General features: G+C 32.6%; 35 protein-coding genes, 1 tRNA gene and 1 pseudogene (1 of these 37 running past the window's edge). 19 read left to right on the top strand and 18 right to left on the bottom strand.

Annotated elements, in window-relative coordinates; all coding sequences use genetic code 11:
• On the bottom strand, positions 1–977 hold the beginning of the coding sequence (locus IRZ78_RS23265; RefSeq protein ID WP_194619447.1) for a COR domain-containing protein. The gene continues 3,109 nt to the left of window position 1, outside the view; 977 of the gene's 4,086 nt are visible here — the first part of the coding sequence; it begins with the start codon at positions 975–977; its stop codon lies beyond the left edge, outside the window.
• A 1,095-nt stretch (positions 978–2,072) separates the two neighbouring features.
• Here IRZ78_RS23265 and IRZ78_RS23260 point away from each other — a divergent pair.
• From IRZ78_RS23260 to IRZ78_RS23230, 7 genes are all read left to right on the top strand, one after another.
• Positions 2,073–2,258: a hypothetical protein gene (locus IRZ78_RS23260; protein WP_194619445.1), complete on the top strand. Its 186-nt coding sequence runs from the start codon at positions 2,073–2,075 to the stop codon at positions 2,256–2,258.
• A gap of 51 nt (positions 2,259–2,309) precedes the next feature.
• Positions 2,310–3,773 (top strand): SIR2 family protein, encoded by a 1,464-nt coding sequence (locus tag IRZ78_RS23255; protein WP_194619443.1) that lies wholly within the window; start codon positions 2,310–2,312, stop codon positions 3,771–3,773.
• 101 nt (positions 3,774–3,874) lie between these two features.
• Positions 3,875–4,357: a TIR domain-containing protein gene (locus IRZ78_RS23250; RefSeq protein ID WP_194619441.1), complete on the top strand. Its 483-nt coding sequence runs from the start codon at positions 3,875–3,877 to the stop codon at positions 4,355–4,357.
• Positions 4,358–4,367: 10 nt separating this feature from the next.
• Positions 4,368–5,000, top strand: a complete 633-nt coding sequence (locus IRZ78_RS23245) for a hypothetical protein (RefSeq protein WP_194619439.1) — start codon at positions 4,368–4,370, stop codon at positions 4,998–5,000.
• A gap of 27 nt (positions 5,001–5,027) precedes the next feature.
• Positions 5,028–5,894: a deoxycytidine triphosphate deaminase gene (locus IRZ78_RS23240; protein WP_194619437.1), complete on the top strand. Its 867-nt coding sequence runs from the start codon at positions 5,028–5,030 to the stop codon at positions 5,892–5,894.
• A complete protein-coding gene (locus tag IRZ78_RS23235) occupies positions 5,878–6,456 on the top strand; it encodes a nucleotide pyrophosphohydrolase (RefSeq protein WP_194619435.1) in 579 nt (192 codons plus the stop codon). Before IRZ78_RS23240 ends, IRZ78_RS23235 begins: the two co-directional genes overlap by 17 nt.
• A 61-nt stretch (positions 6,457–6,517) precedes the next feature.
• Complete coding sequence (locus tag IRZ78_RS23230) at positions 6,518–7,495, top strand: nucleotide kinase domain-containing protein (protein WP_194619433.1); 978 nt, start codon at positions 6,518–6,520, stop codon at positions 7,493–7,495.
• Positions 7,496–8,322: 827 nt separating this feature from the next.
• On the opposite strand, the gene IRZ78_RS23225 is transcribed toward IRZ78_RS23230, so the two are convergent.
• The 4 genes from IRZ78_RS23225 to IRZ78_RS23210 form a co-directional block, all read right to left on the bottom strand.
• On the bottom strand, positions 8,323–9,048 hold the full coding sequence (locus tag IRZ78_RS23225) for a phage Gp37/Gp68 family protein (RefSeq protein ID WP_194619431.1): 726 nt from the start codon (positions 9,046–9,048) through the stop codon (positions 8,323–8,325).
• A gap of 1 nt (position 9,049) precedes the next feature.
• The gene (tcmP, locus tag IRZ78_RS23220; protein ID WP_194619429.1) at positions 9,050–10,171 is read right to left on the bottom strand and encodes a three-Cys-motif partner protein TcmP; all 1,122 of its coding nucleotides are present in this window, start codon (positions 10,169–10,171) and stop codon (positions 9,050–9,052) included.
• Between the two features lie 67 nt (positions 10,172–10,238).
• On the bottom strand, positions 10,239–11,006 hold the full coding sequence (locus IRZ78_RS23215; protein ID WP_194619427.1) for a Bro-N domain-containing protein: 768 nt from the start codon (positions 11,004–11,006) through the stop codon (positions 10,239–10,241).
• A 217-nt stretch (positions 11,007–11,223) separates the two neighbouring features.
• Positions 11,224–11,793: a recombinase family protein gene (locus IRZ78_RS23210; protein WP_347349847.1), complete on the bottom strand. Its 570-nt coding sequence runs from the start codon at positions 11,791–11,793 to the stop codon at positions 11,224–11,226.
• Between the two features lie 1,242 nt (positions 11,794–13,035).
• Between IRZ78_RS23210 and IRZ78_RS23205 the strand changes: the two genes are divergently transcribed.
• From IRZ78_RS23205 to IRZ78_RS23195, 3 genes are all read left to right on the top strand, one after another.
• Entirely contained in the window at positions 13,036–13,242 is a 207-nt protein-coding gene (locus tag IRZ78_RS23205) for a hypothetical protein (protein WP_194619426.1), read from the top strand.
• Positions 13,243–13,451: 209 nt separating this feature from the next.
• Positions 13,452–13,661: a hypothetical protein gene (locus tag IRZ78_RS23200; RefSeq protein ID WP_194619424.1), complete on the top strand. Its 210-nt coding sequence runs from the start codon at positions 13,452–13,454 to the stop codon at positions 13,659–13,661.
• Positions 13,662–13,686: 25 nt separating this feature from the next.
• Entirely contained in the window at positions 13,687–14,259 is a 573-nt protein-coding gene (locus IRZ78_RS23195; RefSeq protein WP_194619422.1) for a hypothetical protein, read from the top strand.
• Here the strand turns inward: IRZ78_RS23195 and IRZ78_RS23190 are convergent.
• From IRZ78_RS23190 to IRZ78_RS23160, 7 genes are all read right to left on the bottom strand, one after another.
• The gene (locus IRZ78_RS23190) at positions 14,226–14,603 is read right to left on the bottom strand and encodes a hypothetical protein (RefSeq protein WP_194619420.1); all 378 of its coding nucleotides are present in this window, start codon (positions 14,601–14,603) and stop codon (positions 14,226–14,228) included. The two genes, IRZ78_RS23195 and IRZ78_RS23190, sit on opposite strands and share 34 nt — an antisense overlap.
• A 123-nt stretch (positions 14,604–14,726) precedes the next feature.
• Positions 14,727–15,794 (bottom strand): hypothetical protein, encoded by a 1,068-nt coding sequence (locus tag IRZ78_RS23185; RefSeq protein WP_194619418.1) that lies wholly within the window; start codon positions 15,792–15,794, stop codon positions 14,727–14,729.
• Positions 15,791–16,024 (bottom strand): hypothetical protein, encoded by a 234-nt coding sequence (locus tag IRZ78_RS23180; RefSeq protein ID WP_194619416.1) that lies wholly within the window; start codon positions 16,022–16,024, stop codon positions 15,791–15,793. The genes IRZ78_RS23185 and IRZ78_RS23180 overlap by 4 nt, the downstream gene beginning before the upstream one ends.
• 5 nt (positions 16,025–16,029) lie before the next feature.
• Positions 16,030–17,412 (bottom strand): hypothetical protein, encoded by a 1,383-nt coding sequence (locus tag IRZ78_RS23175; protein ID WP_194619414.1) that lies wholly within the window; start codon positions 17,410–17,412, stop codon positions 16,030–16,032.
• Positions 17,413–17,681: 269 nt separating this feature from the next.
• Complete coding sequence (locus IRZ78_RS23170) at positions 17,682–18,773, bottom strand: hypothetical protein (protein ID WP_194619412.1); 1,092 nt, start codon at positions 18,771–18,773, stop codon at positions 17,682–17,684.
• Between the two features lie 26 nt (positions 18,774–18,799).
• The gene (locus IRZ78_RS23165) at positions 18,800–20,176 is read right to left on the bottom strand and encodes a hypothetical protein (protein ID WP_194619411.1); all 1,377 of its coding nucleotides are present in this window, start codon (positions 20,174–20,176) and stop codon (positions 18,800–18,802) included.
• Positions 20,177–20,187: 11 nt separating this feature from the next.
• The gene (locus IRZ78_RS23160) at positions 20,188–22,176 is read right to left on the bottom strand and encodes a hypothetical protein (RefSeq protein ID WP_194619409.1); all 1,989 of its coding nucleotides are present in this window, start codon (positions 22,174–22,176) and stop codon (positions 20,188–20,190) included.
• 422 nt (positions 22,177–22,598) lie between these two features.
• On the opposite strand from IRZ78_RS23160, the gene IRZ78_RS23155 reads away from it, so the two are divergent.
• Positions 22,599–23,660 carry an HNH endonuclease domain-containing protein gene (locus IRZ78_RS23155; protein WP_194619407.1) on the top strand — a complete coding sequence of 354 codons (1,062 nt, stop codon included), beginning with the start codon at positions 22,599–22,601 and terminating at the stop codon, positions 23,658–23,660.
• 620 nt (positions 23,661–24,280) lie between these two features.
• On the opposite strand, the gene IRZ78_RS26280 is transcribed toward IRZ78_RS23155, so the two are convergent.
• The 4 genes from IRZ78_RS26280 to IRZ78_RS23135 form a co-directional block, all read right to left on the bottom strand.
• Positions 24,281–24,550 (bottom strand): hypothetical protein, encoded by a 270-nt coding sequence (locus IRZ78_RS26280; RefSeq protein ID WP_228520584.1) that lies wholly within the window; start codon positions 24,548–24,550, stop codon positions 24,281–24,283.
• Positions 24,551–24,772: 222 nt separating this feature from the next.
• The gene (locus tag IRZ78_RS23145; RefSeq protein WP_194619405.1) at positions 24,773–28,012 is read right to left on the bottom strand and encodes a DUF3883 domain-containing protein; all 3,240 of its coding nucleotides are present in this window, start codon (positions 28,010–28,012) and stop codon (positions 24,773–24,775) included.
• A gap of 126 nt (positions 28,013–28,138) precedes the next feature.
• Positions 28,139–29,686 carry a hypothetical protein gene (locus tag IRZ78_RS23140; RefSeq protein WP_194619403.1) on the bottom strand — a complete coding sequence of 516 codons (1,548 nt, stop codon included), beginning with the start codon at positions 29,684–29,686 and terminating at the stop codon, positions 28,139–28,141.
• A gap of 989 nt (positions 29,687–30,675) precedes the next feature.
• Positions 30,676–31,821, bottom strand: a complete 1,146-nt coding sequence (locus IRZ78_RS23135; protein ID WP_194619401.1) for a site-specific integrase — start codon at positions 31,819–31,821, stop codon at positions 30,676–30,678.
• A 659-nt stretch (positions 31,822–32,480) separates the two neighbouring features.
• Here IRZ78_RS23135 and ltrA point away from each other — a divergent pair.
• Both ltrA and IRZ78_RS26445 read left to right on the top strand, forming a co-directional pair.
• Positions 32,481–33,416: pseudogene (gene ltrA, locus IRZ78_RS26450) on the top strand (group II intron reverse transcriptase/maturase); the annotation flags it as partial.
• Complete coding sequence (locus tag IRZ78_RS26445; RefSeq protein WP_347349846.1) at positions 33,399–33,878, top strand: group II intron maturase-specific domain-containing protein; 480 nt, start codon at positions 33,399–33,401, stop codon at positions 33,876–33,878. The pseudogene ltrA and the gene IRZ78_RS26445, both read left to right, overlap by 18 nt.
• Before the next feature lie 104 nt (positions 33,879–33,982).
• On the opposite strand, the gene IRZ78_RS23125 is transcribed toward IRZ78_RS26445, so the two are convergent.
• Positions 33,983–34,070, bottom strand: a tRNA-Ser gene (locus IRZ78_RS23125).
• Between the two features lie 764 nt (positions 34,071–34,834).
• On the opposite strand from IRZ78_RS23125, the gene IRZ78_RS23120 reads away from it, so the two are divergent.
• Entirely contained in the window at positions 34,835–36,052 is a 1,218-nt protein-coding gene (locus IRZ78_RS23120; protein WP_194619399.1) for a hypothetical protein, read from the top strand.
• Positions 36,053–36,863: 811 nt separating this feature from the next.
• On the opposite strand, the gene IRZ78_RS23115 is transcribed toward IRZ78_RS23120, so the two are convergent.
• Positions 36,864–37,532, bottom strand: coding sequence for a response regulator (locus IRZ78_RS23115; RefSeq protein ID WP_194619397.1), 669 nt, complete (start codon positions 37,530–37,532; stop codon positions 36,864–36,866).
• A gap of 302 nt (positions 37,533–37,834) precedes the next feature.
• Between IRZ78_RS23115 and IRZ78_RS23110 the strand changes: the two genes are divergently transcribed.
• The 5 genes from IRZ78_RS23110 to IRZ78_RS23090 form a co-directional block, all read left to right on the top strand.
• Positions 37,835–38,068 (top strand): hypothetical protein, encoded by a 234-nt coding sequence (locus IRZ78_RS23110; protein ID WP_194619395.1) that lies wholly within the window; start codon positions 37,835–37,837, stop codon positions 38,066–38,068.
• A gap of 64 nt (positions 38,069–38,132) precedes the next feature.
• Positions 38,133–40,154: a tetratricopeptide repeat-containing sensor histidine kinase gene (locus tag IRZ78_RS23105; RefSeq protein ID WP_194619393.1), complete on the top strand. Its 2,022-nt coding sequence runs from the start codon at positions 38,133–38,135 to the stop codon at positions 40,152–40,154.
• Positions 40,155–40,642: 488 nt separating this feature from the next.
• On the top strand, positions 40,643–52,558 hold the full coding sequence (locus IRZ78_RS23100; RefSeq protein ID WP_194619391.1) for a non-ribosomal peptide synthetase: 11,916 nt from the start codon (positions 40,643–40,645) through the stop codon (positions 52,556–52,558).
• Between the two features lie 59 nt (positions 52,559–52,617).
• A complete protein-coding gene (locus IRZ78_RS23095) occupies positions 52,618–55,011 on the top strand; it encodes an outer membrane beta-barrel family protein (RefSeq protein WP_194619389.1) in 2,394 nt (797 codons plus the stop codon).
• Positions 55,012–55,025: 14 nt separating this feature from the next.
• Positions 55,026–57,671 (top strand): condensation domain-containing protein (locus tag IRZ78_RS23090; RefSeq protein WP_194619387.1); only part of this gene is annotated, 2,646 nt, incomplete at its 3' end.

Raw genomic sequence — 57,671 nt, 5'->3', positions numbered from 1 at the left:
TGGCGATGCACCTTTGAAAGCATCGTAAGATTCTGAGATGGATCGAAGAGATACTTTAAAGCATTTCTGACGCTTGGACTGAGTAAATTTAAGTCATTATTTCTTTTAAACTTTAAAAGGTTCAAAAACCAGTCGTTCTGCCTGACACCGGCTCTTGCCAGAACACGTTTGTCAGGATATTTATTCCAGAAGTTTTTACGGTAAGCATTATAATCCAGATAAGCGATCAGTTCTCCGCATAAGGTAAGAAAAGAATGATATGGTCCATTGGAATTAAATTCCTGAAAAAATTCCTGAAAAGGCAATTTAGAATTTTTAAAATCCTGTTCAATGCGGTCGTAAAAATTAATTTCTATAGGCCTAAAATTTTGAAATTCGTTAAATTTTGAAAAAGCCAATTCAAAATACAATTCCTGATCATATAATAGCTGTTGGATATGTTTTTCACTATTTATTCGTGACAATTCGGCTTCAATTACAAGAATAGCGCTTGGCGAGTCAATATCGTTCTGCTTTCTCTCGAGAGAATTATAAACTTTTTTATCCGTAGTGTAGAAGGTCAGGCGGGCCGAATCTACTGCTTTCTCATAGAATCCGTTTAACATGATATTCCGGCTCTTAAAATGATCCAGTTTACCAGCCCCAGTACCCAGTATAGGTGTGCCGATTTCTAAAATGTCAGGATGCTCATTAACAAATCGGGCCAGTTGCCTTGCAGCAAGCCTAATTGCGAAATAAGCGCTCTTATAATTATCTACTACACATGCGAAAGCTACAAATTTCAGTCTAGATTCTGATATTACTTCATGAAAGTAAACATCGCCCAGGCGGAATTTTTTTTGTTCGAATTCAATTGAAATGTCTAAGTTGTCAAGTCCGTCCTCGAACGAACGGGAGATTGTCCCTTCTGTTGAGACAGGCACGACAATGATTTCACAATCATAGTCAAATACGGAAGCATTTACAAAATCAAGCATAAAATTCAGCACTAGGTTAGAACTATCTTCATGCTTTTATTATTGAGCATTAAGAGTTTGTCTGGTTTTAGGAAAAATAATGCAATATACAGGATTACTGTTGATTTTTTTGAATTTTGTAAGAAAAAAGCAATTGTAACAATTATTTTATCTGAGCACATACTTTATCTGTCTGATTGTAAGATTAATTCCTGCCAGCATCTGCTCTGTCATGGAATGATATCTTTCCAAATATATGGAAAATCTTACTTTCATAAGAATGGGCATGTGGGCTTATTGCAAATTCATATACTGTTACATTCATTTTATAATGAGGGAGAGCAAAGGTTTAACAGGGATTTTTCTGAGAAGAACAGTCTAATGAATTTTATGATCTTTATTTGGTTTAAAATATTGATTTTCAGCATGAAACAAGTAGAAATACCTGTGCGCAAGTGTTTTTTTTTATTTAAAATTGTAATGGATTAACTGGCAGTCAAATTAGGGCGCTGCTTGTGAAACTGCAGCTATGCTGAAATCTGAAAAAAACAGGTAATTATACGGGGTCTATTTACTCATTAAAAAAGTAATTTTCCATTCTAAAAGTCTAGTATGGAAAACCGTAATTTTATTGAAGAAACGGTATGTATTTTTACAAAATAATATAAGAGTTATTAAATGATATTTTCCGTGAAAACGAAAAATTTAAAAGTCTTTTATTCGAGAATTGCTACTTAAAATTTTATTGTGGCATAGTAATTTTTAGGAAGAGAGATTAATTATGATTCTCTACGATTTTTTTAATATTTCATTATTTAAGGTTATCCAATAAGTTGCTAAAGAAGCTTGACGATGATATTTGTTATCAAAAAATCAGTAAAATGTATAATTATGATAAAAGGAATTATACAACAAGTCATGTTCATATGATGTTGTCAAATTCTTTGGCTGAAATGATCGATAAAACAGAATGTTTAATGTTTTTAGAGAAGTCAAACTCTGTATCAGTTCATAATACAATTAAACACACAGAATCACCATGGATATATAATGAATTATTTATGTCAAGTATTATAAAAATAAATGAAAACTTAAATCGAAAAAAAACAGAATATTTTGCTTCTGAAAAAAAAACTTAATGAAGATTATAAATTTAAATTAAATTTAGAGGATTTGATAAACTTGGAAGGAAGAGATTTAATTGAATGGAAAAATAATTACGAAATTTTAAAAGCAGTAGAAAATGAAAAACATCCATTAGATGTGCTTTATGAAAAAAAAAATACATCAAGAATAAAATAAATATTTAAGAGCTTGATGATAACAACAATGCTGAATTAAAAACTAAAAATCATGGAATTTACACTAGAGCAAAAAAAATTCATTGCTGAATTTATTGTAGAAATAAATAATGGAGATGCTGCAATATTTGCTGGAGCGGGACTATCTGCAGCTTCTGGTTTTGTAAATTGGAAAGAACTATTGAGAGACTTAGCTGATGAGATTGGTCTCAGTGTTGATAGAGAAAGTGACTTAATAAGTATAGCACAGTACTATTGTAATAAATTTAATAGAGCAAAAATTAATGATAAAATCATTAATGAATTTACCACTTTAAAAAATGGTAATATAAATCATCAACTACTATCAAAGCTTGGCATTGACACGTTTTGGACAACGAATTATGATAAATTAATTGAAAAAACACTTGAAGATGATGGCAAAATTGTTGATGTTAAAATTATTAAAGAACACTTTGCAAGATACATTAAAAAGAAAAATGTTGTAGTCTATAAAATGCATGGAGATAAGGATTCTCCCCATGAAGCAGTTTTAACAAAGGATGATTATGACAATTACAATAATAATCGAGAATTATTTTCGACTGCCCTTAGAGGTGATTTATTATCAAGGAAATTTCTTTTTATAGGATTTAGTTTTGACGATCCTAATATTGATTTTATTTTGAGTAGGATAAAAATTTTATTACAAGAACATACACCAAATCATTTTTGTTTTTTTAAGGAAATTTCAGAATCTAACTATAATGATGATAGCAAGTCTACAGAAGAAAATCAAAAAGATTTTTTATATGATCAAATAAAGCAAAGTTTGAAAATTACTGATTTAAAAAGGTATGGAATTAATGCTGTAATGGTAAGGGAATATAGCGATATTACTAATATTCTTTTGGAAATAGAAAAAAGGATAAAAAGAAAGAATATTTTTATTTCAGGAGCTGCTTATTCTTATAGTCCTTTTAGTGAAGATGAGGCAAAAAACTTTATTCATGCATTAAGCTATAAGTTGGCTGAAAAAGATTATAAAATCGTTTCTGGGTATGGTTTAGGAATTGGTAGTTTAATTATTGACGGAGCATTAGATTATAAACTGAATTCAAGTTACAGAAATTTAGATGATGTGCTTATTTTAAAGCCATTTCCACAAATTCAATCTGGTTCTAAAAGTATTTCTGAAGTTAAAGCAGAATACAGAAAGGATATTATTCAAAATTCAGGAATAGCAATCTTTATTTTTGGTAATAAAATTTTAAGCGATGGTAACGTTGTAGAATCTGATGGAATGCTTGAAGAGTTTGATATTTGTATGAAAAATAATGTTGTACCAATTCCTGTTGGAATAACAGGAAATGTCTCAAAAAAATTATGGGAGAAAGTTATCAGTAATTTAAATTCTTATTACCCAGAAAATAAAGATTTACATGAGGCAATTAAGACATTAGGGAGCGATGGAATTACAAAAGATGAAATTATTACAAATATTATTAAAGCAATTAATATTTTACAGAAAAATTAGTTGATGAAAAAAAATCAAATTTAATTAGTTCTTTTTACTAAAATGTTATCCTAAATATTAAATTCTGTTTCAGAAAATTAAACTATTATAATTACTGCAATATGAGCAAGCAAAAAAATATTTTCATTAGTCATTATGAAAAAGATGATTCCCATGTGCAGTCTTTGAAAAAAAGACTAATTAGAGAAGGTTATGATGTAAGAAATTTTTCTGTTGATAGTACAAAACATAAAGATGGTCGAAGACCATCGGATGCAGTAATTAAAAGATTGCTTAATATAAGAATTAAGGCTGCAAGTACTTTTATTTGCCTTTTAGGGCCAGATACTCATACTAGGAAATGGGTTAATTATGAAATCAGAAAAGCTTATCTAGAAGGAAAGAAAATAATTGGGATCTACAGTCATGGTAATAAAAATAATGTAGAATTACCTGAAGCATTTAAAAAATATGGAAGCTCTACTCTAGGATGGAACTCAATTGAAAAGTTGGGTGGGATTATTTCTGGGGAAAATATTCCATTCGAAAATCCTGATGGATCCAAATCAAATAAATTACATGATTCAATACGAATTAAATGTTAAATATAATTTCATGAAAACATATTCTTACTTAGTGGAGCATGATTATGGACTTGCTCCAAACCCATTTGGGCAATATTGTACATTAGGGGTTTGCAAACCCAAAATACGTAGTAGTGGTAATCTTGAAATAGGAGACTGGATTATTGGTACGGGCTCTAGAGCCTTAGAAAATATTTCAGGCAAGGAATTTGTTCGTCACTTAATTTATGCAATGAAAGTACAAGAGATATTAACTTATGAAAATTATTGGTTAGATACTAGATTTGGTTATAAAAAACCAATTTTAAATGGATCACTTGTAACAATATATGGAGATAATATTTATCATAAAGATAGTAAAGGTAATTGGATACAAGAAGATTCAGCACATTCATTGATTGATGGCGCAACAAACGAAGAACATTTAAAAAAAGATACTAGTGGCAAAAATGTTTTAATTAGTGAAAACTTTTATTATTTTGGAGATAATGCGCCGATTTTGCCAGAAGATTTATTTAGAGTTTGTCATTCTGGGATAGGAGAAAAAATAATTAAATCTCATGAACAAGATAAATTAATGCAATGGTTAGCGTTAAATTTTGATTTAGGTATACAAGGAGACCCTATAAATTGGATAGAACATAGTCAGTTAAATTTGTTTTAATGTATTTAAGTTTAAATTTTTTTATATATGTCATTTTTAGGCCCATCAAATTTAAAATCTCTTTTGCTACGAAATAATATTATAATAGATGATAATGGAATAAATATATATGATAGTACGAAGATTGAGCAGGCAGCATATGCTTTGTCATTAGGAAGTGAAGCATATCGAACAGATAATAAAGACAGGAGAGTTGAGATTTTAGATGACAAAAATAAAAATATTGAGATAAATCCTGGTCAGTTTACATTATTAATGACTGATGAATACGTGAATATACCTGACGATAAGTTAGCATTTATTTCAATTAAAGCAAAACAAAAATTGAAAGGCTTAGTCAATGTTTCTGGATTTCATGTCGATCCGGGATTTAAAGGAAAGTTATTATTCTCAGTTTATAATGCTGGGCCTTCAACAATAACATTAGAAACTAAAAAACCTTATTTTTTGATATGGTTTGCTAATTTAGAAGATAAAGCACAAGGCAATCAGCTTTATAATACGACAAACAATCATCATCAAGGCCAAAAATCAATACCTTTAGACTATATTGATGCTTTAAAAAGAGGAGAAATAGCATCTCCAAATACTTTGCTCCAAAAAATTAATGAAAATAAAATTCTAATAGAAGCAGTTTCTAAATCTAAAGAACTAAAAAATGAAAAAACATTTTGGATATTCTCGTTTATTTTAGGGTTAGCAACTACGTTTAATGTTGCTTATTGGAGTAGACAATCTGAGTATCAGAATGGTTACAATCATGCAATAAAAGAACAATTAGTAAACGATATTATAAAAAAAGGTACTACTTATTCAAGTGATTCACTATATTTGCATAGAATAGATAGTTTAGTTAATATTAAGCTAAAACAAAAAATTGATAAATCACAGTAAAAATATTAGTTTTTTCAATAACGAACTACTTCCTCAAAGTTTTAGTGTGAAATTTGAGGAGGTTAATAATGGACTATATCCCCAAGTAAAGGTAACCTTAAATAATTCACAAGTTGGTGATGTTATTGATGATAATTCTTATGAAAATGATGGTTATAGATACCATGATATTTTTCACTATTCATTTGCTACTTTATTAAATTGGTCGCCTTGTGTAAGGGCTATGTTAAAGAAAAAGAGAAAGAGTAATGCTTTGATAGATAGGGTTGAAGATGGAGCTCGCGCTACAATAACTGAAGAGTCAATTTCTTTAATGATTTTTAGTAATGCAAAACAAAATAATTTTTATAGAGATATAAGTGTTATAGATAATTATCTTTTAAATACGATTAAAAATATGACTTTGTCATTTGAAGTTAAAAACAAGTCAAAAGAAGAATGGCAAGATGCTATATTGAAAAGTTATGAAGTTTTTAGATTACTTAAGGAAAATAAAGGAGGTATTGTACAGTTTAATTCACGAAATAGGTCTATAACTTATAATAATCTTTTATCAACTTAAATTAAGTACTTTTATAAAAATAAAAAGCTGGATTTTCCAGCTTTTTTTATTTAGAGAATAAATGGAATTATTAATAAGAAAGACAATACCTAAAAAAAGTATCGTTTTAGATACATATTGGAAATTTGCATTTGAAAGGCAAAAAATTTTTTTCAATAAAATTTTAAATGAAAAAACATTAACGACAGATTCAATATTAAAAAAGCATAAGTTTACAAATGCATATAGAGCTTCGGATCGTGTTAGTCAATATTTAATTAAAAATGTCATTTATTCTAATAATGAATTCAATGGAGAAGATATTTTGTTTAGAATATTATTGTTTAAAATTTTCAATAAAATAGAAACTTGGGAGTTATTAGAAACTGAATTTGGCACTTTACAAATATCTAATTTTGATTTTGTAAAGTTTAATGAAATTCTTCAAGAAGCTATGAATTCAAATGAATCAATTTACTCTGGAGCTTATATTATGGCATCTGGAAAAAGTATTTTTGGTTATAATAGAAAGCATGAAAACCATTTGAAATTGTTAGAAGAAAAATTGATAAAAGAAAATTTAATTGATAAAATTAGGGTGTGTACTTCATTAGAACAATTGTATAAATCATTACTTGAATTACCAACAATCGGTTCTTTTTTAGCTTATCAATTTGCAATTGATATTAATTACAGTCAATTAGTCAATTTTAGTGAAATGGATTTCGTAGTACCGGGCCCCGGAGCAAAAGACGGTATAAAAAAGTGTTTTACTGATTTTGGAGATTATAATGAGACTGACATAATTAAATATGTCACAGATCTTCAAGAAATTGAATTTAATAGACTAGAATTAGATTTCAAAACTTTATGGGGGAGAAATTTACAATTAATTGATTGTCAGAATTTGTTTTGTGAAACAGACAAGTATTCACGAGTAGCACACCCTGACATTTCTGGAATTTCTGATCGAAAAAGAATTAAACAGATCTATAGGCCTAATAATACCGAAATAAAGTTATTCTATCCTCCTAAATGGAATATTAATCATTTAATTTAGTACTCCTCTAGTATTATTTCCTTCAATTAGAATATGCAAACAAAATCTGGAGAAAAAGTTAAGTTATATTTTTATAATTAATTTATTAAATTCTCCAATTGTTTTATAGTTAAAAGCTGAATGCCTTCTTTTTTTATTGTACCAAATTTCGATGTATTAAAAAAAATTCAAGTTCCATCTGTTTTTTGCATAATTCAATTTTTTAGATTAGTAAATGTAGAATTATAACGTGATTTAAACAAGATATAAACGTGCTTAATCACTTTTGTTTATGGGAACTAAAAGTAGTTTTTGTGGCGCATTAGTATTTTTTTTTCATTGCGCCACGGAAGTGCCACCAAAATTCTGTTCGTTTTTTAAAATATTGAAAACCTGCAGAAAATTAAAAACCCTACTAATCTTAAGATTTACAGAGTTTTCCTTGAGTTCTGGCCTTTTTGCAGACTTTGAAAGTCTCATTTTAAGCTCACAGCGGAGGAAGAGGCCCCGCAGTCTTTGTCGCAATCTCGCTAAATACAGGAATTATCCATCATTTTTCAGAACAGGTACACCGATAGGTACAGTTTATCGTAAAAGCAAAAAAAACTTTAAATAGTGAGATCTAAAGGTTTTTGTTCCTGGAAAATTTCTTTCGAAATTTCATCTGGCGGAGAAGTAGGTTCTTCTCTAAATCGCTTCAGGCCAACGAATCCAATGGATTACAAAAATATATTTTCAGGCTACTGAGGGTACCTTTCAAAGGTAATTTTTCCGCAAATATAAGTAATTTAAACTCAATTATAGATTTGATTTCTTCTTTGTGACTTAGTGAAAGTTTATACATATTTTTAGACGCTATGTTGTAATTCACTTTCTGGCATTTCGTCATAGGTTCGTCCATTTAATTCTCTTCCGTTTTTCTTTTTGTTTTTTCCTCCCCATTGCTTGAAGAAAAATGCAACATCTAATTCCTTACATTGCTCTTGGATGTCAATAACCCAATCAGCATCCATTGGTCGGGGGTTGTGTCCGCTCTCGCCCCCAACAATTACCCAATCTATATTTTCTAAATTTAGATTAGGAATCGCTCCAATTAATGGCTCAAGAGAAAGAAATTTTACTTTTGCATTGGTTTTTCTTAAAAAGTCAATTCTATTTTCTACTTTTTGTTCTTCAACTGAAACACCCATCCAAATATTATGCGTCCATTTTAATTCTTTGTGCAATTCTAAAAGTCTTTCCGCTCTTTTAGTCAATACTTGGAAAACGTGCTGTGGATTATCATTCATAACCTTAAATACCTTTTTGATAAATTCTAAAGGTATTTGTTCGTGGAATAAATCACTCATGGAGTTTACAAAAACAACCTTAGATTTTTTCCAAGTATACGGAGTATTTAAAGCATCTTCATGAGTTCTCACTTGAAAATTATCCTTGTATTTCTCAATTCCCATTGCTTGAAGTCTTTTAGACATAACTTCTGCATAACAAAACTTACAACCTTGGGAAACTTTTGTGCAACCAGTTGTGGGATTCCAAGTCATTTCTGTCCATTCTATACTTGATTGAGCCATTTTATTTTTTTATTATTTTGTAGTTCACAATGTTTTTCTTTCTGAACACATTTTCATAATTTAAACAGGGAGATTTTCCTGTGTATTCAAGCTTGCCTTGATTTTTTAATTGTTTCAATAAGTCGACTGCATGCTGTGGTATATGTCCATTTGAATATGTGTACATTAGAATATTTTTATTTGTAACTGTTTTTCTTTCTAAAAGTTTTAACTCTAATTCATGTTTAAATTTTTCAACTTTCGTCATTTTTTGTCCTTCAAACATATCCAGTTGAATTTTATTCTCATCTTCGTCAATATCAAAATCAGCTTCTCCGTTTAGGCTATTTCTTTTCCAAGCTATTTTTAAAAATTTATCGACTGCTGCATAATTCTTTGACCCAAAAATTATTCCATATATATTTCTCGTTTTTTTTATTGAAAACGGGAATAATTTTAATTCTGAATTTTCTGGAAGCCTTGAATTGATTTTATTGAAAACTAAGCGATGCATATTGCGATATTCTTCACTTTCCAATTCTTTAATATCAATCTCCAAAGCTTTTTTAAATTCTTCTGTCATTCCATATCTTCTGAAGAAAGAAGATGAGACAAAATAGATAAAATCAGTTGTGTTTAATTTTTCAAGCTCGTCAACATATTCCTGAGAAATAAACTTCACACCATTCTGGTCTAGATACACCAATGACGGGTATTCTTTAATTATGGGGATTAATTTAAAAAACAATTCTTCCGCATCCTCATTATAATAGTTTATAGAGAGAAAATATTTGAATTTAGGATTTTGTAGAATATAGTCTTCACAATTTTTTTTGAGTAATTCAAATTTTTTTTGTGATTTCCTGTTTGGTTCAAATTCATTGAAGTGTAAAACAATTTTGGTTTTAGTACTTAATATATTACCTAATTGTTCATTTATTTTTTCTAAAGTACGAATTGGGCTTCCAGCGATTTTATTTGAATCGTAACCAGGTCCAGAAAAAAAGTCAAAAATATGTATCTCACCAAAATGAGGTTGCATTACAAAAGTTGGAATCCAAGCTTGGGCATAATCTTCAAATATTTCAAGTTTCGTTATTGTCCCACTATCAAATGGTTCAGAATGTATGTTTTTTGCACTCATATAAAATTTCTGTTTGATTGTACTTTATCTTTTTCCGTTCTGGAACTATAGTATTATTCTCTCGGTTTTATTTTCCAAGTAGTTTTGGTAAGTAGTCTAAAGCTAAAGGGTCACGTTCTTTGAAATAATTATGTGCATTTTCAGGTATCCATTTTTCAAAAATAAATTTTCTGAAAGTTGGTAGTACTTCTATAGGGTACATTCTAGCTTCAACATCAGCTCTGTCATCAGGAAATGAATGATTGTAGTATTTATGCGACCCTTCAAATGGTGAATTCGTTTTCTTTAAATAGTTGGAAAAAATTTTACCAACTGAAATATCAGGATACATACCTTGTCCTTTTATCCCCTTATCGGGTATTTCATAACCAACCTTATCAAGTTCAGCATTTAAGGTCACAAATAACTCGCTTATTACAGAGAAAAAATTCCTGTCAATTCTGTGGACATTTTCTTTGTATCGCAAATAGAAGTTTGGGAGTTGTGTCCTGTCTATTTTTCCATAAAAGCCTTTTTGTCTAATTGAAGGTATAACTTCCTTGGTCACCCATTTTCTGAATTGCAAAGCGGAAGGTTTTCTACTTTTAAATATTAAAGTGTATAGACCGCTTTCATTTATGAGGTTAACCTTTCTCATTTGACCTGCCCTAAGTAATTCTGAGGTCAGCTTTTCGTCATCGTCAAGAGATTTTAAAGCTTCTGTAGGATTTGTTAATCCCAAAGTATTACATACATCGGAAGCTACAAACCAAATTTTCCCGTCAATATCTACGGTCATAATTTCATTAAATTGTTGTTCTTCTTCAGACTGGAATTTGAATACTGATAATTGCATAAAATTATTTTCTTTAAAATTAATAGCGGTGGTTAATTCGGTCTTCTAAACGGAAGTATAAATACCTATATCTATATATACCATAAATGGATTGTATGCCAAAGTTTGGTGGCTTAATGCAATACATGACTTTGTAGCATTGCTAAATTATTAAAAAAAAAACTTAATAAATTATCAAAAGGATTTTAATTTGTTAATAATTTTATATTTTTTCTAATTATAATATTTTTCTAATTTTAACAATGGTATTATTTGATAAGTTGGTAATTGACGCAAGTTTTCTAATTGAATATTTTTTATCCTTTATCAATTCTAAATGTGATTGGTTGTATTTTGACAAGAATTGTTGAGGTGTTTCATTAGTATTTAACTGTCTACCTTTATAAGTTCCTTTAGCTTTTGCAATTAAGATACCTTCTTTTTGTCTTTCTAGTAAAGATGCCCTTTCCATTTCTGCAACGTTACTGAGAACATCAGTTATCATTTTGAAGATAGAATTGGGTTTGTTGTCAATCATGGAGTATAAACCAATGTTTTCAACATGTACATTAATATTAAGATTGCTTAAAATATTTAAGGTTGTTTGAATGTCGAAGGCATTTCTACCTAATCTATCGATTGAATGTACTACTAATGTATCAATCTTTTTGCTTGATATATCGTTCAATAATGTGATTGCACTCGGTCGTTCGTTGAACGGAATAGAACCACTACACTTATCAATATATTGTTTATGCTCAACATTTGATTGTCTGTCAATATTTTGTTCTGTTGTACTAACTCTAATATATTTCGCAGTTTTAATGTTTCTTTGCTTTTGTTAAAACCAAAGGTAATGAATTTAATTTTATTGTATTAATTTTAGAGTTGTTATTTTTGATACATTTAAAAACCAGTAAAACTGTTTAGATTTTAATTGAAATGGTATTAACGATAAGGTATTAGGTAATTTTATTACACCATATAAAATTGTTGCGGAATTGATAGAAATAATATAGGTTAAATAAGGAAAGTGTGGTAGGGTTTGACAACCACTTTTAAAGATTTGATATATATTAAAAGGTTGATTATTTTTGTAGTAACAAGTTTTGAAAATAAAATCAACAAAGTTATTTAGAACGATTCTAAATAGTTGATATTTTTTTCTATATTTGTAGTGAATCTAAGAAAACGCTATTAATATGTGTATTGTAGTGATTAACTAATAATTAAGCAATTCTTTATTTAAGTTTTAAATTTTTAAATTTGTAGAATACAAGACACAAAAAAACGAAGTTCCTAGGCTTCGTTTTTTGAAGGTCACATTTAACCTTTAAATTATAATACTTATGATGTTAGCAGACATTCAAGAGCATTATTTATTGTTAGTTACAGTACTTAGTGCAAGTTCGAGATTCAGTAGTAAAATATCTGAATCAATTTGTAAAACTTCTAAACCTTTAAAGCAGTTTAGGAAAACCTTAAAAGAAATAAGGAAACTCCTAAGAGCATATAAACAGAGAAAGAAGTAATGAAACTGATAAACCACTTGACCCTGTTGTAGGAGATGGTGGTTTATCTATTACAAAAGTACGTAATAATTTTGTTATAAACCAAAATTAATATATCATATTTGATATAGCAATTTTGCTATATCAAATATATGATAGAATATTGATTTAAATATTAGATATATATCTTGTCAAGAGTAGATACTTTTGGAGTTACTAAAGTATAACATATAGAGTTGATATCTTTAATATTTATCAAATCTTTTAAATAATTCTTCTAATGTAATATTCATCAATTTTAAAATTCGAATGAGGGTGTTAAGTTGAATATTGCACCAGCTTCATATTTCCCATATTGTGGTCTACTTAAATTGTTTTTGTATGCAAAATACTCAGAATTAGTATATCCAGCTAGGAGAGGGGAGGGGGTTCTGTCGAGAGAGGGGAGCACCCTCTTATGATTAGAATTTTTAGACATTCTTCAAGAAGCATACGGGACTTTCTCCCAGTGTGTACCGCACGAACTTAAATAAAAAAAAATGATTCAGAATTATCCCTTAGAATGGCTGGACTCCCTGATTTCGATTACCCTTAACCCTTCCAAAATGCATTTAAGGGATCTTGGTAAAGAGGATATTCAGAATCACTTGGAAAAGGCAGTAATTGAAGTGGTGCATAATCAGTCCGAGCTTAAAAATCAGGTATTTGCACTGCATAAAGAAAACCAGATCAGACTGCTTGTCTAAAAATACCACTCAGCACTTGTTATTCTTCTCGATACCCTTGATCATTATATTAAGATCTATCATTTAGCAAGGAGGAGTATGGCAATATTACGGCAACCCTGATCTCATGCCTTGATGAGCTGCTTTTTTTTATTGAGCCCCGTTATTTAAACTATCTCATCCTTGAAGAAAGGGTGCCTCCGACGTACCTTAGTGTTTCGCGAAATGAGATGAAATTTAAATTAAAGCGAATCCAGAAAAAGTTAATAGCAGATGTTGCTGATCCGGCTTTTACGTCAATTGTGCTTGATAACCTTTACCGTTTTGTACACTCCAAAAAGATTGACAGCATAACCCTCAGAGAGCTGCTTTATCGCAAAGAGTTGGTTCAGAAACTTGAAATGCACGGTGGTGAAGAAATGAGAACTACTTTAATATAACAGCCTTCATCAATTGCTCGTTTATATGAACTATAACAGCCGTGACTATATTAATTATTTCACCAAAAGTATCGCTGAAAAAATAAATATGTTGGAAACAAAGGCTGAGCGGATTGACAGCCTGCATTTTCATTACAAAGAGTTTAGCCAGATGCAGTCCAATCAGAGTTTTATTCTCTATCCCGAACACGAAAATCTTAAGGCGATACTCGATAACTGGTTTCATCAGGAAATTTTGTATCTTGAGAAGACAATGCACCTTAAGGACAATGTCCGTGAAATAAAGAAAATTAATAGAACTCCCTATCTGGTGCAGGATAAGATCAAGGTTAATCTATCCATTGATCAGATTGGGCTTATATTGCGGGCATGCGACGAATCCCATCTTTTGGAATCGCCCTCGATGAGCTTTGTTTTCAAGCAGATTATACCATTTCTTTCAACACCGGTAAAGGACGAACTTTCGTTTGACTCAGTACGAAGCAAGTCTTATCATGCTGAAGAACGGGATAAAACGATTGCATGTGAGGTCCTGGAAAAGCTGATATCTAAAATAGAAACATATTATTCAAAATCCTCCTTTTGTAAACTACAATAGAAATTAATCTGGGTAACCAAATCCATTACTGCTTTCTTGCTTTCTTTATTTAGATATATGCTGTTACTTACAAGAGCATTATTTAACAGACTAAGAGTTTCAACTGACCCTTTTGCATCGGAACTTCTTTCAAGATATGGATTATTGTAGATATTTATCTCTAATTCAAATCTATAATCAATAAGTATCTTTTGTAACTCATAAAATGGCGGAATTTTGTTTTGATACAGAATCTCTATACGTTTTGAGCGGTTTGAAAGCTTATGAGTTACCACACCTACTAATATTGCGCTAATAATTGGAGAAAATATAGCAAGCCATTTGAAAATTTCCGGATTGTTCATTGGTTTGATTTTAGCAAATCTAGCAAAAGCCTCTTATATAGACTTATTTTTTCAAGTTAGAAATTTGATACAAATAAGGTATACTTACCTTTACGTTTTATTAATCCACAAGGGATAAGGAGATTATTCGATTTTTTTTGTTGATGTAACGGTTTCATTTTCCAGAACCACAATATAATTTTTGTAAGTCATTGTTTTGACCTTTGTTATTTCTTTGGAGACATTTTCCGGCTGTCCATCTGTCTTTTCGGCTTTTGTAGTTTTAGAATTTGCTTGTTGAGCTTTTACAGGTTCAGTTTTTTTGTTTTCGGTTTCCACTTTTAAAGGTTTTCCAAGTGCAGCAGTTACATGTTCTTCTTTCATGCCAATAATAACTTTTCCTTCCATTATTGCATCCCAAACGAGATCACTGTTTTGAATTTTCGTTTGCGGGTCTTCCGTTAAAAAATAGTTTGAAAATTTACAATTTGGAATTAAGGCTGGCAGGATATTGGTTCCGCAATCACAGACATCTATACTGTCTTTTTCTACAATGTTTTTTGTTCTAGTAGTACCATATTTTGTTTCGGTTTTCTGGTAATCATAAGAGTAAGTGATATGAATAGGTTTGTCTTTTGTGCCTGGAGTAACATCTATAACAGTAATCTTTCGATATTTTTTTTCTTTTAACGGGAAATTTGCGAAAAGTTCTTTATTCAAATGCTTCTGCCTGAAATTATCAACCTCATCCAGATAAATAGCTTCGGGTAATATTAAACTGATCTTAGTATCTTCATCTTTGAGATTTCTTAAATTTTGAAAATTGTATGAATATTTAATTATTAAGCCGTCCTCTTCTGCTTTTAAAAGATAATATGGAGAATCGATAATCTGTCTACTTTTATTTGTTGTAACCTGATCGTTTATCTGATGTAACTTAAATGTTTTTTCAGACAAAGTATCATAATATACGTTTGGAGGAGTTTTACCATCTGCACTTATAAATTTATAGCTAATAAGTATTTTGAAATCGCTGCCTTTTTCCGTTATTTTAGGAAAATAAAATCTTTTTCCTATCTCATACTTCTTGAAATGTACAGGGCAATCGGAAGAATCGGTCTTATTTTTAATATGCACTTTACCGGAAATAACGGCCTGTGAATATGATATATATACGTTTAAAAGAATAAGCAACAAGAATTTCCATTTCATTTTTTTACCTCTATTAAGTTAATGCCGTCATATTGGTACGATTTAGTTGTCGTTTGTTCGTATATAATCGTAGCATCGTGGGGCTGGGGCATTTTTTTTAAATGTCTCTTCATTTGTTCTTTTGCTAGTTCTTCAGTACCCCAGTCACCTTGTTTATTATGCTCATAGCAGACATAGCAGCATCTTGGAGATTGAGAAAAGTTTTTTAGTTTATTGGTTAACTTTGCCATAGTTTTTAATTTTTAAGTTTAAAATTTATAGGGAATGTCAAGCGTATCCCATAGCTACTCCTTTCAATTAAATTGTTTTCAGATCCTACATTATTTGCCATATCTAGAAAATTAATGTATAATTCTGCATTTACAGTATTTTCAGTTTTTTCCTTGTCTTTAAATGCAAGCAAAATTCCAAAGCCAAAGTTTGTAGCGGGCTTAAGATTTTCAATTAACTTTTGTTCTGGGTATAAATGCAGAGCGACCTGGTTGCCGTCAAACAGGAACCAGTAAAAATCACCATAGAAAGCTAGTGAATTAATATCTTTTTTATATTCGCCCTCATAAGCGTTGTACTTTGCTGTTTTTGTTCTCGTTTTTGGAGATGCCCCAGAGACAGAACTTTCGGAAATCTCTACTTTATCCAGAACGGCAAAATTATCTTCCAGCGCATACCTAAGACCTCCTGCCAAAAAGAACGATCTGAAAGCCGGAGATACTTTTTTGTACCATGAATATTGTACATTAACTTTATGTGTATCATAGGTTGTTTTTGTTACCTGATTTTCTAAAGGCAGAGATTGATCATACAATCTGAATTCGCTGTTTGAAATGGAATAGCCGACAGAAAACCAACCTAAATGGAATCCTTCTATGTTTATCGCTTCTGATGCCTTAGATTTTTCATTTTTTGACCAAGTCTCCAATTCACCCAGTTGAGTTTCTATTGCTGGAAGATTATTGATTTCATTTTGCTTGTATACCAATCCTTGTTTTAATTTCAATATTTCAATTGATAAGCTATCTTTCTGCAGGCCTTTAGATGCTTCAAATTTACTTTCTAATAATGCCAGTTTTTTAGCGTTCTTTTCCATTTCAATACTTAGGGCGTTACGCTGAACTTCATTGTATATTTCGATGCGTTTAATTTCATATTCGTTGTCTATTCTCCTTATTTCCTTATTGTATTTTATACATTGATCACTTTTATATCTGATTTTATTAGTCAGATCCAGGAAATTATATTGAAAGTCAACACCAAAATTGGTGTTAAGCTCGTTGTTTTCAAAAACAGGTAAAAATCCGTCGGTAAGGGCACCTTTTGCTTTTATCCCAAGAATAGATCCATTATTGAAAATTATATTTCCATTAAAACTGACCTCTGCATCTTTAAGGTCCAGTGAGGCATAATTACCAATATTAGTCTTAGAATTTCCACTTATCAAGTTTCCAAATTCCTTATTGACAAGTTTCTTCACTACTTGCTTTTCAAATCCGGCAACACTGCAATCCTGGGAATAAGATTGTAAATTAATAAGCAGCATTACTATTAAAGTGCCCTTCTTTAGCACAGCTGTTATTGTCGATTTAAAATTATTCGAATCAAATGCCTTTAAGTAATCCATGTTACAATATATATTTTGCCTGTTACTTTCATTTCTAAAACTCTTTAAAATTAAATAAGTTAATTTTTATAGAGACGAGTATAAATACCTGTTTTTCAATTAGTAATGATTCTTGTGTTTGTTGTTGATTTCAAGGGTACAACTTTAGGTACAAGCCTAAAGTTGTACTTTTTTGTTTTTAAGGCAAACCTTTACTTTGTCCTGTAAATAAGTTGAACCGGTATGACCAGAGGAGTAGAGAGATTAATGGTTTATAGAAAAATTATTTCTTACAAGACTTCAATTTCTTTTTTGCCTATTTCTATTCCTTTAACATCGGTTATCACAAGATTGAATTTGGTTAAAGCATTGTTATCCACTTCGTAATTGAATTTAATTAATGTTGGGGTTATGGTTATCTTGGCCGGAGCAATTTTTATACCGTTGATACTGACAACAATATTTTTAGGATCAAGGTTTTGGCCAGGTATCAGGAAATGATTCGTATGATTGATGTTGATCTTTTCTGGGTGCATATTATCCAAGTCAATCTTTTGTTTGCCGCCATCAAGCTTGTCAGGAAGATTAACGTTTGGTTTGAAGGCAGCTGTAAATATCTCCTTGAGTTTTAATGTGGCGATGTTAGTGAACAGCCCTGTTAAAGCAGCTGTAGCAAGAATGCCATTTAGGTTTATTGGTGTATTGATAGTGGTACTGTTTAATGCCAGATAGATCAATATGGAAAGACCCGAGGCAGTAAAAGGTTTAACTGCATACCACATTATCCAGCTTCTCTTGAATTTTTCCGCCCCAACAAAAATGGTGAAGGATGAAGCCACGTAGATCATATTGCCAAGAAAACCAGAAGAGGCAACCAATATGAGAATGAGCACGCCGAATTGTATTGTTCTGCAGGCAGATAAGACGCTCTTCTGGGGACAATCGACTTTCTCAGCTTTTGCTTTTTCATCGTCTGCTTTTTTGACAACCGCATCATTAAATGCTTTTTTGTCTGCTACCACAATGATTTCAATAGAATCTTTTTCTTTTACAGCTTTTAAAGCAATTATAGTGTCTCCTGCTTTATCCGCTTTAGTTTTAACCTGAGTAAGCGCATTGGCTTTTTTCTGGTCTTCTTTCAGGCGGTCCTGTGCTTGAATTGCCGCAGCTAACTGTTCAGCATTTAGGGTATGAGTCTCGATTAGGGTAATCCTGAAAGGATTATAAAAGTAAGCGGTATTTTCAGCTGTAGGCAGTTTATCCGGCCAATGCATAATGATGATTAAAATGCTGATTATTATTGCTAAAACCATAAGAATACCAGCCAGAGCTTTTTCGTTATTGGTTATAGAAAGTTCAGAATCAGATGTTGTTGAGCTCATGATATTTTTAGTTAAGATTCTTTAATTTATTTCTCATCAATTTTTAATTCTATCCACAAATGCGGTTTCTTATCTGGGGGGAATATCTCCAGTTCATTTTTCATGTCATCTCGTGTTGCAAATGGGAAATCAAGCTGAAATTCTTTTCCGTCCTGTTCGATCGTATCACTTCGCAATACTTTTCCTTTTGCCTTTCTATGGTATCCTTTAAGCATGTCGGGACGAAGCATGGCAAAATTAAAATTAGTGCTGACTTCCTCATTAACTGGAATCATTATAGTGAGTTCTCTATCACTCATGAGATCGAGTCCTTGATGTAAGGTGGCGTTATGGCTTGAATGATGTCCGGCTTTATAAAATACCGTACGGGACAAGAGATCTTTTCCGGTCAAGCCGTTGTCAAACTTTACATCAAACCAGCTTTGCCAGTTGCCAATCTGGGCATCACCGACAAAGAGGAGCACTTTTTTACTCTCGGTAAATTCAAATGCTAATACTAAGCTTGTGTTATTGGTCAGCCTGTCCATGTGCAGTGATAATCTGCCAATTTCGGAGAGCCAGTCATAATTAATTGTACGCCATGAATTTTTTGGATCTTCATAAGTTTTTTTCTGATTGTTTTCTTGGTCTTGCTGTTGAAACTGCCGGCTGAAGGGAAAATCAGATTCTCTGCCGCTGTTATCCTGGCCATAGGCATCAATGGCATTAAGCATTAAATCACCGGAAATATCCATGTTCGCAAATTCTAAAAGTGATAAACCATGGACTGCTTCATCTTTCGTCGGATTTAATTTTTCAAGCTGTTCATTTTTTATCGGCGGACCTAAAACGTAGACCTTAATGCCGCTGCTGATGCCCGGAAGAGAAAAAGACTCTCCCGGAGTAAGGAAGGTTACTTTTTTATTTACGATTTCCAACAGCTTTGTAATAGATTTACCTCCTGTCTGGCCTTCAGCAAAGAGATCATACCCTTCTTTTTCCTTTATCATGGCATCGACTTCGGGCACCCCGGTAAATTTATCCGTAAGTATTTTTTTTGTTTTCTTATTTTTATTCCAGTATTTCTCAGTCATCGATCTGATAAATGCACCTTCACTACTTGTATCGGAATCGAGAAAGGACAGCCATAATTCGCGTTCTTTTCCCTTAAGGATGTCTCCTGCGGTAGAGAATCCGCTTAAGTGGTCTCGATGCTGATGGGTAACAACTATTGTTAGCTTCTTGTCACCAATAGTTTCCATAATATTTTTAGCAATTTTTTGCTCGCGTTCTTCGTTACCGGCTTTGTAAGATCCAAAGTCGATAAGCATATATGCTTCCTCATTTCCTGAATTAAATTTTAATAAGAAGCAGTCACCCAGGTCAAGCTGGTTATACATTCTGATATTTGCACTTACAGACATAGTCGAAAAAGTTAATGGTTATGTAAACAGGCGAAAGGTTCGCTTCCCTGCATTAAAAGGGCCGCATTATCTGCATCGCTAAGGGTTGCCAAAGCATAATCAAGCTGTTTGAAAAGCCTTTTGCTGCCTCGCACACTTTTGCAGACTGCGTATTTGACTTCATAATTAGCCATGTCAATTATGAGTGAAGAGCCTCCACGGAACGCATATTTGTCTTCAGGAAAGAAACCCTGATAAGGCGATCCCTTTAAATTGACATAGACTTTCTGAAGGAACATGATGACCATGACTTTTCTGGCATTACCAGATTTAGAATCAGAAATAATCATCGGCCGGCATTTGTATACCTGAAAACTGTTTCGCGCCCTAGCCTTTAAGGTTATAGTCTTTTCATTTCCCGCAGAGTCTGTTTCAGTATGTCTGTAGGTAATAGTATTAAAGTCCATACCCAGTATTGTCTCAGTGCCGGGAGTGACAATATTTTGTAATTTGTAATTAAACATATTATGAACAATTGCACTTAGGTTCTGGGTTTCTTCAAAGATGATACTGCGATTATTTTCCCTTAAAATTCGCTCTATACTTTTCAGAACATCATTGATATTATCGTTCATTTTGCCCCCGAATGATGCATCAAAAATGTATTTTATTGTTTTGGAAAGATCTGCTGATTTTGCAGAATTTGTAAAGTAGCTGTCAGGTGCTTTCCATTTCAGAGATTCTACAGAAAAAGTATTTACTTCATCAGGAATAATACCCCACTTGCGAAAGGATTCCATAACTGCGAAACGAAGCCCCTCTTCATCATCGGGATTATGCTCTATATCTGCAGTTATAAGGGCCCTAAGATAATCACCGAAACTTAAGTCTGCAGGCGGGCAATAGTCTAATGCCCTTATGCATACCATCATTAGATTATCGGCAATTTCACATGCCTCACAGGAAAGCCTCTTTACAAGATCCGGGTCAATTTCTCCCTGTTCCAAGATTCCAGTGCCATCGGAAGCCAGTCTGATGAGGTCTGCAGTTTTGTATCTGTAAAGATTAGCAAATGCATCAAAAACAGCGGCCACCAATATTCCACCTCTTTTGTGGGGCTCGGTTACGGTATGTATTTTTGATGGGTCGGGGTTTATGTGTGTCCATTTTCCATCTTTATCTTTTTCGACAAGAAAGCTCCTCAGAGAACGTCTGTTGTCTGATACCGCCTGGCCGAATTGGATTGCCAGATCACCCAGCATATTTTCAGGAGACAATAAATCACCCCTGGAATTTTTGATCTGCTCTTCTACAACCGATCGGAATGTGAATCTCTGTAGTAAAGCAATTATATCGGCAAAACCTTCATGAAAAGCGAGCATATCATAATTCGTATCACGGGTAAGGTAAGGGTGCAGACTGTGCAGGATTGCATGGGTTGTTTCGTGGGAAATTATATCCGGAGAAAGACAGGTAAAAATAGCGCCACCTGGAACATTGTTTCCCTGCCAGCTATTTGATGCCTGAAAATAGCCAAAAAGCAACGCATTCTTTTCAGGGGAGTAATAGGCATTCTGTTGGCGCATGGCATGAGGATAAATCCTTAATTGCGGAATAAATTCATGAGTATAAATAGTATTATCGTTTTTATTTTTCTTTTCAGTCAGGCGGGACCAGATAATTTTTCTGCCTAAAGCTCTCTCAAACTGCTTTATTACACTCATTACTACTGCATAGACTTGCTGCTGGTGAAATCTTGGGTCGCTTTCTGAAGGTTCCATACCATGATCAGCAAGAACAAAACCGTCATTTAAATCTATGGGAAGGTAGTAACAGTTTTTTGTAGGATCATAGTCTATTATTTCAATATATTCTCCTATTGGCCCGGGAGATAACTCTTCCCATTTAACTTTGTAAATTACTTCGTTGCCATGCCTTTTATTTAGCGTTGAAGAAAATGATGGGTCAAATGCATACCCTTTTAGTTTGCGGAAAAAAGGTTGTGGATATTGTGCTGTCATTTTTTAAGTTTTTTAATTTAAAGATGATAGTAACTGATTATGGACAATATTCTTTAAAATGTAATCGTGTTAATTTGATAAGAAGTGTTTATTCGTAACAGCTAGATTATAGCTTGGATCATATTTAAGCTATGCCTTTGCCAAGGAGAGATTGTCTGCGAATAAACAATTAAAAGGCGTGTAATAAATTATGATAGAAGACCAGAATGTTTTCAAATGTCAGAAATAAAACGGACATGAATTAGCGTATAAATACCTGATTGTTAAATGTTTGAATTTTATTTTATTGCAAAATCAAAAGACTTGAGTAATAGTAAATATAGGAGCCCGTAAATATTTGTTCTTCTTTAGGAGAAGTGGTTATTTCACAATTTTAGTATTTTACTTTTCCTATCTTAGCACAATCGCAATTAAATCGCATTATGAATCTTCCATATTCCCAAAATCTACCAGTGCCTAAACTTGCCTCGGCTTTTGGTAATACCTCTGCTACCTACAAGTTTTATTGGTTATTATCTATTATAGAGCTGGTTGAACATGGGCAGCTAACACTTTCTAAAAGAGCTTTGTTTGCGCGTATGATTGGTAATGCATGGTATACGGTTAATTATTTTCATGTATTTTTTGGCAAACAAGATTTGATACAGCAGGCGGTACAGTCTTTATTAAAACAGGAAGGAATGGCTATTGATGTAAAGAAAGATTTGTTATTAGATGTATTAGAGAATTCTGTACTCAAAACTACACAGCAAACACTTAATCACTTTAATAAAAATGTGCCGCATAGGTTTTTATCTCCATGGTTCACCAAAGAAAAAGGAGCTACTGATATCACTTATAGGAAGCACATATATATTTCTTCGCAGACATTTGAAAATGACTGTATGTATGCGCTTCATGATAATCATATAGTTATTAATCCCAAATGGACAGATTATTTAAAGACAAATGCAAAAATACTAAAGGATTTTATTTACTGGAACCTGACTTTGTTTTTGCAGGTACGTAACCCAAATGTGCCTGATATCGCCAATAAGCTTATTAGACCACCCCTTAGAGGTTCACTAAATAACCAGCGAAAAAACTATTGGGATATTGTATTTAAAGAGCTTGGGACAGTGAATTGTATATTTACCGGTAAAAGTTTGACAATTAGCGAATATGCCTTGGATCATTTTGTTCCGCATGCTTTTGTGTCTCATGATTTGATTTGGAATTTAATTCCCATTGATATTCATTTCAATTCAATAAAGAGCGACAAACTGCCTATTATGGAGAACCACTTTCAAAGCTTTTTCGAAATGCAAAAAACAGCTTTTGAGATTATGCGCAATCATGCTCCTAAAAACAAATTGCTTGAAGAGTATCTAGGTATTTTTCCAGATTTAACCAGTATACATGGTTTTGACTATATAAGATATAAAGACAGTATTCAGCCCTTGGTTACTATAGCCCATAATAATGGATTTGGCTATCTATTATGAGTTTGATTTTTACATGATTAATAGAGATTTCAATTAAATTTCTAAGTATGTCGAGACCTATGAAAACTTTAAAATAACCCACTGCCATCAGAATCAGAACTACACTCTTCAAGCAGCACTAGAAAACATTGTATTACGGAACTTCAGACTCCGCAACATAAGGATGATCTGATGAATTCCTATTTATTTAGTTTTGTTTTTTCTTCAGATTTTTTTTTTTTTTGGATTTTGGCCGGCAAACGGAAGGTTGGTTTAAGTGGTTAGTTTTACGTAAAAGGTAACAAGTTTTTATTCACTAATTTACTGCAACTCTAAGCTTCAGTTAATCTCAAGCTTAGAGTTTATAAATTAAAAATCGAGTTAATAAAATGAATACTTTTTTTCCTTGGCTACTTGGATGTGTTTACATCCATTTGAAAATATGGCTATTATCAGGACCAACTTTCATTATTTACTCGTCTTCCCCAATAAAGTCATCCAGTAGTCTTGAAGAGAATCCCCATCCGTCGGAAGCCTTTGCTCTTTTTAAAACATTTGCAAGTGGGTAAAAGTATGTTTATATTCACCTGACATATAAAATTTTTCATCCAACTCAAGTGCATCTTTTGTGTCGCAAATAATTAAATAGTTATCCTCGTCATTAAATCTTCTTGCACATTCCAATCGTCCAGTAAAACTTGATATTTTGCCTTTTTGCCTATTCTGTCGGATGTACGGAATAGGACAGGTCTAGTGTCAGGAAGATATTCTCTTAAAACAGTTTCCCATACATCGAAAAAAGCCTTTCTTTTTTCTTTTGGTCCGGTTCGAATCCAGTTTGTTACAAACGTTCTGGTTTCTGCTTTAATTATTGCATCTTTCTGCATAATATCAAGTAGATTTTGAGCCATTTCACTCTTCTGGATTTTTGATAACCGGTATTGAATTAATTTATCCATATTCTTATAAGTTAGCACCGGTGATTTTTCGTAATTGCTGTATTCAGAACTCACACTAAATGCTATGACAATCAGCTTGGGATTCCTTTATTTGCCATTCGAGGTTTAATTCGTAAAGCTTTCCAAATTTGACTACATGGTACAGATAGCAGTTTTGGTTTCTTTCGATTACTTCTAGAATTCAAGATTGATAGGATGAGCCCTCAGTTCACCATCTTTCCATTTTTTTATTGGATTCCTTACTATTGTTATTTTAGATTTTTGACTCAAAACATTTTTAACAATTAAGAAACTAAACTTGTCTCCTTGACCTAGCTTAAATTTTTTATAAGCCAATGACCATTGGTAGCCATTAACTGGAAATAGATCTTTATCCTCCATTTTTGTACTCTTGACCTCTATAAACTCTATCTCTTCTTCTCCCTTTTTTATGATAATATCACAACCGATCCCTTTTTTATTCTCAGAATTTAAAAGCGAAATGGTAATAATTTTTTTGTTTGCATTTTCAAAGGTTAAAACAGTTTCTGTTTCATTTATAAAACTTGCTTTTTTTGACCATAACTTTTTTAAATGCTTCATAGCTAAAGATTCACCTCTTTCTCCAATTTCATTTTTCATTTGTTGGCTTTGTTGATTTCGAGATGGAGCTTTAGGCGGTTCCTGGGAATTATTGTTATTTTGTCCTTCAGAATTACGATTACCTTCTTTTCCTTCGATGCCAGAATCATCAAATGGAACAAAGTCTTCTTCAATAGTTTCCATATCGTCGATTTCTGGGGCATTTTCTAATTCTTTTTTTTCTGCTTCGCGATTAGATTCTTTTGCCAGTTCATTAAGTGCTGCTGTTAAATCAATGCCCTTTTCATTACATAGTCTTTCAATGGCTTCAAACTGACTGAACAGTGCTTTTCGATCGGGAGGTAACTGTCCTAAAAGAATCTGTTCTGCCTCAGTTTGAAACTTTAAGTTTTCTACTAAAAGTAAACCTTCGTCAGACGCTTTTGGATAGTCTGGATCTAAATCTTTTAATAAAATTTCACGTGGTTTTTTGGGAATGGCACTATCATTGACAAAAAGCCAGTTTGTTTCCTGCAACGTTTTGAGGATTGAACTTCTAAACTTAGCAGTGTAGTAATATCTGTAAGTCCAGCTATATTCTGATTTAAAAAGCCTTCTTTTGTCACTTTCGCTGCTCAAATAGTTTAGCAGTACATTCCAGATTACTTTTGAGTCTTCTTTTGATAGTTTTTCCTGCGATATAAAATCTTCTAGTCCTTCTAACTTATGATCTACTATTTTTTCACCATGCCACTCAGTAATTCGGTGATCATTAGTGAGGCTGATACGTAGTTTTTCTTTTTGGCTATGGGATAATGCCAGCGAATGCTTCACCAGCCATGGATAGCTCTTTACATTGCATTTTTTTAAAAAGACATAAAGAGTTTCTTTATCTATGTTTTCATAAATGCTCATATTTATGAAGTAAATGCCTTCAGTTAAACTAAAATACTGCTTTAGCATTTCTGAAGGTAGATAGACATCTTGATAGTTCTGATAAGATTTTTTTCCAGTAAATGAATTGACCGCATGAATGAATTTAATGTTTTCATCACGTAACAGCTCAATTATTTCATCTTTAAAATTATCATTTGATTTACTGAATACCTCAAGGATCAGTTTAAAGTGTTCCAAATGTTTTTTTTGAGAAATATTAACCTCACTTGTTCTGTATAATGGAATAATATGATTCTTTATATTATCAAAAAGGTTTGGCTCTCTTATGCCAAGTTTATCTTTTATAAAAACCATTGCGCCTTTCGATTGCAGCACTTTTGGGCTTACAGTATTAAAGTTTGCTAAGTTTTGATTTTTGAAAGGAAGAAAAACGATAGGCTTGTCACTGGTGTCAAATGGTGGTATATGCTGGCCGTTGTCCAGTCGTATGATCGCCTTTTGCCTCAATACTCCTTGATCTTTTTTATTTCCATTTCGCCACAAGGATTCTTGCTTACCATTCAAAAACTCATAAAATTTTATCATCCAGGAATCTGATTTCAAGATGAAAAAAGCATCAGTGGTTTTGCGAGCAAAATCTTCTGGAGTGTATTCCTTAATGTTTAGCTGGTTTGTGAAGTAATTGTGCAGTTCCGGTGTTTTATCGGCAGTTATTTTAGTATCCATCCAGTATTTTTTTTCAAATAAAAGCTGTAGATCTGCCACACTTGAAATTAAGGATGTAAGTTCTCGACCTCGGACAATAGCTAAATCATGGGGTGCTTGGTAATTATTTTTAAACATTGTCGGCAGATATTTGCCCCCTTCCAAAAATTCCTCTTTTACTGCCTTGAAAAAAAACCAATATACGATTTTTGTATCTTCAATTTTATAGTTTAGTGGCAGTTGATTTAAGAAATCGATTGTAATAAGTTTATTTTGTGCGAGATGCTGCAACGCGCGTTTCATGAGCTTGCCGAGCTCATCGAGCAGTTCTATATTTACAGGAAGCTTAAAGTCAATATTATCACGTGCAGGGGTTGTACTGAACGGAGCTTGAATCAGAAAATTGAGAAATGTCTCATATCCGGTTTCAAAAAAAGCAAATAGATTGCTCGTGTCAGCTTTAACAATTTGCAGATTTGCATCTTTAACATCTTGTTTGAAAGCTATAGCGATATTTGGTTTGTTTTTTAATTTTGAAAATTCCTTACTGGCAACAGTTGTTTTGAAAACTAAGTATTGATGTTTTTCTTTATTAACTGACAGGATTGTTTTAAAAGCCAAATCATTACCTGCAATCGATTTTTCTTTTTTATTGAAGACAAATTTTACATCATTCCATTTTAACGTGATGCTATTTAGGTTGGAAAGAAATAAAAGATTATAGTACTCAAAGGTTTCAAATTTTGATCTAATCAGCTGGTAGATTTCGGTGTTGCTTAATTTTTTGTTTTTAAAATTTAATGTTATCGTTGTGTCTTTGAAATTATTGTTTTCAGTGAATCTGTCCGGTAATACAAAATCAATTATTTGGAAATCATATATTCCGGATTGGATTCGTGGACTTTCTGTTACAGCGTAGACTGATTTAAAACCTATACCAAATTTTCCGATTTTTTCTAAATTTTTCTTTTTTTCATTCTGTAGATTGCTGATACCCGTTATTGCGTTAATATCAGTATATGTGAAATGTGTGCCGTTATGATTTACCACTAAAGCATCTTCTCGTAAATCAAAAGTAATTTCTGTTGCTTTGGAATCCTCAGCATTCTGCAATATTTCATATACAAAGTGGGAAGCATCAGAATATAGGCCAACTAATACGGTTGTTAGATCAAAGCCATTTTTTACTTGGGCATCCACAAATTCCTTTCTATTATTTATTAGTTCTTGAATCGTCATATTATCGATCATATTATATTAGGTTAATGGACTTTTAAAATTTTATTTTAATAGCTTGAGTTAGATTGCAAAACCAAACGATTATGTATTGGTATTTTTTGCTATGTTTTGTTTGATGATTATAATTTTGGTTTTTAGCTAAACAGCAATTCCTAAGGGATCCAAAATACTTGTTACAAATTCTTCAAGGATAAATTCCTGACCATGATAAGTATAAGGTACTTTATCAAATTCTCTCCAGGCCTCCGCCAAAAGAGCTACATATTCTCCTGTTACGGGGTCTGTTGGTGCATCGACTCCCTTAGGGTTGCGTAATAGCTGTCCCAGCCATTCTCGGATTAGGACACAGGCAGGATTGTCGGGATAGCTGGCATAATCACAATGCAAGGAAATTATTCTTTCTAGTCGACTTTTTTTGAAACCTGCAGCCAGTTTTCTCTCTTCAGCTTGGCATAAATAGTGGATGCAGCTTCCTAAGCATCTAATTGTATCAATAACCCTGTTCTCTGTCTGCTCTTCTTTTGCTAGTTCTAGCCAGCCTAACATTATATCAAATTGTTCATAAATTATGTAATGGGCAAATGATGGGTGCTCTGAGTCTCTTTTGTAATTGTTTTCCAATGGTATATTCTTGATAAGAAGATCGGTCATATTTCTAAAGTAAAAAAGCCACATATGCCAGTTGCTGTTTCTAAATATGGATTCCCTAACCATATAATTAAAGTAGACGGTTGCTATCCATATTTTATGATTCCATAATTCTGTTATCAATTGAAAATCATACTCCTTTTCTAAAAACTCTTTTTGCGTGACGTCATATTTTAATGATTTAATAGCACCTTCGCCTACAGGATACCAAACGCTGTTTTTAACAGCAACTTTGGTGTTAACCAATAAGCCTGTAAGTATAGGTAAGTCGACCGATTTGTCTCTTTCTAGTATACTTGAACTTGAATCATTCATAATCTTTAGCTCATCTACAAGCGATTGGTTTTTTGATTCAAATATTATTTCAATGTACAGTTTTACTAAATCGGGATTAGCAGCCCTGTCTTTTATCATTCCTTTAAAAACTGTAGCAAATAATACAGGATATTTTGATGCCACAGTTTTGACAAATATTTCATTTTGAATGATATGACCGTAAACCATAGCTCCAAATTTTGTGCGTTTTGGTTTTATCAGTTTCTCAAATTCTTTATCTGATTTAGATCTAAGTCTAAAGGCAAGCAAGTTATCTTCTTCTTTTGTTAAATTTGATAGACCTGTTAAATAAGTCTGAATATCTACCAAATGATATTTGTTAATGTAGCCAACTAATAATTCTATCTCATTTTCCTTTAATAATGAGTTGTAAAGGGTGATTAGCTTTTTGGATTTACCGCTTGAAAAATAGGAAAACGAAACCTTTATGATAGGATATGCAATAACTACTAACGACAAAATGTAAGCCCAGATAGAGGCTGGGATACCTTTCTCAATTCTAAAAGAGTTCAAACCATTAAACCAGTTTTCCTCAAGCCAGTCAAAAGACATTAAATATAACATGAAAAAAAGACTAAAAACAAGCGCTGTCATTTCCAGTTTTGAGAAAAAAAGTAAAATAAAGTTTCTTTCTTTTTGAGGGATAAATGACCAGATGGCAAGAGCCAAACCTATTAAGGTTAGAAAATCAGATGGTTGCATTGTCTATAGTATATATTAAATTTATAATTTATCGATTAGATTAGGGTTCCTATTAATTAAAAAACTTCGAAGTGCCTTTATTCCAGATTTAAAATTTCAGGCAAGTCAGTTGGTCTTCTGTTTAATGATTTATTGGGATTGTCAATTTAAACTGGAGATTGTGTCTCTATAAAATTTAAAAAGTGCAACGTGCAAAGATGCAAGGGCAATACCAAAATGTCTTTATTTGAAAATATTCGTGCAATAAACATTTGATTTTTTGGAAAGACTTTGTAAAAGACTTCTTTATCCAAAAATATAAATTCAGAGTTTAAATTGAGCGAGTATTTTTACGTAAAAAAATAAAAAATATTGATCAAGAAAAACAGCGTTTTGTTTATAGTTAACGATGACATATCGCTTTATATAACAAAGATTCTTTTAGTTTTAGAGGGAAATCATTTGGCATGTTTTGTTAGTCAGCAATAATAAATCATTCTTTTTTTTTTATTTGATAATTCTGCGATGGGTGAGTCTCGGTTTTTTTAAGAGCTAAAAAAAATGAGACTTTTTTATTTTCAAGTAGTAATACATTAGTTAGCTATGATTTTCGCTGGAGGAGGAGGCTGGCTAAAAAGGTTCTTCATGAAAAGGGGAAGATATTTTTTTTCTTGTTTAAAATCCTGGTAATAATTATTTTTTAACTGCGCAAAATAACTGCGTACAGCTTAAGTATCTTTGATCTTGTTTAGTAATCATAACTAAATTAGATACCGTAATTATTAAATAAAAAAACCGCAGGCAGAACAGTAAGTAAGCTGAAGAATGGGATTCGCTTAGTCTCGAAACCACTGTAATACATAATCTTACTAATTACTATAAAAAGGAACTAAATGGAAATAACCGAATTTAACGGCGAATTGTTTAAAGATTTTTTTGAAATTGTTCATCGGACAATGGAAGATATTCGTACTCATCCAGATTATAGCTTATCCAAAAACAATCATCTTTTATTGGGTCCAGAAGCCCATCATTGATGATACGTTTTCGAGTCTTACCCCATTTCCTAAAGTGACAGTGGTGGCAAAAGTATGTCTGGCAACATACCATGTAAGATGTTTGTCTATGCCACAGACATCAGCTATTTCCTTCAGATAGGCATTCATTTTCTGATTGGAAATTTTCGGGATAAGACCTTTCTGCTGATTTTTATATTTAGAAATAATTTTCTCAACGGTTGGTAATACAGGCACATTGGCTCTAATGGCAGTTTTAGCTCTGCTGGTCATAATCCATAAGTTTCCATTTGAATCTTCAGATATGTTTCTTTCGGTTAGATCCATGGCATCGACGGGTGCATATCCTGTATAGCAACTGAAAAGGAATATATACTTGACCTTTTCGAGACGGGGTGTTGAAAATGTTTTATTCTCGATCGTATTCAGTTCAGGCTGAGTTAGGAAAACAGCATCTTTTACGCTTAGCCTTCCGTCATAAACGATGAATGGGTTTTTTATGCTCAAGTCCATTTTGATGGCGTAATTGCATGCAGTTTTATACATCTTCATATATTTTACCACTGAATTGTTTTTGATGCCTGTCTGCTCTTTAAAACTGCTCTCATACTTAAGGAATTGTTCCAGTTTAAAGACAAATGAGCTTGATATTTCAGATGCGAGCATATCTTCCTTTTTGTAGTTACTGGTAATGAAGTCCAAAAGTAAATCTTTCGCTCTTTTGTACTTCTGCAGTGAAGCAGGTGCGCGCTCTCCCGAGTTAACTCTTTTGGTGAAGAATACATTGTATGTTTCCAAAATTTCAATTATTGTGGGACCATGTAGCTGGTCTATTTTGGCTTTGCCTGTAATTTCAGCTTTTAATAATAGAAGGTTGACCTCGGGATCAATTCTAAAGAGTTCAGTAAATTTTTTGGCTGCATTAAGTTGGAAAAGGTCAAGTAGATTTTTGATTACTATTTCCTTTTCAATTTTAAGCTGGTTTCTAAGGCTATTAGTGCTGGACCATCTTTCTTTTGAAATGGCTTGTCCGGTTGACATTGAAATTTGTTTGTCATTGTAGCTCAAACGTGCATAGATTGGAGATTCGGCGTTCTTGTTTACTCTGTCGGATTTCTGGTAAAAAATTACTTTTAACATGTTATCTAGTTTTAAAATTAATAATCAAATTGAATAAAAAATTTTAAGAGAGTCCATTGATAGCAGGGAATTCCCGGGGAATTCTTTCTTTTTAGTTACCCATTTTTGAGAAAAATTATCCAAAAAAAACTGGATAACTAATAGGGTAACCATTCTTTGATAAAACATGTGCTTTTTGAAAAGTATGAAAAACGAAAAAGCCTTTAAACACTAGTGTTTAAAGGCTTTTGACTTGTGCGCCCAGCATGGGCGATAACTCTAGGGTGTAAGTCCCAAGCACGCCTTTACAGTGGGAAGTGCTAGCTGAATGCAAGGGTGTCCATCGCGAGATGGAATCTGAAGGAAGCAGTAGGCAAACTCTTGGCCTGACGGAGAGAAACTATATACAAGGCCAGAAATGTTGGATAAGGTTGCAAGTCAAACTGAAGTCCCAAACTGTACGGAAGCATGATGGTAAATATAGCAGGCAGATGAGAGGAAAGTTATCGTTCTTACCTGGGGAGATCTTATAGACATAGGGAAGTTTTTTTTTTACAGCACTATGGATTAACAATTGCTATAAGAAGTCAGCAGAGGTCGTAGTAGGTGCTGGAGAAGAGTACTGAAGGACTGAACTTAATTAAGTGAGTAGTAAATGAATTTTACCTATTAAGGGACGAATGCAGAATATATCAAATCATTTTGATAACTACCTTGGGAAGGATAGGACGGAATCCGAGAGCTACCAAGGAGTGCAGACCTTTATTGGGATAACTGAAAACAACCTCATGGAAGTACATTTAGTTCAGGGGGAGCTACTAGAGCTAATCGTAAGCCCTTCCAATATGAATCTGGCTTATAAAAGAGTCAGATCCAATAAAGGAAGCTTTGGAATAGACAAGTTGTCCACTGAGATTTTATTAGAATGGCTCTTAGAACATAAAGAGTCATTGATCAAATCGCTAGAAAGTGGGAAATACAAACCTAAGGCCGTTCGAAGAGTTGAAATACCTAAAGAGGGAGGTAGAACAAGGTCTCTTGGCATTCCTACTGTTGTAGACCGCTTAGTGCAACAAAGTATTGCCCAAATCCTAACCCCTATTTACGAGCAAGAGTTCCACTCAAGTAGTCATGGGTTTAGGCCTAAAAGAGGGTGCCATACTGCTTTGAAAGAAGTAGAAAGTCACCTTGATGACTGATACTGCTATGTAGTGGATCTAGACTTAGAGAAATTCTTTGACACTGTGAATCACAGTAGGCTTATAGAGCTACTATCAAAGAAAGTCAAAGACCCACGAGTGATATCCCTTATCCATAAGTATCTAAGGTCTGGTGTTGTTGTGGGGAACAAATTCGAAGAAAGTGTATTAGGAGTTCCTCAAGGCGGTCCTCTAAGTCCATTGTTGAGTAATATAATGCTCCACGAACTGGACAAGGAACTCGCCAGACGCGGACACCGCTTTGTACGCTACGCAGATGATTGTCTAATCTTCTGTAAAAGCAAGAGAGCATGTCTTCGTGTCAAGGAAAGTATAACTGCGTTTATTGAAAACGTATTATACTTAAGGGTAAACAAGGAGAAAACTACGGTTGGGTATATAAAAGGAAAGAAATTCCTTGGATATAGCTTCTATAACAAAAGTAAAGGGAAATGGGGGCTATGTGTACATCCAAAGAGTTATGGTAAACTCAAAGACAGGCTAAAGGAAATTACTAACCGCAGTAATGGTATGGGGTATCAAAAGATCAAGGAACTCTTAAGGTCTTACCTGCAGGGTTGGATATCCTATTTTAAACTAGCCGATATGTCAGGCAGGATTAAACGTATAGACGAATGGCTTCGATTTAGAATACGAATGTTAATATGGAAAAGCTGGAAGAAGATAAGCACTAAATACAACAATCTAAGAAAGATTGGAGTTAAAGACAACCAAGCCTACCAGTGGGCTAATACCCGAAAGGGGTATTGTCGAACTGCGCTTAGTCCAATCCTGCAAATAGCCTTAGACACACAAACTCTAAAAAAAGCTGGATATACATTTATGACTGACACCTACCAAAAATGTATCGTAAATTAAGAACCGCCTTGGTACGGATCCGTATGCCGGGTGGTGTGGAAGGTCACCTAGGGAAATAATCCCTAGGTTCCTATCCGATTTAAAGTTTCTTTTGAAACTTCTACTGGCGGAGAAAGAGGGATTCGAACCCCCGGACCTGTTACAGTCAACAGTTTTCAAGACTGCCGCATTCGACCGCTCTGCCATTTCTCCAGTATGTCGCTATCATTTTCTGATTGCGAGTGCAAATATAAGGGGTTTTTTCGATTGTGGAAATTTTTTTTTGAACTATTTACAAAGAAAATAATATCACATGTGAATACAAGGGAAACATAAGCAAAATTTAAGTGTATTTTACAAGACTACTATTTTAAATTAGAAACCGTAAAGTGTTTTTCAACAGAATCTTACCAGTTTCCAATTCTTAAATCCTATCCTTCTACTGCAATCAATAATATTTAAAAAGAACTATTTCATCCGATGCCTTGGCAGGTTTATTTCATGCTCTTAGGCAGGGGCGCGGATAATGCGGAGTGTAGTATAGAATTGAAGACTTTTCATTCCTCTATCCTAAACGATCATGAAGCTTTAAGGAAAGAGGAGGAAGGCTATACCCAAATACCACCAGTGAGAAAGTTGGACAATGGGATGATCGGCCAGAACTTAACACAGATCAGACGCGATGTGCAGGAGATTATCTATGGATGGACAAGCTTCTGGATGATCCCGCTCTGAGACATCTGGAGGTGAATAAGAAGAGATGATTTTTCAGTAAGGAATCAATTATGAAATTAGCATGTTGTAATATAGGCTTCATAATGGACAAAGAATTGTGTTTATTAATCAGAAAATTAGGTATAAATACCTAAAACTACGTTGCGTTAAAATTATATATTTGATCTGTAAAATAATCTTTTACCCTTTAAAATCTATAATTATTTTGCTTTTAAACAACTAACCCTTAAAAATGAACTAACATGAAAAAACATTACATCTTAATTGTATTATGCATTTTCTCTGTTTTTGAAATGCAGGCTCAGACGCCATCCATAAATGAGTCACAAAGCATGTCCTATATCAGCGAATCTTTTACAAAAAAAATTGATCGAAAAATCAAAAAATTGCAAGACGGTAATAGTAAATTAAAAAAGCAGATTGCGGATGGAAAAAATGCGGGCAATACGGCTGAATTTACAGCTGAAGTTGCATCTAATGACACTGAAATAGCAGCGCTTCAAAAAAAGAAAAATATATACGGAAGTGTGGATCCAAAAAAGGACTATGAGAGTAAATATAATAAAATGATAACAGACAAGCAGGATACCATAAATAGTGTATATGGTGAGAATTTAAAGAAGGATAAAATTAGTCTTGCCGAGATTGATTCCATTTATAAGTTAATTGCTAAAAAGAGACAGGAAATAGAAACTCTTCAAAGAGAACGAGATGAAAAACTGGCCGCTTTAGGAAGATTTCCATGGTTTTTCCCAACAGTTAAAAGGATAAACAGGAAAAACTTCTTTCACGATATGTACAGTAATAAAACCGATAAAACCATACTGCTGAATTCATTTGCATTAAATGGCAATAGCGATGCCTCAGCGGTGCAGACAGAAGTTGTCACTGATAACATGTGGGCTCTCAGACTTTCTTTTGGCAGTGTGCTTTCGGTTTCTAACAGTAAAAGTGATGATTCAGAAGAATCGCCGGCAGATCAAACAAAAAAAGAAACGCAGCAGGAAGCTTTCAGCCGCTTAATTAACGGAGGAGGTAACTTTTATTTAGATATGATTCTTCCAGTCTTTACAACCAATCAGAACAATGGCGACCAGATTACATTTTATGGATATGCCAATTTAAGGGGAGCAATGGATCTTGAAGGTTTCAGCAGTAATGTAAATACATCGACAGGGAATGGAACACTGGGTTTAAATGCTTATTTAGGAATTTCTTCCGATAATAAGAAATTTAATTTCTTTGTGCAGGGAAATACCAACTATACCGTCGGCACAAATGAGTTTTACAGTAATTTGGGACTGCACAATGAAAAAGCTTTTCTCAACGGAAAAATAATAGCAGGGGTCACTATGCTTAACCAGTTTAGATTATCAGCCATAATCAATGCTTTTGGAAGCGATGAGCAAATCAGAAGCAATAAAGTTGTGGTTGGCATTCAGGTACTGCCTGGCTTTTAAACATTCCTCCATACATAGAATTTTGCCGGACGGTTCATTAGCTATGTAGTTATAGTATTCAAGTTAAAGTATAAGGCTGAAAAGAGAAATGTTTTCAGCCTCTTTTTTATTGGTTTACATCAGAAACATTTTAAATGATGAGAAAATATTTAAGTTTTTCTTTGACTTCATTGAAGCACTAACCTTCATTTCATCTTTTTAGCAAACTATACAAGTCTAAAAAAATAAGAGAGTACTTTAAATACTTAAATAAAAAGAAGGTATACAGAGGAAAAAAATTAAGGGCAGGTGATCTGGAAGAGCAATTAGTTTGCTCTACTACTGCAGAATGTAGTGATAGCAGAACTTTATGATAAATCATTACAATTAAAAACAGATTCGCCTGCAAAATGGTTCATTGAATATGTCTTACCTTATTATCCAAACTAAAATACTATACCAATTAATACTGTCTTGTGCTGTCTTATGGGAGTGGTATTGTAAATTTGGCACCATTATCTTTTACTTATGGCTGCAATTTGGGTCATGATGCCTTTTTGTTATTTTTCTGCACAGCGAAAGTCCACTTTTGCACCTGATCCTTAGTTTTTTTTAACTCATGCAGCTCTAGGGGTTTTAAAGTTACTCCTTTGTCTGCTTGATCTACTTATATTTTGATTTTAAAGCTTTTTAGATCCATTACCTTAACTTTTTGTAGCAAAAAAGGTATCCACTCCAGTCTATTAATGATCCTAATAAAATATAACTTAGTGTTTTCTGGTTAAAAATAAGTTTTATAGGCTCCATTTTATTTAGGGATTAAAAGGTCAGTCTATAGTAAACCTAAAATTTTAGCTTTTTCAATTAAATCTTTATCACTTCCTTTTCCTTTTAGAAGTTGATCTTTTATGTTTGCCTTTCTTTTCTCTATTGCACTCATCGAAAGAGGAATGTAATCTGGAAGGTTTACAGTCTTTACGCCTTCTGATATTAAGATTAAAATTTGATTATCGTGATTATCCCAATTTATATTTTTTTTAAATAGTTCTCTTTGTGATTCTATTATTGTACTGCTTCTGAATATTTCTCCCTCTATAATACTTTTGCAAATTATTGGAAATAATTCAAAATTGATATCACTTTTTGATATAAATCCTTCAGGACAAATTCCTTTTATAATTTTGTCTACAGTCAAAGGCTCACTTCTCATTGTAAGAAGGACTATTTTACAATTAACAAATTTTTGTCTTATTAGAGCCGCCAAATCAATACCATTGTTAATATTTAATTCTTTGTATGGAGGCATATTAATATCAAGGAGAGCAAAATCTATATTTATATTTTGCTTTTGGTGCGAGATGATTTGGTTATAGGCATCTTCACAATTGTGGCTTTTTATAAAAGTTGGAAAATTTTCCTGAAAAACATTATCTGATAAAAGGTTAATATAACTATCCACCGTCATTGGGTGGTCATCGACGATTAAAATATTAAGACTCATATTTGTTTAATTCTATTTGAAACAAATCTAATAAATATTACGGACTTTCCGTACAATTTTAAAAATAGCATTATTTTTTAATATTAAAAAATACCAAAGATTTAATTCCTAAAATAAAAATAAAAATTACGGACTTACCGTAATGTGATTTTTTAGTTTTTACAGATGTGTTATGTGTTGATTAGTAATTAGTTAAAATGTATTTTTTTTCTGGATTAAACGAAATGTTACGGATTTACCGTACATTTTATTTTACCGTTCGTCGTTTTTTTGCTGTAGTAATAATCAACTAATAAAAAATTATGAACAGCAAAAAACTAATTTCAGGATTACTTGTTTCAATTGCAATATTAACCGCCTCATGTACCAATGATGATTACGAAATGCCGGAGATCAAAAACGGTAAATCTGAATTTTTACCAAAGGATAATTTGAAAAACGAAATTCGTACTGTAATAAAAGATTCAACCCAAATAAAAGAAACCTATGCAGACGATGATGGTGAACCAAGTAACCCAAAACCACCTAAAAAATAATTGTAAAAAAAATCTGTGATTTATTTTTAGTTTAGATGCTCTTCCATGTTTCAAAATAGTATATTTGAAACTGTTAAAAAAAATCAATTCGACATTGAAGACTCTGATCAGAATTACATTTTGTTTGTTTATATTATTTTCATTTTTTTCATGCAAAAAAAATGAAACCATCGTATTTGATAAAATTCATATTGAAAATTTATCCAAAAAAAATAAAGAACATTATCTGGATTCGATATTTGATTTATTGCAAAATAAAAAAAACGATTCAATTGTTAGAAATCTGTATTTGGATGTAGCATTACAATACTATTATCTCAACAATTTAGATAAATCTTTGTCTGTTAGCTTTAAGGCTCTGCAACTCTCTAAGCGGGCAAATGATAGTGTTAGAATAGCAAAAGCCTCTTATTATATTGGGGATTGCTATGAAAATTCAAAGAAAGACAGTGCTTATTTTTATTATCTAAAGGCCGAAAAAATATATTATAAAATAAGCGATTATGATAATGTGGGAAGAATGTTGTTTAACAAAGCCTACGTTTTATTTTATGATGGTAATTATGTAGAATGTGAAATTGAAGTTTCTAAAGCTTTACAATATTTAAAAAAATCAGGGAACCATCAATTGTTATATTCATGTTATACATTGATGGGAAATTGTTTGGAAAAACTTGTAAATTATGATGAAGCATTGAGGTATCATAATCTTGCACTTAGCGAGATAAAGAAAATGAAAATCAATGATGATGCTATTAATAATTATAGAGTAACCTCAATTATTAATATTTGTAATTTATATGATTTACATGGGCAATACTCAAAATCAATACAACAATTAGAAACTCTTGTTTCAGAGAATGATTTAAAGACAAAATGGCCTAGATTGTACGCCAATGTTTTAAGTAATCTTGCCTATTCTAAAATGAAAAGCGGAGATTATAAAAATGTTGAATCAATGTTTTCCAAGTCTCTAAAAATAGTGGATAGTATTGGAGTAAAATCCGACTTACTGTATAAGAAAATTTATATGGGACAATATTATTTAACTCAGAAAGATACAATTAAATCCATTGAAACTATAAAAGAAGCCAATGAGTTGGCAATTAAACTCAATAGCAGCAATGAAATTTTAATGTCTTATAAATTACTTTCTGAAATAGATAAAGAAAATAGCTTGCGTTATACTACAGATTATATAAAAATCAGTGATAGTATTAATGTAGTTCAAAAAAATGCTCATGAGAAGTATGCAAGAATTGAGTATGAAACTTCAAGAATTAAAGATGAAAATAAAGTTTTGACAAAGGAAAATTTTTATATTTTAATAATTTCGTTCGTATTAGTTTTACTGCTACTGGTAATTCTAATATTGAGATATTCTAAATATAAAAATAAGGAATTACAGTTTTTAAAGAAACAAAAACTAGCCAGTGAGGAAGTATATTCACTTTTGATGGAGCAGCATGAAAAAATAAACAATGCAAAAGAGAAAGAAAAATCAAAAATTGCAAAAGAACTTCATGACGGTATAATGAATAGAATTTATGGTGTTCGAATGAATCTGGGTTTTTTTAATTCTAAATGTGATCAGGAAATTATTGAAAAAAGAAAAATTTATATTTTCGAGCTCCAAAATATCGAAAATGAAATAAGAACAATATCGCACGATTTAAGCCATAGTTCTTTATTGGATGGAAATGATTTTAATCTTCTGTTATTAAATTTAATTGAAAATCAAAAGGATATCAGCAATACGCAATTTAAATATAGTAACAATGAAGATGTGGATTGGGTGGCAATACAAAATATTTATAAAATAAATTTGTACCGCATTATTCAGGAAGCTATTTTGAATATTAATAAATACGCAAATGCGGAAAATTGCGATATTAAATTTGAGAAAGAAAATAATTCTTTAAAAATGACCATTACAGATGATGGGGACGGGTTTGATATAAAAAGTAAAATAAGCGGTATTGGATTAAGTAATATGAGAGAAAGAACAGAATCTCTGGACGGACATTTTAATGTAGATTCTCAAATAGGCTCAGGCACAAAAATTGAAATAACTTTTACCATTTAAATGTTTTAGTCTTTTTAATACTTTACAGCAAAAAAAACGATATTGAATATTCAATATCGTTTTTTTTTGTTTAAAAAAGAGGCTTTCCTTTCATTTCATCTGCTTGTTGAAAATTTATTGAAAAAGTTTATTTCTGTTTAAATCCATTGTTAATGTGTTTGTTAGTTTAATTTTTATGAATGATTAGTGTTGCCTTGCAATTTGATCAGAAAAAAAAATACGCTCTTGTCAAGAAATAGGCACACCCGTAATTATTAGTTAAAAACCCCGTAATTTTTAAATAACCTATGTACCTAATTTAGCCTAAAATAATAATCATAATTGCGATTTAAAATTATTATTTGAGACTTGTACTAAAAGTTATATCTGCGAAAGATTAGTTGCAACCTGGTATAGAAAAGACAGACAATCCTCAAAAAAACATTTTAAAACCTCTAAGAATACAGAAATTGTTTTTGATCAAAATAAAAATTTAAAATTTTATGGATATGAACCACCAGCCAAATAAAAATAGTTTTAGCTCAAAATATTGGAACAAAAAAACATCAGGGAGAGAACAATTCAACGAGTCAGGTCAAAATGAAATTACTCAGAAAACTATTATTATTGATGTAGATAAAATTAATTACTTTAATAAACTTACCAATAAAAACTTAGTTGCTCAATATACTGTAATTAATGCTGTTTATTGCTTTTTGCTTAAAAGATTAGTAAACAATTTTGACGGTGCTCTTGTATCTTGCTATGAGGAGAAAAATCCTTTATTTTTTTCATTTTCAACAAATCTGAAAATGTCATTTAAAGAGTATCTTCAAAATATAAAAAATGAGATTCTTGAAACATTAGAGAATGCTGATACTGTTTTTTTGACAAATAAGGAAAATTGTAATCTAGACCGGTTTTCTAATTATGGTTTGAATTTTAACGCGACCAATCCAATAAAATGTAATGGAGTTTTACTAGACATACGATTAGATGAGATTGGTGGGATAAAAATTATAACATCTTATAAGGAAGGTTTCATAAAGGAAAATGTGTTACAGTATTTGGTTGATCATTTTACTTTTTTCATTGTAAATCTGGAGCTTTTTATCAATCTTGACTTATCTGAATATCAATTATTATCTGAAAATGAAAAACATCACATTACAGTAGATTTTAATAAAACAGCTGCAGTATTTGCGCAAGATAAAAATATTATTGATTTATTTGAGAGTCAGGTAACCAAAACTCCGGAAAATATAGCTGTTAGATATGAGGCTAAACAATTAACTTATCTGGAGTTAAATGAAAAAGCCAATCAATTTGCAAGTTACATTTCTGCTTTGCATCAAATCAATACAGGTGATATTATTGGTGTGTATTTACCTAAATCTGATTTGGGAATAGTTGCTTTTCTGGCGATTTTAAAACTAGGTGCCGTCTATATGCCAATTGATACAGATTATCCAATTGAAAGAATCAATTATTTAATACAAGACAGCGGTTTAAAGCTTCTGATCTATGCCAATACAGAAAAACCAAGCACTGATCTATGCGAATTAATCTCTGCAGATCCAATAGGGTTAGAAGCATATAACGCTAATAATCCCGATACAGTGATACTGCCTAAAGATTTAGCTTATATAATCTACACTTCTGGTTCTACAGGATTGCCAAAAGGCGTATTGGTGGAACACCAGAGTACGATAAATATGTTTTTGGATCAAATTCGATCATTTGAAATTACAGAAAAAGATGCTATCGTATGGTTTGCCTCGGTTTCCTTTGATGCTTCAATATCAGAGATTTTAATGACCTTGAACAGCGGTGCTACCTTGTGCATTCCTTCAAAGGACACCATCAAAGAAAAAAAACAATTTGTAAGTTTCTTAAAAGAGACTAACGCCACTGTTGTAACTTTCCCGCCAAGTTATTTAGAATTACTCTCTGATACTGATATCTCAGGGCTAAGATGTATTATAACAGCCGGGGAATCTGCCAATACCCTTAAAGCGCTAAGCGTGACAGCACTTGGAATCGATTACTACAATGCCTATGGCCCTACAGAATGTACAGTTTGTGTCTCTATATACAAAGTAACTGGAAATGATTTAGACAAATCGATTATCCCAATAGGCAAACCCATTGCCAATACCCAGGTTTATATATTAGATGAAGAATTGCAGCCTTTACCAATTGGTGTTTCGGGAAAAATATATGTTTCCGGAGCTGGTTTGACAAGAGGATATTTGAATAAACCAGAACTTACAAATGAAAAGTTTATTTCAAATCCATTTATTGAAGGATCGCAAATGTATGATACCGGAGATCTGGGTTATTGGTTGGCAGATGGTATGATAGAGTTTTTAGGCAGAAAAGATCATCAGGTAAAACTACATGGTTTTAGAATTGAACCAGGGGAAATTGAAAGCACAATTTTGCAGTATTCCAATACTATTAAACAGGTTGTTGTTGCCCTAACAGAGCACAATGAGCAAAAAGTTCTGGCCGCTTATCTGGTAGCCGATACCATTATAGATAAGTCAGCCTTACGTGATTTTCTTAAAAACAGATTACCAGAATATATGGTTCCCGGGTTTTATATAGCATTAGAAAAATTGCCTGTAACAACTAATGGTAAAATAGATAAGAAATCGCTCCCTGCAATAAATTTCGAGACTATTATCAGAAAACAATATAGGGCTCCAGGCAATAAAATTCAAGAAGATTTAGTAGCAATATGGGAAGAAGTTTTAGGTATTGAAAAAGTAGGTATTACAGACGATTTCTTTGAATTAGGGGGACATAGCTTAATTGTAGGACAGGTAATTAACAGAATAAACCAGTCTTTAGGAAAAACAATATCATTTAAAACTTTTTTTTCTAGCCCTACTGTAGAAAAAATAAGCTTGCAGTTAAACAACAGCAGTTATCTTGCAATTCCCAAAGCGCCAGAAGCACCATCTTATCCTCTAACTGCTTCTCAAAACAGGCTTTGGTTACTAAGCCAGATAGAAGAGGGGTCTTTAGCATATAATATGCCGGGAACTGTAAACTTTTATGGGGATGTGGATAGTGATAAGCTGGAAGAGGCATTTAGACTTCTGATAAATCGTCATGAAATTTTAAGAACTTATTTTAAAGCAAATCAGCAAGGAGACGTTGAGCAATTTATCTTACCTGCACAAGAGGTAAATTTTAGCATAAGCACAGAAGATTATAGTGTAGTTACAAATCAGCAACAAGCAATCTCTAATTACTTAGAGACTAAAAACAGTATTGGATTTAACTTAGAAAATGCCCCTTTGCTAAGAGCTTCCCTGATTAAATTAAACGATAAAAACCACTTGTTTTTCTTATCCCTGCACCATATCATTGGTGATGGATGGACAGTACAGTTAATAATGTCTGAAATTGTAAAAACCTACAATGCCTTAAAGCAAGGTAATGAGATCAATTTACCAGAATTAAAAATTCAATACAAGGACTATGCCTTATGGATTAATGAAGCGCTAGGAGAAGAAAAATACCAAGCATCTGAAAAGTATTGGTTAAAACAATTTTCTGATCAAATACCGGTATTAGACTTGCCAGGTGTAAAAACACGTCCGTTAATTAAAACCTACAATGGAAACACGATTAAACATACTTTTGGGCAAAATTTTTTAGATAAAGTAAAGAAATTTTCTGCAAATCAGGATGTAACTTTATTTATGACTTTAATGTCTGCTGTAAATGCATTATTGTACAGATATACTGGCCAGGAAGATATAATCATTGGAACCCCTATAGCAGGAAGGGAACATCCTGATTTAGAAAATCAATTGGGACTGTATTTAAATACGGCTGCTATTAGAACAAACATAAAAGAAAAAATCAATTTTTCAGATTTAACCACAGCGCAAAAAGAAACGCTCTTAAGTGCTTACGATCATCAAAATTATCCTTTTGATGTCCTGGTAAGCAAATTAAATATAAAAAGAGATACAAGCAGATCTCCTTTATTTGATGTTTTGGTGGTATTGCAAAATCAGGGACAGTTAAAAAATATAAATACCGAAGAATTCTCAGAGATCACAATTAGTAATTTTGATTTTAATTACAAAACTTCTCAGGTCGATATTAGTTTTAGGTTTGTTGAAACCAGTGGACTGGATCTTGAAATAGAGTATAATACAGATTTATATGAAAGTTCTCTTATCGAAAGAATTTTTAATCATTTTGAAAACCTTCTTATTAAATTAATAGAGCAGCCTTTACTGCCTATTGATCAGATAGATTATTTAACAGATAAGGAAAAGCACCAATTATTATTTGATTTTAATAATACAGACCTTGCCTACCCAAGGGATAAAACAATAATCGATTTGTTTGAAGAGCAAGTACTTCAAACACCTGATAAAACAGCGGTTATATTTGAAGATGTTCAATTAACTTATCGCCAATTAAACGAACAATCAAACCAATTAGCGGCTTACCTAATAGAGAATTATGCCATTGAAGCTAATGATTTGGTTGGTATAAAGTTAGAGAGAAGCGAAAGGATGGTAGTGGCTGTTTTTGGAATTTTAAAATCCGGAGGCGCGTATGTTCCTATTGATGTTAGCTATCCTCAGGACAGAATCGATTATATAGTGAAAGATGCCAATCTTAAGATTTGTATTGATGAGAATGAAATGGATCAATCCAGATCGAAGCAAAAAAGTGATGTAAAACCCTCGGTTCAGGTAAGTTTAAATCATTTGGCCTATTGTATTTATACCTCGGGATCTACCGGAAAACCAAAAGGAGTATTGAATCACCATGCTGGTTTATACAACAGATTACTTTGGATGAAATCATATCTGGAGGTGAACGATGGGCAAGTTTTTCTTCAAAAAACCCCTTATACTTTTGATGTTTCAGTATGGGAACTAATCCTGCCTTTTATTACCAAAAGCACTCTTGTTGTTGCAAAACCCCAAGGGCATAAAGATGTAGCCTATTTACAGCAAGTAATCGATAAAGAGCAGGTTACAATAATTCATTTTGTACCTTCAATGCTGGGGTCATTTTTAGAGAATGTAGAAAAAGGAAAAGCAAATTCTCTACAAGATATTGTTTGCAGCGGCGAGGAACTAACTATTACCACTGCACAGCAATGCAAAGAAAAATTTCCTGCAGCGCAGTTACATAATCTATATGGTCCAACCGAAGCGGCAATTGATGTCACGGCTATAAATTTAAGTGCGGTAGACCTCACTAAGGAAGGTGTAAGTATTGGTAAACCAATAGCCAACACAAAAATATATATTGTTAATAATTCGCTAATACTGCAGGCTTTTGGAGTTCCTGGAGAATTATTAATATCAGGAATACAAGTAGCAAGAGGTTATTTGAATCTTCCCGAACTCACACAAGATCGGTTTATAGCAGATCCTTTCAGAGAGGGGTATCAGGTGTATCGTACAGGCGATATTGCACAATGGCGCTCAGATGGTTCTATCCAGTATTTAGGAAGAATTGATAATCAGGTTAAAATAAGAGGTAACAGAATCGAGCTGGGAGAGGTAGAAAATGCCATTGCATCTTATGGTAATGTACAGCAGGTAGTTGTAATGGCCAAAGAATTAAACTCAGAAAAAGTCCTGACAGCCTATATAGTTACAGATCAGGTTTTGGATAAAACAGCCCTTAGAGATTTCCTTCAGGGCATACTTCCAGATTATATGGTTCCTGGATTTTATATTTCATTGCCCTATTTTCCGTTAACTTCAAGTGGAAAAATCGACCGCAAAGCACTTCCTGAAATTTCATCAGAAGATGTTGTTCGTAAATCCTATGTGGCACCGGTGAGCAGGCTGGAGAAAAAAATCGTTTTGATCTGGCAGGATGTATTAGGACTTGAAAAAATTGGTGTTACGGATAATTTCTTTGAACTTGGCGGACACAGTTTGATTGTATCACAAACAATTAACAGAATTCACAAACAATTAGGTAAAACCATATCTTTTAAAGCTTTTTTTACAAATCCTACTATAAAAGGTGTTAGTAATCAGCTAACTGAAAATCAATATACTCCAATATCAAAAGCAATGCAAAATGCCTCTTATCCTTTAAGTGCATCACAGAGCAGATTATGGATTTTAAGCCAGCTTGAAGGCGGATCTTTAGCCTATAACATGCCAGCTGCTGTTAAATTGAGTGGTGTTATTGATGTTGCAAAATTTGAGGAATCATTTAAAATACTCATTAATCGTCATGAAATCTTAAGAACCACTTTTAAAATAAATGAGCAGGATGAAGTTGGTCAGTATATTATTGGCACAGATGATATAGCATTCAAAATTGATCAACAGGATTTTTCTTTACAAGAAGATAAAAATCAAAAGGTTCAAAATTACCTTAAGGCAGAACTCAATACACCATTTAATTTAGAAGTTTTTCCTCTGATAAGAGCGTCTTTACTTCAAATCGAACCACAACAATCCATATTCTTTTTATCTCTTCATCATATCATTGGTGATGGATGGTCAATTGAGATTATAATATCAGAAATTGTAAAAATATACAATGCATTATTACAGGATAAAGAGATTGGTTTACCAGTTTTAGACATTCAGTACAAGGATTATGCGCTATGGCTTACAAAGGAATTAGGACAGAAAAAATACCAGCTATCAGAACAGTACTGGCTTGAGGAATTTAAGGGTGAACTACCGGTACTGGACTTACCAAGCTTTAAAACACGTCCGTTGATTCAATCCTACAATGGAGATCATATAACACATGAGTTTCCTGCTTTATTTTTAGAGCGTCTTCAGGTTTTTTCAAATCAGTGTGATGTTACTTTATTTATGACACTAATGGCGGGTATAAATGCTTTGTTACACCGTTATACAGGTCAGCATGATATTATTATAGGTACTCCCATTGCAGGCAGGGAGCATCCGGATTTAGAAAATCAGATAGGACCTTACCTAAATACACTTGCTATTAGAACGCAATTAAATGAACAAACCAGCTTTTTGGATTTGCTCGAAATTCAAAAAATAAAATTATTAAACGCTTATGATCATCAAAATTATCCTTTTGATGCCTTAGTAAACAAATTAAATTTAAAAAGAGATACAAGGCGTTCTGCTTTATTTGATGTTTTGGTTGTACTTCAAAATCAGGAACAATTACGCAATATTAATACCGAAGAACTTTCTGGCATTGCAATTACTGATTATGAATTTAAAAGCGATATTTCACAATTAGACATTAGTTTTACTTTCACGGAAAGTGAAACATTAAACTTAACAATAGAGTATAATACAGATATCTATGACAGCTATTTGATAGAAAGAATATTTGTCCATTTAGAGAATCTTCTTTCCACACTAATAGATCATCCCAAAGCATTAATACAGGAAATTGATTATTTAACAATCGATGAAAAGCAAAATTTACTTGTTGATTTTAATAGTACGGAAATAATTTATTCTAAAGATAAAACCATTGTGGATTTGTTTGAAGAACAAGTTCAGAGAACGCCCGATGCTATGGCTGTTATTTTTGAAAAAACAGAATTAACCTACAGGGAGCTTAATGAAAAATCGAATCAACTGGCACATTACCTCAGAGCGAATTTTCAAATTGCATCAGATGATTTAATTGGGATCAAGCTCGATAGAAGCCAACGCATGATTATCACCATTTTAGCCATATTAAAAGCAGGGGCTGCTTACGTGCCAATAGACATTAATTATCCACAGGAAAGAATCGATTATATTGAAAGGGACAGTAATTGCAAAGACGTATTAGATGAAACAAGGCTGGATGAATTTGAGCAAATAAAAGACAATTATCCTAAAACAAACATTGGCAGAATTACTCAGCCCCATGATTTGGCATATGTAATTTACACTTCTGGAACGACCGGAAATCCAAAAGGAGTGATGGTAGAGCATTTTAGCGTAGTGAGTATTTGTGAAAACTGGAAAACACATTATGCCCTAAATCAAATAGAGGTTAATTTATTACAGCTTGCAAGTATATCATTTGATGTTTTTGTAGGAGATATTTGCCGCTCGATATTAACCGGAGGTAAAATGATCATTTGTTCAAATGACATAAAATTAAATCCCGAGCACTTGTATGAATTAATGCACGAGCAAAAAATTTCCATTTTAGAAGGTACGCCAAGTCTTTTATTGCCATTAATGGAATATATCAATAGTGAGAATAAAGACTACAGTTTCTTTAAAATATTAATTTTTGGTTCCGATAGCTTTAATAACCAGGATTATAATGCATTAAAAGATAAATTAGGCAACTCTATTAGAATTATTAACAGTTATGGGGTGACCGAAGCGACAATTGACTCTACTTATTATGATGATTATAAAAAAGATTTAAATGGCTTTACACCCATTGGAAAACCATTTTCTAATACAAAAATAATTATACTTGATTCTTTTGGTAATTTAGTTCCTTCAGGAGTTTATGGTGAGGTTTATATAGGAGGCGACGGTTTGTCAAGAGGGTATTTTAATAACCCTGATTTAACGGCTCAAAAATTTGTTACCAGCCCCTTTGAAAGCACTGAGAAGCTTTATAGAACCGGAGATATGGGACGCTGGTTTTCAGATGGAAATATTGATTTTATTGGCAGAAAAGATAATCAGGTTAAGATACGAGGCTATCGAATTGAATTAGGTGAGGTTGAGAATGCACTGCAGCAAAAAGAAAATATTGAGTCTTGTGTAGTTTTAGCTAAAAGTGACGTTTCGGCAGAAAAATATCTTGTGGGGTATGTAGTGAGTAAAGAAGAGCAAAAAGTAGCTGATTTAATAGCACATTTACAGCATATTTTGCCTAATTATATGGTACCGTCTTATTTTGTTCAGATAGATACTATACCCTTGACTCCAAATGGAAAAATTGATCGAAATGCATTACCAAGTCCCAAAGATTCAAGAATTTCATTGTCGAGAGAATATGTTGCTGCGAAAAATGATCTGGAGCAAAGACTGGTAAGAATTTGGGAGCAGGTATTGGGAATTGAAAAAATTGGAATTAAAGATGATTTTTTTGAATTAGGAGGCCACAGTTTGAGCGTTACAAAATTATTGAATAACATCAACAGAGAATTTGAAGTAAAAATCAGTTTCAAGGAAATATTCTCTAATATGATTCTTGAAGATCAGTTGAAATTGATTGTCCAATCAAAAAAGTCATCTTATAAGAGTATTTCCAAAGCTCAGGAACAATCAGGCTATCCGTTATCTTCTTCTCAACGTCGCTTATGGCTTTTAAGTCAATTCGAAGGTGGAAATACAGCATACAATATGCCAAGCATTTTTGAGATTAAAGGTGATTTTTCAGTACCGCATTTAGAAAAGGCTTTCAAAGACCTGATTAACCGACATGAATCATTGCGAACTGTATTTAAAGAAAGCGAAGATGATGTTAGGCAAATTGTACTGAATGCAGATCAAGTTAATTTCCAATTAAAGTATGAAAATCTAAGTGAAGCAGAAAACGCATTAGAAAATTTAAATACTATTATTGAGAAAGAAACAGGACATACTTTTGACTTGTCTTCAGATTTATTAATTCGTTCCAAAATAGTAAAAACAGCTCCTGAAAACTATACATTTATTTGTGTAATGCATCATATTATAAGTGATGGATGGTCATTGGAGGTAATAATAAATGAATTGTTTGTACTCTATGATGCTAATAAAAAAGAGCGCCAACATGGATTAGCAGAACTAAAATTGCAATATAAAGATTTTGCAGTCTGGCAGCAAGATCAATTACAAAGTGAAGCAATCCATGCCCATAGATCTTATTGGTTAAAAAAATTCAATACTGAAGTACCGGTACTAAATTTACCAACCTATCAGGTGAGACCAACCATTAAAACCTATGCAGGAAAATCCCTTTCTAAGAGCTATGATCAACAACTGCTTAAAAATTTCAGTACGTTATGTCTCTCGCAGGGAACAACTTTGTTTATGGGATTACTTGCAACTGTAAATACCTTGATTTATAAATATACCGATCAGGTTGATATAATAGTAGGAACTCCAATAGCAGGAAGAGAAGACGATGAATTGCAAAACCAAATTGGTTTGTTTGTCAATACATTAGCTTTAAGAACCCAATTTGATGCCAAATCTAATTTTAAAGAATTATTAGCAAAAGTAAAAGAAGTTACCCTGGGAGCCTACGAACATCAAATTTATCCATTTGATGAAATAGTAGAACAATTACCATTAAAAAGAGATATGAGTCGTAATCCATTATTTGATGTAATGGTGGCGTTTCAAAATACAGATAATCTTAAAGTTAATCTTAATGAACTGGGCGATTTTACCATAAAAGAATATAAAACGAACCGAAATAATATTAGCAAGTTTGATCTTGAATTCATTTTTGAAGAGACTCTAAATGGGATGGATCTGGTACTGATATACAATACTGATCTGTATAAGGAAGAATTCATCAGCAATATTCTCAATCACTTTGAAGTACTTTTAAAAAGTATCGTCTCTGAGCCTCAGTGTGCTTTAAGTTTATTGGATTACCTTAAAGAGGCCGAACTAAAAGAGCTTTTGGTAGACTTCAACAATACAAATGCTGTATATCCAAAAAACAAAACAATTTTGGATTTGTTCGAAAAACAAGCAGAAAATTTGCCACAGAAGCAAGCCTTAAAAGATGATCTTATTTCCTATTCATATGAAGAATTAAATCAAGTATCCAATCGTATCGCCCAATATCTAACGCATCATTATGGCGATATAAATCAATCTCCAATTGCAGTATTATTAGATCGATCTGCCACTATGGTAGCCCTTTTACTAGGAATATTAAAAGCAGGAAGAGCATATATTCCGCTAGATCCTAATTTTCCAAAAGAGCGTTTACGCTACATTATTGCAAATAGTGAAGTAGAGATGATTATAAGTGAAAATAATTACAACATAGAGCAACCCGAAGGAATCACAGTACTTAATTTAGAAAACATTTTGTCTGGAATAGGGGCATTTAATGGAGATAAATTAAAAAGAATTTCTCCTGAAGATACTGCATACATAATTTATACATCAGGTTCTACGGGAAATCCAAAAGGAGTTGAGATAGGGCATGAGTCGCTGCTTAATTTCCTTACCAGCATTCAAAATAAGCCGGGAGTTGTCGCAACAGATCTCTTATTTTCCGTAACAACCTATTCCTTTGATATTTCTATTTTGGAATTTTTTGTACCCTTAATTTCAGGCGCGACACTTTACATTGCCAGTAACGAAGTCCTACAGGATTCGAATTTGATAATACAAAGATTAGAAGACTTAAAACCCACTATAATTCAGGCTACACCGAGTTTTTATCAAATGCTGTTTAATGCAGAGTGGACTGGAGATGATAAGCTGAAAGTACTCTGCGGAGGTGATTTATTAAGTGAAGCCCTGGCAGAGAAAATGATCAGCAGTTCTATGGAAGTCTGGAATATGTACGGTCCAACAGAAACGACCATTTGGTCGAGTATAAAAAGAATCCTTTACAAAAAACAAGCATCCAACATTGGTAAACCAATCCACAATACGCAGTTCTACATCCTGGATCAGTTTTTACGACCAAAACCTGTTGGAACCCTAGGAGTCATTTATATTGGAGGAGATGGATTGGCAAAAGGATATTATAAAAATCAAGAGTTAACAGAGGCAAAATTTATTAAAAACCCATTTTCTAATACGGATTTGATATACGAAACAGGAGATGTAGGAAAGTGGAATGCTAAAGGGGAAATCGAATTTTTAGGCAGAAATGATAATCAGGTAAAAATTAGAGGATACAGAATAGAATTAGGTGAAATAGAAAATGCCTTATTAAAAATACCTTTCATTGATGCTGCAGTTGTCATGGTTAAGGTAGATGCAAATGGCAATCAGCTACTATTGTCATATTTGATTAGTAAGCTGGATTTAAAAGGCTTGAATATTAAATTACACCTAAAAGAATTTTTGCCGGATTATATGATCCCTGCATTTTATATTCAACTGGAGAATATGCCTTTAACACCAAATGGTAAAATTGACAGAATATCACTCCCAAGCCCACAAGACATGGAATTGATTTCAATTGTTGAGTATATGCCGGCAAGAAACCAGACAGAAGCAAAGCTCATTAAGATTTGGATTGAAGTTTTAGGAATTCAGAGAATTGGAGTTAAAGACAACTTTTTTGAACTCGGAGGAAATAGTTTAAATGCCACCCGATTGATTGGTTTGATATTGAAACAATTCGAATTGAGAATTTCTATAACAGACTTATTTAAGAATTCAGTCTTAGAGGAGCAAGCCGCACTTATTGACACCATTCATTTATCTGCCGTAGTGAGTTTTAGCCCATATGAGGATGATGCAGATGTAGAAATATTTTCAATATAAATTTTAAATAACTAACCAAATAATGGCCCTGCGCCATTATACCAGAAAGTTCAATTATCATGAAACAAAAATTAACCATACTATTCATATTAATAAATACTGTTTTGCTGGCTCAGAATAGTGATTCAAAAATTACAGGAAAGGTGACTAATCCCGATCATATTGCTGTTGAATATGCCGAGATAATTCTAATAAATAAAGATTCATTAGCAGTAAAAAGTGAACTTACAGATCAAAATGGAATTTTTACAGTAACGGCAGCCCGTGGATGGTATAAATTACAAATTCGTAGAGGCAGCAAAATTATTTTCACTAATTCTATCGAATTAAATCAGGATATAAATCTGGGCAATATTGAGCTAGAGGATATAAACCAATTGAAAGCAGTTAACATAATTAGCAAAAAAAAGCTGGTAGAGAGAAAAGTAGACCGACTGGTTTTTAATGTCGAAAATTCAATCAATGCATCAAGTGGCGATGCCATCGATGTGCTAACTGTAACTCCCGGAATTCGTGTAGTGAATGATAAAATTGCCATTATCGGAAAAAGTAATGTGGCCGTTATGATCGATGACAAAATTGTACAGCTAACAGATGAAGCTTTGGCAAATTATTTAAAATCGATTCCGTCTGATGCAATAAAAAGTATCGAAGTAATTGCAATGCCACCTTCTAAATATGAAGCAACAGGAAACAGCGGCTTATTGAATATAAAATTAAAGAAAGCTAAAAAGGATTCCTGGAATGCATTAATAGGATCCAGTTACACACAGCGAAAATATGGCGATGGTTCTGTAATGGGCAGTTTTACTTATAATAAAAACAAGGTAAGTATCTCCTCAGGGCTTAATTACAGAGAAGGAACCAGATATATTGAACAAGATGATTATGCCCATTTTCCGGATGGATTATGGTATACAAGTTCACCATTTAAAAAGAAGGGGGAGATATTTAATGGAAATTTAAATATTGAATATAAGGTTTCGCCAAAGTGGGTCATTGGAAGTCAATTCCTGATCAATAGTAACAATATTAAAGTTACAGACAGTCCTTATACACCGGTTTATGATTATACAACCAATGCTATAATAAGTTCTTTAAAGTCCGATGGAAAGGTGAGTCAAAATCCGGATATCATCTCCTTAAATCTTTACAATGAATTTAAAATTGATACAACCGGAAAAAAAATCACATTGAACCTTGACTATTTTAATTATAACATTATTGATAGTAAAGGCTATAACGGGATATCTATTGTCGAGAATCCTTTTTCGCAACAATATTATGCCGGAATAAATAATAATAATCAGGATATCAGAAATTTATCCGGTAAACTAGATGTTGACTTTCCTGTAAAATGGGCTGTGTTGAGCTTTGGAGGAAAAATTTCAAATTCAAAGGCAAGTAATGACATTTTTTCATTCAATAGCGGTTTAGTTAATGATCCTGTTACAGCTCTTCCGGTGGTAAAACAGCAATTTGAATATACTGAAAATGTACAGGCACTTTACTTTTCAGGAAATAAAAAATTTAATAAAAAATGGGAAGGTCAGTTTGGCTTAAGGATGGAAGCCACCCAGACTACAACCTTTGCAGCAAGCCTTGAACAGACCAATAAAAATAATTATATTAAATTTTTCCCAACCGCTTACATCACTTTTGCAGCAAATGACAATTCTACATTTAGCCTGAGTTATAGTAAAAGGATTGTCAGGCCTTCATTTTATGAGCTAAATCCGAATCTCTATTTTGTAAATCCTTTTCAGACTATTGAAGGCAATCCGTTTCTGCAACCTGCATTTGTAGATAATTTAGAACTAACCTATACGTATAAAAATTTAGAAAGTAAGCTCTATTTCAGTTATGAAGATAATTTATTTTCCCAGATTCCAATAGCAGATCCGGATACCAATTTTATTCGATTTACGAACGAAAATTATATCAATACCAGAAAATGGGGAATTTCTGAGAATTATGTGTATGATAAATTTAAATGGTGGATGAGTAATAATGCCCTGGATTTAAATTATGCCAATTCTACCTCTGATTTGCCTTTTGCTCCGGCACGGAAAGGATTTAATTCCAGAATTTCTACCAGCAATGATTTTGTATTAAACAAGGATAAAACCTGGCTGCTAAATTTAAATTATTGGTACAGTTTTCCAGGAATAGACGGAATTTATAAAAATGGGGCTATGAGCTCTACTTCATTGAGTATTCAATATCTCTTGTTAAATAAAAATTTAAAATTTCTACTAAGAGCAAGTGATTTATTTAAAACACAAAAAGTGACAGGAAATTCAACGGTAAATGGTGTTTACCAAAATTTCAAATACTATTATGATACGCAATCTATCATGCTATCGGTGAACTATAAGTTTGGTAATAACAATATTAAGGCCAGACAGAGAAAAACAGGTAATGAAGAGGAAAAAGGCAGAACAGGAAATTAATAAGACCAGAACAAATGCAAGCACTACTTAAAAAACTAAATAAAATCAATGTAAAAATTGATTTAGTAGATGAAAAACTAAATATTCAGGCACCTAAGGGTGTGGTGACCGAAGATTTGTTAAATGAAATTAAATTACATAAAAGTGAGTTAATCAGATTCATTGCCTTGTATAAAAATGAAAATGATACAACTTCAGTAATTCCAAAAGCGCCCAAACAATCCAGTTATGAATTGTCTTCTTCTCAAAAGAGAATGTGGTTGCTAAATCAATTTGAGAAAGAAAGCATTATTTATAATATGCCAGGTGTTTTTGAGCTGAAAGGATTTCTGTCCATTAATTTCCTTGAAAAAGCTTTTTTAGCCCTTATTGAACGCCATGAATCTTTAAGAACATCCTTTGAAGAAAATGATCTTGGAGAAATCAGACAAGTTATATTAGATATTGAGCATGTTAAATTTCAATTGCAATATGAAGAAGTTCTTCATCAGGAAAATAATTTAGAGAAATTAAAATCAATAATTGAGGCTGAAACTAATTTTTCTTTTGATTTATCATCAGATGCGCTGCTTCGTGCCAAATTAATAAAAACATCTCACGACACTTATACTTTTGTTTGTGTAACGCATCATATTATTAGTGATGGCTGGTCATCGGAAGTGATGATAAATGAATTGTTTACTTTGTATGATTTTTATGCTAATGATTTGGTACTTCCACTTGATCCTTTGCAAATACAATATAAAGATTATGCGGTATGGCAGCAAAATCAGTTAAAACAAAAGAGTAATGATATCCATAAAAACTATTGGGGAGAAAAATTTGCTGGAGATCTACCAATATTAGATTTACCGGGCTATCAGTCTCGTCCGGTTGTAAAAACATATAACGGAAACTTCATAATACAAAATATTAGTACTGATCTTTACAGAGAATTTCAAAACCTTTGCAAGTCTCAGGACAGTACATTATTTATGGGACTCTTATCGGTTATCAATGTATTATTATATAAATATACACAACAAAGCGATATCATAATTGGAAGTCCGATAGCAGGAAGAGAGTATGCAGAATTGCAAAATCAAATAGGGGTTTATGTCAATACTCTGGCTTTAAGAACAGAGTTCGATGGTAATGATAATTTTAAAGCCATTTTGACCAACGTTAAAAAAATAGTACTCGATGCTTACGAACACCAGGTTTATCCTTTTGACGAATTGGTAGAAAAGCTTGCTATAAAAAGAGACATAAGCCGTAACCCTTTGTTTGATGTGGTGGTGACGCTTCAAAATAAAGGTAATTCTGGTCAGTTATTGCAAACTAACTCCTTACAGATAAAAGAACTTCAACTCGAAGAAAATACCATAAGCAAGTTTGATTTAGAATTTGCATTTCAGGAAAATGAAGATCAATTAAGTTTAGCCATTACCTACAATACAGATATTTATAATTATGATTTTGTAAAAGCTATTCTGAGTCATTTTTCTGTTCTCTTAGAAGATATTGTTAAACATCCTATAATTTCTGTACAATCATTAAACTATCTCACATCAGCCGAGAAACGCACATTATTATATGACTTTAATGATACTTATGTTGATTACCCTGTTGACAAGACTATCATAGAGTTGTTTGAAGAACAAGCCGCTAAAACTCCTGATAATATTGCCGTTGTATTTGAAAATAATACACTTACTTATCAAGAGCTAAACCAAAAAGCCAATCAGATAGGGAACTACTTAAGAAATAACTACAACATTCAAGCAGATGATTTTATAGGTATAAAGTTGCAGAGAGGCAGCAACTTGATTGTTGCTATACTGGGAGTATTAAAATCAGGAGCTGCTTACATCCCAATTGATCCATCATATCCTAAGGACAGGATTGATTATATTGAAAGTGATAGTAACATTAAGCTATTAATTGATCAAACAGAAGTAGAACTGATCTATAGTGAGATCGGGAAATATTCTAAATTAAATATTGAAAAAATTAATTATTCTCATGATTTGGCCTATGCCATATATACTTCTGGAACAACCGGAAATCCAAAAGGAGTCTTAATAGAGCATAAAAGTCTAATTAATTTATGCCATTGGCACATTACCGAATTTGACATTACAGCGTTTAGTAAAAGCACATTGTTCTCAGGTGTTGGCTTTGATGCATCTGTATGGGAAATATTCCCTTATTTAATTAAAGGAAGTTCTTTGTTTCCTATTAACGATCAGGGAATCCGATTTAATTCGGAAAAACTCGTAGATTTTTATCAGAATCACAACATTTCACATAGCTATGTGCCAACAGCAATTTGTAACGATCTTATCAATAGAGATCTTGCCCTTGCTAACATTAAGCTTTTAGTTGGGGGAGAGGCATTAGTAATTAATAAACAAACAAAATTAGAAATATACAATAATTATGGACCAACTGAAAATACAGTTGTAAGTACCTCTTGGAAGGTAGATACCAATAAAACAGGCGTTATCCCTATTGGAAGCCCTGTTTCAAATACTCAAATTTATATTTTAGACGAGCAAAAACAGCCATTGCCTATAGGTGTTTCAGGAAAAATATATGTTTCAGGTGCCGGTATTGCTAGAGGGTATTTAAATATGCCGCAACTAACAGCAGAGAAATTTGTTACGAACCCTTTTGTA

It is taken from the genome of Flavobacterium sp. CSZ, assembly GCF_015350725.1.
Classification (GTDB): domain Bacteria; phylum Bacteroidota; class Bacteroidia; order Flavobacteriales; family Flavobacteriaceae; genus Flavobacterium.
This window is presented reverse-complemented; position numbering and strand designations above follow the sequence as displayed.

Coding starts and splice junctions, on each gene's coding strand:
- IRZ78_RS23255 (WP_194619443.1), top strand. CDS start 2,310: ATGGAATTTACACTAGAGCAAAAAAAATTCATTGCTGAATTTATTGTA.
- IRZ78_RS23250 (WP_194619441.1), top strand. CDS start 3,875: ATGAGCAAGCAAAAAAATATTTTCATTAGTCATTATGAAAAAGATGAT.
- IRZ78_RS23245 (WP_194619439.1), top strand. CDS start 4,368: ATGAAAACATATTCTTACTTAGTGGAGCATGATTATGGACTTGCTCCA.
- IRZ78_RS23240 (WP_194619437.1), top strand. CDS start 5,028: ATGTCATTTTTAGGCCCATCAAATTTAAAATCTCTTTTGCTACGAAAT.
- IRZ78_RS23230 (WP_194619433.1), top strand. CDS start 6,518: ATGGAATTATTAATAAGAAAGACAATACCTAAAAAAAGTATCGTTTTA.
- IRZ78_RS23225 (WP_194619431.1), bottom strand. CDS start 9,048: ATGGCTCAATCAAGTATAGAATGGACAGAAATGACTTGGAATCCCACA.
- tcmP (WP_194619429.1), bottom strand. CDS start 10,171: ATGAGTGCAAAAAACATACATTCTGAACCATTTGATAGTGGGACAATA.
- IRZ78_RS23215 (WP_194619427.1), bottom strand. CDS start 11,006: ATGCAATTATCAGTATTCAAATTCCAGTCTGAAGAAGAACAACAATTT.
- IRZ78_RS23205 (WP_194619426.1), top strand. CDS start 13,036: ATGATTCAGAATTATCCCTTAGAATGGCTGGACTCCCTGATTTCGATT.
- IRZ78_RS23200 (WP_194619424.1), top strand. CDS start 13,452: ATGAAATTTAAATTAAAGCGAATCCAGAAAAAGTTAATAGCAGATGTT.
- IRZ78_RS23195 (WP_194619422.1), top strand. CDS start 13,687: ATGAACTATAACAGCCGTGACTATATTAATTATTTCACCAAAAGTATC.
- IRZ78_RS23190 (WP_194619420.1), bottom strand. CDS start 14,603: ATGAACAATCCGGAAATTTTCAAATGGCTTGCTATATTTTCTCCAATT.
- IRZ78_RS23185 (WP_194619418.1), bottom strand. CDS start 15,794: ATGAAATGGAAATTCTTGTTGCTTATTCTTTTAAACGTATATATATCA.
- IRZ78_RS23180 (WP_194619416.1), bottom strand. CDS start 16,024: ATGGCAAAGTTAACCAATAAACTAAAAAACTTTTCTCAATCTCCAAGA.
- IRZ78_RS23175 (WP_194619414.1), bottom strand. CDS start 17,412: ATGGATTACTTAAAGGCATTTGATTCGAATAATTTTAAATCGACAATA.
- IRZ78_RS23170 (WP_194619412.1), bottom strand. CDS start 18,773: ATGAGCTCAACAACATCTGATTCTGAACTTTCTATAACCAATAACGAA.
- IRZ78_RS23165 (WP_194619411.1), bottom strand. CDS start 20,176: ATGTCTGTAAGTGCAAATATCAGAATGTATAACCAGCTTGACCTGGGT.
- IRZ78_RS23160 (WP_194619409.1), bottom strand. CDS start 22,176: ATGACAGCACAATATCCACAACCTTTTTTCCGCAAACTAAAAGGGTAT.
- IRZ78_RS23155 (WP_194619407.1), top strand. CDS start 22,599: ATGAATCTTCCATATTCCCAAAATCTACCAGTGCCTAAACTTGCCTCG.
- IRZ78_RS26280 (WP_228520584.1), bottom strand. CDS start 24,550: ATGGCTCAAAATCTACTTGATATTATGCAGAAAGATGCAATAATTAAA.
- IRZ78_RS23145 (WP_194619405.1), bottom strand. CDS start 28,012: ATGATCGATAATATGACGATTCAAGAACTAATAAATAATAGAAAGGAA.
- IRZ78_RS23140 (WP_194619403.1), bottom strand. CDS start 29,686: ATGCAACCATCTGATTTTCTAACCTTAATAGGTTTGGCTCTTGCCATC.
- IRZ78_RS23135 (WP_194619401.1), bottom strand. CDS start 31,821: ATGTTAAAAGTAATTTTTTACCAGAAATCCGACAGAGTAAACAAGAAC.
- IRZ78_RS23120 (WP_194619399.1), top strand. CDS start 34,835: ATGAAAAAACATTACATCTTAATTGTATTATGCATTTTCTCTGTTTTT.
- IRZ78_RS23115 (WP_194619397.1), bottom strand. CDS start 37,532: ATGAGTCTTAATATTTTAATCGTCGATGACCACCCAATGACGGTGGAT.
- IRZ78_RS23110 (WP_194619395.1), top strand. CDS start 37,835: ATGAACAGCAAAAAACTAATTTCAGGATTACTTGTTTCAATTGCAATA.
- IRZ78_RS23100 (WP_194619391.1), top strand. CDS start 40,643: ATGAACCACCAGCCAAATAAAAATAGTTTTAGCTCAAAATATTGGAAC.
- IRZ78_RS23095 (WP_194619389.1), top strand. CDS start 52,618: ATGAAACAAAAATTAACCATACTATTCATATTAATAAATACTGTTTTG.